We start from the raw sequence: 46,039 nt of genomic DNA on the forward strand, positions 1-46,039 counted from the left end.
AAAACCTAAATCTTTAATTTCAGGCAATGTTTTTATAGCGTAATCTAAAATACTTTTTTGTTCTTCATTAAAATCGTGAATTTGTTTTTTGATATTTTGAAGATAATCGTCTTCTTGAATTTGTTTAAGATCAAGAATTGGTCTTTTATATTTTATTGGTTCACCAGAAAAATAAAATCTAAATCCTAAATCATATATTTTTAAAAGATTTTTATACTGATCTCTAATAACAGCAGCTTGTTGATTATTTCAAGCTTCAATTTCATTGAATAATTTTAATAATTGTTTGCCGTCTTTATACTCTTTTAAATATCCTAATCTTTTATGAACATCTGGTTTATAAATTTTCTGAGATGTTATTGGATCATAAGCAGATATTCCATAATCAATCAAAGCAGGCATATTTGCTATGTAATAATCTCAAATCCGTTGTTGTTCTTTGTTAAAATTGATAATTTTATCAAGGGTTTTTGAATAAGTATCTTTGTCTTTGATTTCAATTTCAGATAAATTCGGAGGAGGAGTTAAATTAAACCCATATTCATTTTTTCTAAATTTAAGATCAATTATAGGTGTAAGCTCTTTTAATTTTTGTAATAGAATTTGTTCTTGGTCGGTATTAAATCTTCTTATCCCTTCGATAATTTCAGAAATCTGGTCAAATGTTATTGTTTCTCCCTTATCGTCTTTGAATGTAGTAGGAAACGGAACAGAAGCGCCATCTCCTTCATCAAATCCTAAATACTTAACTTTAGGAACTTGAAGCATAAACTCATTCATTAAATCAACTTGTTCTTTATTAAAGTTAATGATTTTTGTTTTTAAGGTTTCAAAAGATAAATTACCTTTATAAAAATGATGAAGGTTATACTTCAACGGAGACCCATCTAATTTTGAAACAAAACCTAAATAATGTAATTCAGGTAAATCTTTATTTATTTTTGAAACATTTAAAATCGCTTCTTTTTGAAATTGAATTAAAACTTTTAAATATTTTGCAAGAGCATATATATCATTGATGATATTTTCCTGTGATAGTCTTGTAAGTGAGGTTTGCGTTTCAACATAAAATATCTCTGTTCCAACTTTATGTCTAACTAATTTATCAAAAATTTCTTTTAAGTTTGATTTAAATTTAAAGTTTTCTGGATTTGTTAAGAAATCAGATTTTGAGTTAAATAAATCAAAAACATGATGAATAAATTCTTCTAATACTTTATCAAAAATAACTTGATTTTTCTTTAATAAACCTATTTCTTTAATATCATCAAAATAAAATAATTTGTTGACAAGATCCATTCCAACAATTGTAAAATCGATTAAAAAAATTGATTTTATTAATTTGATTTCATTTTCATCAAATAATTGTTTTAAAAAATTAATGAAATAAACGTGAAGTTGAATGTATAAAAATTTCTTGGTATTAAAAAACTGTAAAAAACTTTTTGCTTTAAAGTGATCTAATAGATTTTTTGCAATAATTTTATGTTTTCTAATTTTCGTTACTAAAAATTTATTAATAATATTTTTAGCAAATTCATTTAATTGAAAGAAATCATAAAAAATAATGTTTTTTTCAAATTCTGCAGAATTATCAATGACTGTTAAAAATAATGTTCAATCTTCTATTTTAAACTCTTTGCCTTGATAATCAATAATTTCTTTAATGGTTTGATAAACAGATTTAGCGATGTTTATCATTATTCCGATTTTTAAGAAATAACAATTGCTAGAAGTAAGTTGATATAAAGCATCAGGTTTTTCTGGACAAAAATTAGAAATATTTGAATAAATTAAATAAAAATAGTTAACCATCGGATCAATGGCGTATACTTGATTTAATTTATTTTTAGGTTGAAGATATTGATGTGGGAAAACAAAATGATCAACTACATGATTAATAGTTGGAGATTTAATATATAAAAATGATTCAGCATTTTGAAATGTATAACTAACATCATTTAATCATTTATTAACGTTCGCTCCAAAGAATGCTTTTTGAAAATCCTCGATAATTAATGGTAATTTTTCAAATATTATTTTTGAAGATTGAGCTTTAAAATCAAGGTTATGTTTTGTAAAACTATTTAACAAAATCTCACTAATTTTTTCATACACTTCTAAATAATAGTAATCAGAAAATAAACTTGAATTAATTAAAGATTGATAAATTTTACGTTTTTTTAAATATGTATTATTTTGTAAAAAATCAAAATATTCAGGTTTTAAAAAAATACCATTTTTTAAAGTTGCATACTTGGATATAAATATCGAAGATAAAATTTTTAAAAAGTTTTTTTCTTTTAAAGTCCTAAAACCATAGGTTTTTTTCAAGACAACGTTAGTTATCTTGCTATAAATATCAAATGGAACAAGAATAGATTGTTCTTCGATTGGTTTATGTTGAAATTCATTAAGCTTATCTAAAAATGATTTATTAGAAATTGCAGCTTTATTTTTAAACTGCATCGCTAACTCATCGTTTTGTCTGATGATTGATTTACTTAAATCAATTATCATTTCCTTCGTTTTGTGAGAAAAATCTAATGGAATAAAAAAGTTATCATTTTGATATTTTAATTCATAGTTGATTCTTCCGACTATTGTTTTTGTCGCAAAACAGTTAACAGCTTGAAATGTTAATAAACTAATAAGATAAATAAAATTAAATATTTTTTTTTCGCTTCGATGAGTTTTTTGTAAAGTCAATCATTCACGATAATTGGCAAAATTATTTATTAAAGGGTTTTGAATAAAATAAATTATTTTTTTAAGATTTGTTTTATTAATAAAGCTAACTGTATGATTATCTGTAAGATTTGATGAAATAATCTGAAAAATAAATTTTTTAAAAATTTTATCTACTTCTGAGATAACTAATAAATTTTTAATTTGATAATCCGTTTTTATGAAATGATTTATTTCTTCTTCAAGAGTTGTTAAATTGATTGAAAATTTTTTATTTTCTAATAAGAAATTTTCAGGATCTTTAACTTTTTTAATCGCTGTAAAAAATATTGCTTTTAAACTTAAATAAAAGTATTTGATATTTTCTTTTATATGTTGATTAATATCGTTGTTTATATTAATTTTTTGGTAATTTATTTTATTCTTCATTTCCCTATATTTAACGCCTTTAAATAAAAAAAATTGATGATTTATTTTTAGTAATTTTTATGTAACAACTTTTTTAATATTTTATGTTAAAAAAAAATAAAAAAAAATAGGTATATTTAATATATTTTCTAAAAATATGCGTAATTTTAGGGAAAATAAAAAAATAAAACCTTATTTTCCGTCTATAAAACAACAAACATTTATTAAAAATAAATTATCAAAAAGATAAATATTTTAAAAATGTATTATTTTTTAATTATAGTCACTTGACAGTGCTTTTAAAAAATCTTTTCTTGATTCTGCTCCGTTAGCGATAGACTGTTCAAAAAAATACACGAAATGATTATTAACTGCTCTGTTTCAAAAGAACGAATCTGCATGAGAAGAACCTGGAAGAACTGTAAAGTTAAAATATGGTATTGGTCTTTTGATTTTGCCTATGGTTTTAACTTTTGTTCAAAATAGTAAACTAATTCCGTTGTAGTAGGAAAAAAGCAATGGTTTGAAATTATCACTATATGGGACAAATGTATCTGCTGTCCCTTGAACAAAATACATCGGAACAATACTTCGTGCAATGTTATGCGCTGGATTTATTGAATAAGGGTTTCATATGTTCGCTATTATTGTCGAACTTATAGCTCCAAAATATACTAATCATAATGGGATATCGTAGGTATCTCATAAAACATGTTCAACTTCAGCCATAAGAGAAGCATATCCGCTGTCTTGAATAATATAATCTAGTTTAGAACCTTCTGCAACATAATCTCTATTGCCGTATAGATCTGAAAACATCATAACCGTAGCAGCACCCATGCTTGCTCCATAAATACCAATTGTAGAAGCATCTGCTCTTTGACTTATTTTTTCATATACTGCCTGTAATCCATACGCTTCAAAAAGTCCAAACGCAACCCCTCCGGAACCAGTTGTTCCATGAAAACCAAAGTTATCAATTTCATGCGACATAACTGAATAGTTATCATAAACAACAATATTTATCCCTAATTCTAATAATTTTAAACCGATAATTAAAGAATAAGTTCAATCAGAAAGAATGCCGTGAACTAAAATAACTCAATGATTAGCATATTCAGGATGTTCTGGCGAAGGTTGAAATGGCGATTTTATTGTATAGCCTGAAATAACATAAGAAGGATAGGTACCTGGTCCTTTAACATTTAAATAAAAATGATTAATTAATGGCGAAGGTATACTTTTATATTTTTTATTAAGTAGCAACCCATCAATATTTAAAGCCTTTAAAGTCTCAATATCTAAATGGCCATTTTCTGGTTGAGGTGGTGATGAAGAAATGTTTTTTTTAATAGGAGGTGGTGGTGGTATATTGGGTGAAAATAAATAATTAACATTTTCTAAATTACCTTTACAGGCATCGATTTGACATGAAGCAAATTGTTGCGGTAGATAAACGCCGATAATCGGTCCAACCGCAATGTTAGCGAATATATATATTCCTGCTATAAAAGCTAAAATTAAACAGATTACTTTACTTTTTTTTGACTTTAACTTCATGAAAATAATAAAAATGATTGTTCTAAAAATTAGAAATTAAAAAAGAAAGATAAATATTAAGTTATTTTAACATAAGTTAAAATTTTATCTTTACTTAATTCTAAAACCATATATGATTTACCAACTAAAGATCGCGGATATGCTAAAGATCCAGGGGAAATAATTCTAACCCCATCAACCTCTTGATCAAACAATTGATGAATATGACCGTGTAATAAAACATTACAGTTATATTGTTTTGCAAACTTAGCATACGCTTCTTGGTGATTAGATCTTTTATAAGTTATGATATCACCATGTACAACAATAATATTTCAATTATAAATTTTAAAAATTTCAAATTCAGGGAATTTAAGATCTATGTCATTATTACCACGAACACAATAAGTAAAATCTTTTTTAATCGCTTCATAACTCATCATAGAATCGCCACAATGAACTTTAACACTACAATGAGGTTCCTCTTGGAGAACTTTTTTAATCATCGATCTATCACCGTGATTATCTGAAACTAATAATATTCTTATCATAAAATTAAAATATTTAAGGAAAACTTATATTTTTCTAATTATATAAAATATTTGAAATTTAAAATTAAAAAAATCTATTTAAAATCCTTTTTTAAATAATTGAAGATAATTTTCTGAAATACGTAATGGCGTAATTATGAGCTCGATCTTGTAATAAAGTAATGAAATTTTTTAATTTTGGTTCAGATGATAATAAAATCGCCTCATCATCTGAATCGATTAATAATTTATAAGATCGATGCTTAGCATCTTTGGAAACAGAAATAATTTTTGAAGATAAATATCCTTGTAAAATTTTTTTAGCAGCGTTTAATTGTTGCTTGCCCCCATCAATAATGATAAGATCAGGAATAACTAAACTGCTTCCAGATGATATATATTTCTTTTTTAAAGTTTCTTGAATAGCAAGCGGATCATTAGATGAAGTGATTATTTCGCTAAGATTATATTTCCTGAAATTACTTCAAAAGAAATGATTATTTTTAAAACTAATAACTGCTCCAACATAATTAAGACCACAAAAATGCGATGTATCGATAAAGTCAATATGATTTAAATGGGTCAGTTGGAGAATATTTTTTAAATAGTTTAAGGGATGTTGATACTTTTCTGCATCTTTTACAACTTTTTCAAAACTAGTTTTAAAGTAAATTTTGTTATTTTTGTTAACTAAATCCAATAGTTTTCTAAATTTACCTTTTAAAGGGGCTAAAATTTTAATTTTTTTAGCATGATTTGATTCATCGTTATGAAAAAACCAAGCGTCTTTAAATTCTTTTTCACAGATAAAAATATCAGGTAAAATATTAATACTATATAAATTGGATAGTTGTAATTGTAGCTCGCTGAATCAATCAACTTTTATTTGAAAAATTTCTTCTGTTTTTGAAAAGAAAGAACCTTGATAAAAGAAATAAATGGTTCAAGCTAAATAATTATCTTTAATTTCTCAACTTAAAACGTGATAGTTTTTTTGGCTTTTAATTTCAATTAATTGTTGACTTAAAAGTGATTTTATTTTTGTTTTTAAATCTAAATATTCTTGTGCTTTTTCAAAATCTAAATTATCGCTATGTTCTTGAATTAATTGATCTATTTTTTTAATTAAAGATGTATCTTTTTTTCTAAAAAAATTGGTTAGTTGGTCTTTTAAAGGAATGTAATCTTTTGCTTGAATATTTTTGTTAATACATGGCGCTCAACATTGTTTTAAATCAAAAAAAATACATGATTTTTTAGGCAATTTAACACATTTACGAAACGGAAGTTCAGCGTTTAAAAAATTAATAATTTTTCTTGCTCAAAATCCATCTGGAAACGGACCAAAAAAAATACCATTTTTTTGTTTTATAGTTGGATTACGAAGATAAATTAAACGCGGATATTCTTCATTCGTTAAATGAATATATGGATATGTTTTATCATCTTTTCATAAAACATTGTATAACGGTTGGTGTTTTTTAATTAATCTTTGTTCAAGAATTAAAGCTTCTATTTCTGAATTTGTTACATAAAAAATAACTTTAACTATCTCAGAATAAAAATTATGTAATAAGCGGTGGGGGGTTGTAAAATGTTGCTTAACCCTTTTTTGAATGTTTTTTGCTTTACCAATGTAGATAATCTGGTTGTTGTCGTTTAAAAAACAATAACAACCAGATAATGCTGGTAAAGGTTTGATTAATTGCGCTTGAAGAGTTGTTATCTTAGAACCTTTCTTGGTCTTGACCCATCTTGGGGACCAATAACTTTATCTTTTTCTAATTGATCGATAATACTTGCAGCGCGGTTAAAGCCGATTCGATATTTTCTTTGTAAAAAAGAAGAAGAAATTTGTGTTAATTCAGTTTCAACTCATGCTTTTATTTCTGGATATAAACTATCATTAAAGTTTTGACTTGATGTATGACTATGATCTGAAAGTGAATGAGTTTCATCGTTTAAAAATTGAGGTGATCGTTGATTAATAATAAAATGAGTAATTTCATTAATTTCACCATCAGTTATGAAAGGACCTTGAATTCTAACTGGATGAGGAATAGATGGAGATTGATACAACATATCACCATTCCCTAATAAGTTTTCAGCACCACCTTGATCTAAAATTATTTTAGAATCGATTGCTGAACCGACTTGAAAACTAATTCTTGCTACAATATTTGCTTTAATAACTCCAGTGATAATATTAACAGATGGTCTTTGGGTTGATAAAATTAAATGAATTCCAGCAGCACGACCAAGTTGCGCAATTCTTAAAATATATGTTTCAAAAACTTTTCCAGAAGTTAACATTAAATCAGCTAACTCATCAATAATAACAACTATATAAGAAAGTTTATGTTTTGAATTAGAACAACTACGGTTATAATCAGCAATATTTTTAAAACCAACTTGGGCTAGGAAATGATATCTATCATCCATGATCTTAATAAGTCTGATGAATGCTGATTTAGCTTTATCGGTTGTTTTAATAACAGGAACAAGAAGATGAGGAATATTTTGATAAGCGGTCATTTCGACTTTTTTAGGATCAATCAAAATTAATCTCAAATCATTTGGCGAATTTGTAAGCAATAAAGCGATTAAAATGGTATTAATACAAACTGATTTACCAGTCCCCGTCGCTCCTGCTATTAAAAGATGTGGTAGTTTTTTGATATTTAAAACTTGACATTTACCGTTAACATTTCTTCCAATTGGCAATGTTAAGGTTGTTTCGTTGTTGATTAATATTTGTTCTTGAATTAAAGTTTTTAAAGATATTAATTCATTTCATGGTGATTCAGTCTCAATTCCAACCATCGACATTCCAGGAATCGGAGCTTGAACCCTTAAACTTTTGACAGCAAGTCCTAATTTTAAATTATTTTGAATTTGTAAAACACGACTAAGATTAACATTTTCAGGTAAACGTAAACGGTATTGAATAAGTGAAGAAGAAATATGGGCTTCGATACTTAAAACTTCCATGTTAAAAGCTTTAAAAGTATTAACAATAACATCTTTTTTTTGTTTTACAAAAGTTTCTTTTTCAAGTTTTGGAGATGGACTTTTAAAAACTTTTAAAAAATCAAGTCTTGGGAATTTATAATTTGATAAATCATAAGCAAAATAAACTATATCTGGATTATCTTCAATCGCTTTTTCAATTGAAAGTTTTTTTGAAGATTTAGAATTAGAGACAACAGGCGCATGACTTTCATCTTCTTCTTGATCAACATTTAATTCTTTAATACTAAAACTTTCATTATTTAATCGTTCATTCTTTTCTTGATTTTCCATTACTTCCTCGGTTGACATTCTTTTAAATGGCGTAAGAATAATGTCATCACCAAAAATCGCAGATCTAATTTTTGCTTTTTTAGCTTTTATTTTATTAGGTAATGAAAAGATTTTTTTCCGATCAACTTCATCGGTTTCTAATGATTGGAAGAAATTGATTTTTTCAGGTTTAGGCATTTGAGTATCAATCGTATTTGTTACTATTGTTTTAGTTTCATCGATTAATTTTTTATTATGTTCTTTTACTTCTTCAGGAAGTTCAAAAAGACCTATTTCTTTTTCATCAATTAAATCAGCGCCAGCAAATTTATTTTCTAATTTACTTCCTGGTTGAGAATTAACTTCATTTTCAATAACTTTATCGCCATCTTCTTCAATAAATACATTTTTATTGATCGTTGGAGCAGATAAACCTTGATCGGTTATAATATCCTCTTTCGCTGGTTTACGATCATAATGTGCTTTTCTTCAAATTTCCTCTGTTATCTTGCTTTCACTTTGTAAAGAATTAGGAGTAGCTTCAGGAAAAGGATGAGTAGAAATTACCATCTCATCAGAATTATTATTTTTATTTCTTAAAAATTGTTTTGAATCATTAAAATTTGGTTCAGGCGATGGTTGAGAAGCAAATGTTGGCTGATTTTCTTCAATTTTAGATTCTAACTTTGAATATTTTTTTTGAAGAAGAATTTGTTGTTTTTGTTTCTTTAGAAATGCTTCTTTTTCTTTATGGACTAATTCAAATTGATATTTTTTAATTGCTTGTTTATAAATAGACCTTTTCCGATATCAATAAATTAAAAATGTAAAGCATCAATAATATAAATAATAAGAATGATTAGTTAATAAAACACTAAAAACTATTAAAAAGAAAAGAATATTTACGACAGATGCAAGAACGACTGACAAACCATGAATCGGAATTAGTAAGAAAAAAGCAACATAAACGGTTTGCAAAACACCACTGGTTATAGTTTTGTTATTCTCTCAATCCTTGATAAATTGATTTAAAGCTTGTGAAGAAGTGTGTGAACCCATTAATTTAGCCATTGCAATAAAAATGGTAATAGAAATTGTCAGCATCGCTAAAGAGACAATTTTACGATTAATGATTGGATGGGCGCTACGCCGGAATATTTCTAGGATTAAAAATCAAAATGAAAAGAAATAAAATATATATCTTCCGATAGAACCAAATAAAAGATTATAAGTATAGTGGTCTACTTTTAAAGATTTTAAAAAAATTGAGACAAAACTAAACGTAACAAAGACCAATAAAAAAAGGGCTAAAACTTGTCATTTTATCGACTTAAAAAATGATTTATGGCGTTTTTTAAATTGATTGGATCTATTATTGATTTTATTTAATCGTCTAACTGCTTTCAAGATAACATTTTTTGTACTCTCGCTTTATTAGGAATATCTACAAAATATTCCAATATTTATTATCTTAATTATAAGTTTTAAATAATAAAAATAAAACCTAAATAATAAAAAAATTAACTTCTATTATTGGCGATTTTTTAAAGTTCGTGAAAATAAATTTTTGGATTAATTTGGTTAGTTGATTCCGACTTTCTAATAAAATTTTTAATTTATCAGTTTCTGGTATGTTATCTTTGATTTGAATTAAAGCGCCGTTAACATTTGTCTTAATAAGTTCTTTAATTTTTTCTTTAGATTGAGGTAAAATATCTAAATCTATTCCCTTAGTTTGAAAATCAATATTCGTAACGATTTGATTTTTTTCAAAATTAATCCCCAAACTTGTTGCTAATAGACCATCATTTAATAATGTAATTCTGTCAGTTAAAATATTATCTGTAATCTCTTTTTGTTGAAATGATTGTAAAAATAATGAATCAACATCAATTTGTTTTTCTAAAACAACTGCTGAATTTTTATCAAAAACAATACAGTCGCCGTTTTCTACTAACAGGCCTTTAAAAGGATAATTTTGACTGTTAATCCTTTTTACTGTTTCAACTGCTAAATTATAATGAAGCGAAACAGGAACAAAGTAGTCTGGATTTATATATTTTAAAACTGTTAAAATATCATAGCGTGATGGATAAACTGTTGAACATGTTTTTGGAAGAAAATAAAATGTTATGTCCTGTTTAATAAATTCATTGTAAATTTCTACCCCTAATAATTCAAAACCAACTAGTGGTCTTGTTAATGAAACAAAAACATCGCTTTTTGTTATTTGTAATATTTTTGGTGAATATAACAATAATAAAATGTCTTTTAAAATTTGGGGATTTTTTCCGCTTAATAAAATGATGCTATTTTCATCTAGTTCATTGTGGTTTGATATTATTTTTAAATGTTCAAAAGAAAAAAAGTTGTTTTTTTCTAAAAATTTTAAAAATTGGAATAATTTGTTATTAGCGAAAAATAAACTTCTTTTTTTAGTTATCGCCAAATGAATAATTTCTTTGATTACTAAAAAATCATAGTTATAAACTGAAATAAAAATTTTTTGATTTATATGATTGTTAAAGATGTTTGCTATAAATTCTCTAATCGAAGAATTAAAACAAGCGAATTGTTTATTTACATAACCACTAGATGATGAAATTACCAGTGATTGTTTTTCAGTAATCGGTTTTGAATTCTGGTAAAGAAATTCTAAATTGGTCAACATTTTTAAAGGTTTTAAAGATGTTGCTTCAAAATTTAAAAAATAATCATTTAAATAAAATATTTTTCAATTATCAAAATCAATTAAATAATTATAAGAATCAAACATATTTGTATCTAAATTGAATGGTGTTATCTTAAAATAATTAAAATTGATGGTTTTATTGCTTTCTATTTGATGAAAATTAATATTTTTAAAAATTTGATTATTTACATCATGTCCTTTTAGTCAATCGATTGTTAATTTTGATGCATATATTGGTGTTTTAAATTTAGAAAAAAAATAACGGTACCCACCAATATTATTTTCAGACATATTAGTAAAAAAGATCGCTTTGATATGATTGGCTTTTTTTAATAAATATTTAATATTGGAAATTTTAATATTTATGCCTAAATTATTGTTTGGGCTTGGATAATTACCATAGTTAAAAATTACTATTTCGTTGTTATATTCAATGAAAAAGCAGTTTTTTGCTATTTCTGTAAAACCACCCAATGCATAAATTTTTAGTTTGTTTGAATTTGTTATCATTTTAAGTTGGTGATGTTTTAAATTAAAATTTTATCATTTTCGTTTATTTAAATTTAATTCAACTTTTAAAAATTAAAGATTAAATAATGAATCTGCAGCTTCAGTTAAAATCGCTGAATTAAAGTGAAAAAGAAAAATGATTGTTTTTTGGTTTTGTTTAAAGTGAAAAAATTTTAAGTATTTAAATTTACTATTTGTTGTTAGATTTTTAAAAGATAAAGAAAATTTGTTGATAAAGTTATTGCTATCGTTAAAAACAAGTTTTTTATATTTAATTAAAGTATCAGGTAATGGATTCGGTTTCTTAATTGTTAATTTAATTTTATCAATTAATTTTAAATTTGTCTTATATCCGCAAACTAAAATTTTTTTAATTAAATTGAGATCAATTCCTTCTTTTGTCTTAACATCAACCTGAACTCCCCTTATCCCCTGTTCACTTGCAGCAATTTTAAAATCCATCAATCCAATTTCATCTTCAAAAGAATTAATATCTAACAGTAAAACTTCTTTTTTTTGTTTAGAGATTAAACCAATCGATATTCCTGTTACAATTTCTTTTAAAGGAACGCCAGCATCTAATAATGCAATAGAAGTAGCAGAAATAGAAGCCTGTGATGTACTTCCATCGCTTGCTAGAACATCATTTACAGATCTAATAACATATGGAAATTCCAAAGTTGAAGGTAAAACAGATCTAATAACATTTTCAACAAACTGACCATGCCCAATTTCACGTCTTGAAGAAAACCCAGAAAAATCTTTAATTTGATTAGTTGAGAAACTATTAAAATGATAGGAATTAAAATAATATTTTTTTGTAACTTGATCTATTGAATTTAATTGTTTAAAACTATCAAGCGATGATAAAGTAACACAACTTAAGACTTGTGTTAATCCCCTTTCAAATAATCCAGAACCATGGATTGAAGGAAAAATACGTTTTTCTACATCTATCTTTCTTAATTCTAAAAATTTTCTTCGATCTATTCTTGAAGATGTTTCAATGATTTGATTAATAATTTTTTCTTTTTGCTGTTGAAAAAATAATTTTTTAAATCTATATATGTCTAAATCATCTAAATCTTTTTTTAATGTTTCTTTAAAATTTAAAAGTCCGTTTTCTAGTTCTTGATTTAAAGATTTTTTTAGATTATATGAAGTAAGGGTTTTTGAAAAATCAAAACTCTTAAATGGATAGTTTGAAATAAATTTATTTACTTCATCATCAGCAGTTAATAGTTGTGGAGAAAATAATTCTTTTTTTAACGATTTAAAAATTTTTATTTGAAATTTTATTAACTGGTTAATGTAAGTTTTAGCGACTTCAACGGCCTTATTTAGCTCATCTGCTGTCAAAGGTGAACCATGATAGTCAATCATTGTGATATTAACTTTATTTTTTGTTTTAACACCACTGATTAAAACTCATTGTTTTTTGTTGTTGATGTAATTTTCTGATAATTCTAATTTTCATTCTTTTTTAGAATAAACAAGAACAATCGCTCCAGTGGGTTTAAAATATTTATCCCCTAAAGTTAAATAAAGGTTTAGAGATGTCGCAAAAATTGCTGTTCAATAAAAGTTTAGTTTATTATTAAATGAAAATAAATCAATTGTTGATTGGATCTGATTTAAAATGTTTGATTCAATTAATGGTCTAATGGAACGATCAATTAAACGCGAAGTTATGACAGAAAAAAGTGAATTTTTATCTTCATCGCGATTATAATTGGTTGGAATTTTATTAATAGAAAAAAAATTTTCTGATATAGAAACTTTGTAATTTAAAAAGCCAGAAACCTTGTGCTGATTGGTTTGAAAAACTGATGAAACCAAAAAGATGGTGTTTTTAAAAGATAAAGAAAAACTGTTGTTTACTAATTTAGCGTATTTGTCAAAAACTAATTTTAAAGATGAATCAGAAAAATTTAATGAAATATTTTTCATTAGAAACTTAAACTGATAATCCTAAATGTTATCTTTCAGATTTAGTTTTTTAATTAACTCATAATATGTTGGTCGGTCATTTTTTTTAAGATAAATTAAAAAACGACGTCTTTGACCAATTTTCTTCATTAATTGGTATTTAATTAAATTATCTTTGGGATATAACTTTAAATGCTCGGTTATATTTTTGATATTATTTGTTAAAAGTGCGATTTGAACAGAAACAGAACCTGGATTTTTTAAAGATCCAAATTCACTTATAACATCAGTTTTGGTTTTTTGAGTGTAATAATAATATTTTTGCAAGATAGTGATTTTTGATTAGTTATAATATTTGTTTTTTGAATTTAAGGTTGTTTTTAAAAAGAAAACGTTCTTATAAATTATATATATTTTTAAAAATTTACATATAAATTACCAAGTAATTTCTTCTCTATTTCCTCATTTGTTATATTTTGAAGCATTTTCAATCTTTTTTCTGTCTTGGAGATGAAAAGTTTTGCTTTTTTTATGTCATCTTTAATTACATCTAATAATTCAAGTTGAGATGAACAAATTTGATCGTGCCGTAAAAATTTTAAAAAATAAACGGTAAGTTGTTTGATATTTAACAAAGTATTTTCAAAATTATTTTCTGAAATACTATAATTTGTTCTTGCTGGTCATTTAAAAAGATGAACTTCAATTCTTGAGTTTTTAAGGTTTAGCATAGTTGGCGATTTACCAATGTAAATTAAAGATCAAAAAAATTTATCAAGATCTTTTAGATAAACAATTCCAGTATATATACCATCGATAGGGATTAATTTATTTTTTGGGATTAACAGATTAAGGGTTGAAATAAACATTTTTGTTCCAATTTGAGTACCAGGAACAACCTTACCTAATAAAAAATATGGATGTCCTAAAAAAAGGTTAATATCTTCAATTGGATAATTATTTTGAAAGTGATTTTTAACTAATGAGGTTGAAATATTTCTTTTTTGATCAAAAGTTAAAAGTTCAACTTCTTTAACTTTAAAATGTTCTTTTAATTCTGTAATTGAACCGGTTTTATCTTTCCCATAAGTTGTATCTTTGGTGCAAATAAAAGTATCAACTAAAAAATATTTTTTAATAAAATTAATAAATTGTTGCGATGTTGTTTTATAAAGTCATTTATCAACTTTAATAATAATTAAGTAATTCAATCCAGAATGTTCAAAATAAAGAATTTTTTCATTAATCGTTGTAAAATTTAAATCGTTTTTGTCTGGGTTGGGAGATTTTGGAAACGTAAAAACTAAACTAAATAATTTATGGCGAATTGCGTATTGTCATAAATTGTTTAAAAAATAACAATGTCCTTTATGTAAACCATCAAAAGTTCCGATTGTACAAACAACTTTTAAAGGGAGCGGATTAGTTTCTAGTTCTTTTATTTCTTCATTTAGATAAATACTTTTACAAGATATTTCAATAATTTTCATAACTTAAATCTTATTATTTTTCAGCATCTTCAATGATTTTATCAATGTCAAAAGCTTTTTTTGTTTGATCATCAAACGAGAATTTAATTCTTGTATATGGACTAAGACCAAGCATAACAGCTAATCGTTTCGCAATAAAAGATGAAGCGTTATTCAATCCTGTTTCAGCTTTATTGCGGTTATAAAAAGTTGTAAAAAAAACTGTTATATTCCGTTTATCTTTTGATACTTTAAGCGATGAAATCGTAATAAATTTAACATTAGCGTTCGTAACATCATTATTAATAATTTCTGCTAAAGTTCTAGTAATTTGAGAAATTAATTTTTCCTGTCTATAAGGAGATGTGTTATTGGCCATAATAACTATATTTTAAAGATTAATAACCCTTGAATAAAAATAAAGATAAACTTAAATTATTTTTTTGGTTTAGTAATTTTATAAAAATGAAGTTCATCGCCTTGTTCAACGCTGTCAAAATCTTTTAAAGCTAGTCCAAATTCAACCCCGTTTTTAACCGATAAAACATTTTCTTTTAAATGTTTTAGTGATTTAATAAAACCTTGAAAAATAGTTTTTTTATTCCTTACGACATGAACTTTATGACTTCTTTCGGCCAGTCCTTCAGTCACAACACAACCAGCGATTTGGCCAACCCCTTTAAAATCAAAGATATTTAAAACTTTCGCTTTAGCTGCTAATTCTCCAAGATTATCTTTTGAAGCAGAACTTAAATCTTTGATTCAACTTGTTAATTCATCAAATAATTTATAAATGATATTATATTCTTTAATAATAATTCCGTTTTGTTGTGCAAAAGCTTTGACATCATTTGATGTTGATGTGTTAAAAACAATAACTAACGCTTTTGTTACAATTGCTAAAGTTAAATCACTTTTTGTTAACTGCCCTGAACCTTCATGAACGATTTTAATTTTGAGATTTGTTTGGTTAATTTTATTTATTCCTAACTTAATCGCATTTAAAGATCCTAAAACGTCAGTTTTTAAAACTATATTTAAGTTATCAACTTTTTTTGAATTGATTTGGTTTGAAAGTTCACGGAAAAATAAGTAAGTTTTTGATTTTTTACCTTGTTCTGATAATCTTTTATATTCTTCTGTGTAATTAATAGCATCATCTTTGTTTTGAAAAGCAATAAATTTTCCGATCGTAGTTGGAGGGGTTTTAAAGCCAAAACATTGAACCGCTTGTGATGGATAACATTCATTAATTGATTTTGCAAACTGATCTTTTAATAACTTAACTCTTCCGTATATGTCATTAATTACGATATAATCATTAATTTTTAAAATACCATTTTGAACTAAAAGATCAACATTAGGACCAAAATTTTTATCAAGGTTTGATTCAAAAATAATCCCGGTTGGAACAGCGTTATAATCAGATTTTAAATCTAAAAGTTCGCTTTGAAGTAAAATATTATCTAATAATAGATCAATATTAATCCCTTTTTTGGCTGATAAACTAACCGCTAAAGTATCTCCACCTAAACTTTCTGGAACAATTTCATATTCAGTTAATTGATTCATAACATGTTCTGGTCTTGCTCCTGGAAGATCAATTTTATTGATAACAAGAATTAATGGTTTATTAGCGGCTTTAATATGATGAATCGCTTCGATTGTTTGCGGTTTAATCCCGTCATCAGCGGCAACAACTAATAAAATAATATCAGTTAAGTCAGCCCCCAAACTTCGCATTTCAGTAAAAAGTTCATGTCCTGGAGTGTCAATAAAAGTTATTTTTTGATCTTTATAAATAATTGATGAAGCTCCAATATGTTGTGTAATACCACCGTGTTCACTTGAAATAATATTCGTTTTTCTGATTTTATCTAAAAGGGTTGTTTTTCCGTGGTCAACGTGACCCATAACTGTAACGATGGGAGGGCGTTGATGGATATCTGGTTTATGATCGGATTCGATTGATCTTAAATATAAAAAATCTATGCTGTCGATATCTTCTAAAACATCATTGTTATCATTTTCAACCAAACTTATTGAAAAATTTTGACAAAGTTTTTCTATTTCTGTTTTAACAATTGAAGATCGATTAGTATAAATTTGTTTGTTTTGAAAAAAATAAGAAAGAATGTTGTTAACTGGAATCCCTGTTTGTTTTGAAAAATCAGAAATTATGACAGGTTTATTTTTGTAAACAAAATTGTGAAATTTCTTTTTATTGCTTGCAAAGGCAGAAGTTGATAAGTTTACATTACTTAAACTTTTTTTTAATTTATCAAATCTTTTTTTAACTACTATGTGATGTTGTTTGGTATTTTTTGGCATATTTTATATTTTATGAATCTTTAATATTGGAATCTAGCTCATTATCCTTATCTTTATCAGGAGTTTGTTTTTTAGCATCTAAATTAAAAATATCTTCTTCATCTTCATCAACTAAATATTGGTGAATAATGTTTTTATATTTATCATCGATAGCGTTATCATCTTTTTCTTCAAAAGTTTTTAGATTTGATTGTTCTGTTTCGATGGCTTCAAACTGAATAGACTCAACTATATTATCATTCTCTTTTTCTTTTTTAGCAAAAAAGTCAGATGAAATGAATTTTTTATCAATCGCATCTTCTAAAGTTAACATTAAATTTCTTGTTCCTAATAATTTATCAAGCAAACGGTTATTAATATAACGTTTCCCCAATGCTTTACCAAAATCTTCTTTGTCAACAATAATACAATATCCGAGTTTGTCGGTTTCAGAAAAATAATTAAAATATTCGCTTGTTTTTAAAGGAAGAATTTGGTAAATTGTAACATTATTAAAAAAGTTAGAAATTAATTTTTTTTCATCTTCGACAAATTCAACAAAATCAATTCTTTCAGAATTAATATATTGTGAAACATTTTTTAATCTTTGCGCCTGAGGTCCGATACATGCTCCAACAGGATCAATGTTTGAATAACTAGATGCAACTATAACTTTGCTTTTTTCATCAGGGCAACGAACAACATGTTTAATTTCAATGAAACTTGTTTCAATTTCTGGAATTTCTTTTTTTAAAATTTCAGCAACAAGTTCAGGAGCAGTTCTTGATAAAATAATTTTTAATTTATTATCTTGATGTTCAATTGCTTCAACATAAAAATAATAGAATTTTTTTGGTTGAAAAGTTTCAGACTTAAGTCAATTTTTTTTCGGTAAAATCATTCTTAAAAAATCATAAACAATAATAGCTTTATTAAAGTGCAACTCTTCAAGCTCAGCTCAGATTACGGTATGTAGTAATTTATTTGCTTTGTTAATATCATTTTTATGTTTAACATCATACAGCGAAGTAGTTAAAAATTGCCGAAAGTATTGAACAAAGTAATGACTAAAATCATCAAAATTAACAATTTTTTTAACCATATCACCTATTTTAGCAGATGGATTTGTTTCAATTGCTGTTTTTAGATTTATTTCATCTAATTTAACATCTTTTGTCTTATCACTTACAACTTTTGCAAGAATAAAGATGAATAAATCTTTTGTTTTGTCGTTTATGTCAATGGTGTAAGATGCATCAATATCTAAAACTTTTTTTGTTGTTTTAGTTAAAACTTGACAAAAATAATCTGCAAATTCAGATTCAACGATCCCATTATTTTTAATAATAGATCTCATTAATAAATATATTTTTTTTGTGTGTTGCATGTTTTGAATTATGTTTTAAAATTTTATGATTTCATATAACTATATATTAAGTATATAGTTGTGTTGAAAAAAAGAACCATATTCAAAAGAAAAGGAAGGATCATAAATTAGATTGTAACCTTTAATTTTGAACTTATCTGCTATTTTATAGAACATTAATAAAAAAGAGAGGAAAAATCCTCTCCTTTCTTTTCTCTATGTTTTTATTATAAACATATGAATAAAAAAACCAAAGTTTTTTAATAAATTAATTATTATCTGTATTATCTGGTTCTTTCTTTTTAAAAGAATCAATGTCAATACCTTTAGTTTTTTCGATAACTTTGTTTCGTTTTGGTGTGAAATTAAATAATTTTTTGATCTTACTTATTTTATTTTTTGGTTTTTGAGTATTAGCATCATCTGATTTATCTTGAGTAAATAATTCAGGATGTAAAATTTTATCAATTTCTTTTTTAATACTCAATACTTTTTCACGGTAAACAACTTGATAGAAATTATCATCGCGAGGCACTACTGTAATAACATTAGGATCAGTTTTTCAAACACTGTATTTTAAGTGATTGTAATCTTTAAATGTTACACGAATACTTGTCGCACAGTTAGTTACCGTCTCTACATTTTCCTTACCTCCCGCGGCCTCTATAAATTTATTCGCGGACTGTTCTTCTGTTGAATGAACATTAGTAATATTTCCGTGATCATGAGATGAACTAAATAATTCAACTTTAAATCCTTTTATTCAGAAGTAGAACAAGGCAAAGAAAATAGGAACATAACATATACCAACGATAGGAACTCAATATGAGTTGGCTTTTAGACCATTAATATCAGGTAAGGCAGCATAGAAGATAAAGTCAATTAATCCACCAGAGTACATAGTATTTAAATGTGCTCCAACATCTTTCATTACAAGACCAACACTAGCAACTAAAATTGAGTATGGGCCTCAGTAAAGTAATGGAGATGTAAATAGGAATGAAAATTCGATTGGTTGGGTTGTTCCGGTTATAAAACACGTAGCAATTCCTGAACCTAAAATACCGGTGGCAATTTTCCGATTCCCTTTTGGAGTTGTAAGTCACATAGCCACAGCAGCTGCAGGTAAACCAAACATCATAAATGGAAATCTTCCTGACATATAACGTCCAGGAGAAATTCCTACCAAACTAGGTAAATTTGAATTAAGCGCTTCAAAAGATGAATCATATGGAAGGTGGGCATTTTGAAAGAACAACCATATATGTTGGTCACCATTACCATAAGTGCTTAATCAACTTGATATTTGATCTGGAGAAAAATGCTGAACTTTTGTAAATCACTCCATTAAGTGCATATGTTCGCCGTTATACAAAATTGCAGTATTATTTATCATATTTTGATCAATATGACCACCAGCTTGTGTTCAAATTAACGTATAGAAAATAAGAACATGAAGACCAAACGGAACTAATAATCTTTCAAGTCAGTTACCAATGAATACATCAAATCCATATGGTAAATGGTTAGAAGAAGTTCCAATCCAGTTTAGACCAAGACCAATGGCTGGTCATATAACTAGCATTATAAATGCCAATGGGATCATTAATCCTGTTACTAAGAACGGAATTAGACGATTCCCTTGGAAAAATGAAATCATGTTGGGTAATTTTCATTTAACTCCACGTTTAAATATTCATGCAGTTATCATCCCAACAATAATTCCACCGAAAATAGATGAGTTTAGAAAGACATACCCGGGCTTATTACCACTTGGAAAACCTGTTGTTAAGGCGTCAAAAATATACTGAGGTAAGTTTTTTCAAAAGAAAATTGAAAAATCGCCCCCAGAAGGATTTTTAATAAAAGGGGTTTGAATAACAATGAATACAAAAAATCCTAATGCTGCAGAAAATCCAGCAAAAGCGTTATTTTTTGTTAAAGCCATCGCGGTTGCCATGGCGAAAAATACTGGTAATAATCAGAAAAGAATATTACCAATATAACTCATAAATTGGCCCAAAGCGTAACCAGCATATGCAGGATCCTGCACTTGATTGGTTAGCGTTGTTCCAATCCCTAATAAAATTCCAGCTAATGGTAAAATGGCTATAGGTAAAAGAAACGCAAATCCAATATTTTTAAAGAAAGCTTTTGCAGCCCCTTTTTTTGGATTTGGATTGATATCTTCTGCTCTATTTCGTCATTTTGTCAGTTTAGAGAGTTTTATCATAAATTAATTTTTATATTTTAAGATTTGTTTTTTAATCCTTGGATTGCAGTTCATGCAGCCCCATAAATTCCAGCTTGATTGCCTAATTGACAAACTTTAATTGGAATTTTTTTATACACGAAATCACGTGCGTATTGTTCAATTCAATAATGAATATGTTTTAAAAGATAATCACCAAGAGCAGATGGGCCCCCGCCGATTAAAACAACATCAGGGTCAATTGAATACATCATAATAGCAATATGAGATCCTAAAGGACGTAGACAATATCTTAAAATTTCTGTTGTTTCCTTATGATCTTGTTTAATCATTTTTTGAACATCAAATATTGTTAATGGATGGTCGATATTTTTTTGTAATTTTGCTAAATCAGAATTAGGATTTTTATCAATATATTGACGCATATATTTTTCAATTCTAACAGCACTACTTAAACCTTCCATACAATGTGGCAAACCGCATGATAAACAGTCATATTCATCTTGCATATGGCCGCCGTGACCAAATTCCCCAGCTCAATAATGTGAACCGTAATAAATCTTATTATTAAGAATTACGCCACCGCCAACGCCAGTTCCTAAAGTGTAACCAATGACATTTTTATATCCCTGGCCAGCGCCTTTTCAAAACTCACCAACAATTGCAGCACGTGAATCATTTGTTAAATAAATAGGTTTTTTAAAATATTTTTTACAAACTTCAAGTGCAGGATAATTCACTCAATTAATTTTTTTTGCCATTAAACTGATCCCTTTTTCTGGATCGATTGGACCAACGCAAGCAAAACCAATTGATGAAATATCTTTTTCAATCGTTAAATTAAGGGTTGATAATCATTTTTTAACAGAGTTGTGAATTTCTTCAATTACTTTTCCAACTACAGTGTCACAAACATGAGTGTGAAGCAATTTACCATCTTTTGTGAACAAACCAAGCTTTGTGGTTGTTCCACCTAAATCAATTGCAAGAACCATTTTTAGCTCCTTATAATATTGAAATTTTAAACAGGAATAAACACTCTCATAAATATTAAAAATATTAATATAAATAAATTAATAATTAATATATTTTCTTTTTAGAGAAAAGAAAATATGTTTATTTCTACCTGTTCTGTTTTAGATTATAAAATATATATCCCTTGTCTGCCTTAAATATGATTATGAATTAGGTTGTATAAAATTCTTTTATTAGTTTATTAACTAATATTTTTAATTCATTTTTTTCTAAAAAATAATTTAAGCGAACAAAAAAACGATAATCAGAACCAAAATCAATCCCAAATAAAGGAAATATACCAATTTTAGTAAATCTTTCTTTTAATTGATTAGAATCTTGAACAAGATTTGAAAAATCAAGCCATGCTAAAGTTGTCGCTTCACTTTTTGTTACGATAATTTTTGTTTTAGATTCAATGCTGTTCTTTAAATATTGAAATGAATCTTTTAAATAATTTACCTTATATTTCAATCATTTTTTATTTTTAGGATTTAAATATGCTGATTTTAAAAGAAGATAATTAAAAAAAGAAGAAGATGGATACCAATTAAGTTTGTTATCTGTTATTTTTAACTGATCAATGATTTTGTTACTCCAAGATAATAAATAACCAAATTGAATGGTAAAAAAATTAAAAGTGGTAGCAGGAGATGAAATAGAAATAGCATATTGTAATAAATCATCATTGTTTGTTGCTTTTATCAATGGTGTAAAGTTTTTGCTATAAAAAATATCTTGTCAAATTTCATCACTAACAAGATAAAAATTATACTTTTTTGCTAATTTAAGTAATTTAACTAAATCTTCTTTAGAAAAAACTTTTCCGGTCGGATTATGAGGATTACAAAAAATATAAACTTTAGGACGGTATTTGATAATTTGTTGTTTTAAAAGATAAAAATCAATATGATATTCTTGATTAATGTTTACTAATTTATTTTCAATTAAATTTAAACCTAAACTGATGATTGAGCTAATAAATGGTTTGTAAGCTGGTGTATTAAGAATAATGTTATCGTCTTTTTCTGCAAATGTTAATAAGCAAAGTTGAATAAGTTGAATAACTCCCGTTCCAGGAAGATAATTTTGAACCGAAAGTTTTTTCTGCTTAAATTTATATCAATTATTGATTGCATCTACATCTTGTTGATGGTAATAAATATAAGGGAAAACACTAATTTTTATTCCAGATAATAAATCTTTAATAAGATAAGGTGATGTTTCACAATCAGCATCAGCAACTGTTAAATGAAATTGATCTGAACTTGTTCGATTAAGATAACGTTTTGTAATTAATCTGTCTTGATTCTTAAAAAAAGGATTGAATTTTAATAATTTCTTATTTTCCATAGATAGGATTTTAAAAGTTATTTAAAACATTTTTAAAATTTCTTTTATTTCGTTAATTATTTTATCTTTTTTTAATGGATGCCATCAATCGATTGAAGAAACTCAATAGAATTGTCAATCATGTTCAAAGAAATAATTTAATCTGTATCAATCACGTTCTTTAGGTGAAAGATTACTATTAAGTTTATCACCATCACACTCTATTACTAAAACAAAATAACCTGTGTTCTTGTTATAAATAAGAATATCAAATCTGGTGTCCTCGCCAATCCAAACACCAACTTTTATTTCAAATTTTGAAGGAATCGCTTCTTTTAATTCTTCTGAAACAGCTTGTTCAAATTCAGTTACTCCCAGTTTTTCTTGAACTAAATTTTTATGATACTCTAAAAATAACTGTTTTTTTCTATGATTGGAATCTATTTTAGTTGCTGAAAGTGCTTCGATATATTCTAGGTATTGTCCAAAAACTATATTCCCGGAAGACATAGTCGCTTGATCGGTATTTGCAAAAATATCTTGAGATTTTAATGATTTTATAATAATCAATTGTTTTCTAGCTCTTGTAACAGCAACATTAACCCTTTTATCGCCGTTTGCCCTTGAAATAGGTCCAAAGTTTCGAATTAATTTACCGTCAGCGTTTTTAGCAAAGGCAACTAATAAAATGATAATGTCTCTTTCATCGCCTTGAATGTCTTCAATATTTTTAATAAAAAGCGATGATTGATCATCGAACATTTCATTTCCTCAAGTAGTTTCTCGTACTTTTTTGTTAAAAAAATTAGCTTGTTCTTTATTAAATACAATAACTCCAACTGAATCCTTTTCATCTTTGTTCTTATAAACTTCTTCTAAAGTCTTCATCCCGCTTTCAGAAACTTTTTGATTTAAGCGGTTTTCATAAACTCCCGTAACTTGTTTTAAATAAATTGGAGGCTTAATGTCTTCTTGGGCAGGAACAGGAAGCGCCGATGTATCTAAGTTAAGATAAGGAGCAAAAACTAATTCATTGTTATAAAAATGTTTATTTGAAAAATTAATTAATTCAGGATAAAATGAACGATAGTGATATCTTAAAAGGACTTTTTCTAATTTTGGGATAAAAAAATCTAATAATGAAGTGTTTTCAAGATAAACATCTTCTTCATCTTCATCAAAATTATTTAATGATGAAATAGTTCTTAAAAAGAAATTGGTTGGTTGTAGTTGTTGCTCATCGCCAACAATAATAAATTTAGTAGCTCGATAAATACTTGTAATCGCGTTTTCAAAATAAATCTGTGATGCCTCATCAAAAATAAGATAATTAATGATGTGTTTTTGAAGCGGAAAAAGATATGGAATAACAGAAAGATTAAGAATTAAAATTGGACATAAATCAATTATGATTTCAAAATATTTTAGAAAAAAAGAACGAATGTTTATATATTTTTTTCTTTCCTCAATTGTTTTTGTACATTTTTTAAATAACATTCGATATGCCGCACTTGTTTGAGATTTTTTAACAATTAATTTTTTTCTTTCCTCACATAAATAAAATGGAATAAGTTCGTTTGTTATTTCGATTTTTTTATCAATTAAAACTTTTATTTTACTAACTCAATTGCTGTCTTTTATTCTTAATTTATCAAAATTATGTTTTTCATAATGAAGAATAAAAACTCGGCTAATTAAATTTTTCAATTTAATTTCTGTATTTGTAGCTAAATTAATTTTTTCTAAAAGTTCTAAAGCGTTGAACTTTTTACTTTTTGAATATTGATTTAATAATTCTTTTTCAGTGATAGAAATTTTTGTTAAATAATCAACAAAAGCTTTTAGTTGCTGATCACTAAACTCTGTTTTATTTTTGACCCCCCACCCTTTTAGAGATGAAAGGTGCTGAACCAATTTGTTTGTTTTTAGATAATAAAGAAAAGATTTTCAAGCATCTGAACACTTTGATCAATCAAAGTTTAAAAATTCCTCATCTAAACCATAAGTTAAAAAAACTTCTTTAAACGGAAAGTCATTGACAAATTTAACAGCTGAACTTGCTAATTTAATTTGTGAGAAAATTCTATCAATATTTTCAAAATTGTAAAGATATTTTTCATTAATAACTGGGTGGTTTAATATTTCTGACTCTAAAGCTGTGTCAAAAACGACATTTAGGTTTTTTAAAGTATCAATATATTTTTTAAATTCATATGAATCAGATAATTCTCGATATGAATTGATCTGTTCAAAAGTTAAATCTATTTCCTTGTTAACATCAAATAACATTTTTTTAATCTCATCTGATTTAAGAGTTGTTTGTTGTGGTTTAACAAAAAAATCAAGATTATTTTTTAATTGTTCTAAAATCGCTGATTTGTTTGTAAAAATATCATCTACTTTTAAAACAAATTTTTTGTAATTTTGTTCTAGTTTTTCATAAACTACATCGCTGGCTACTTTTTTTTCAGTAGAAAAAACGGTAAATTCGTTATTTCACAAATTATTAATTAATAAATTTGCTATTGTTTGCGATTTTCCAGTTCCTGGGGGACCTTGAATAATAATTGAATTTTCAAATCCTTTTAAAATTGCCTTCTTCTGTGTAAAATCTAATGGACTGATTTGAATTAAATCGCTCTCTTTAAAATCAAATTGTTGATCTTCTTCAATAATTATTTTTTCATTGTTAATATTGTTTAAATCAGCAAGAAATTTATCAGCTTCTTTGTTACTAAGTGATTTTAAGTCGTGGATAACTCCTTCAATATCAACTTGATATAATCCTAGTACTAAGTTAGGATGAATTTCAAATTCATTTAATTCCCCTTTTCAATTTTGAGCAAATTCAAACTTATTTAAATCAGAATATAAAAATTTGTTAATATTGAAAAAATTTAAATTTTCAATATCTTTAAAATTGGTAATATTGATACTTAAAAGTTTTCTAAAAACTATATTATTTAACTCTTGTAACGTTTGATTAATTACTTCGATTTGTTTATCGCGACTTAAATTATTAATATTATTTAATGAAATTTCTAAGTCTTCGAAATTATTGTAATCTAAAGTTTTTTCGTTTGAAAAAGCTAAAAATTCTAAAAGAATAAAATTAAAATTAATTTGTAAATCTTCTAATAATTGTAGATTAATTGAATATTTTCCGATTGTTTGTTTATTTATCAAAACCTTTAAAAACAGCAAAGGAGATCTTATCGGAATAATTTTATTAAAAAGACTAACCGATCCAATTAAATGAATAAAACCAAAATTTAAAACATTGATCCCTGTTTCGCTGATATGAAAATGAGCGTAATGAATCATGGTTTTTAATCTTTTATGCAATTCAACTCATTTATAGTTTAGAAGCCAATAAGTAAAATTAGTTTTTGTATAAGTTGTCTCTTTTTTTCTTTTTTTTAACTCTGATCACAAAACATACTCTTTAAATAAAGATGGATGCTTTTCTTCAATATCTTCAATGGTATTTAACCCTTCAAGAACTTTTTTACAATGAACTGGCGAAAAATCAAAATTAATCTTTTTTGTTTTTAAAGCATCTTGAAAAAAGGTTTCATCAATAACCAAAGATTCTATTAATTCAAATAAATCAATTCTTTGAATAGACTTACTAGAAAACCTAGAAAAAATTATTGAATTATTCTGATAACGATTAATTACTCTTGAGATAATATCTTGTAATCTCATTTATTCATCTCCTAGGGTTATTTTTTGTTCAAACTATTATTACTAATATGCATATTATTTTTTATCTATTGATATTTTACTAAAATGTTGTCTTTTTTATGAATTAATGACTATTCAATTTTTCCATTATTATAAAATGTTAAAATAAGCCAAGATCGTGCAATAAAACGATAACAAATAATGATAGCAATAAGCTAATCCCGATTAGATTAATAATTGTTTTCATTTTTATTGACATTTCTTTGCCTCTAATTTTTTCATATGTAGCCTCAACCATTTTATAACCATCAAGTGGCGGTATAAAAAAGAGATTGAAAATAAATAAATTAAGATTGATTACAATTAATAAATTAATAAAAAAGAGTCAAGATGAGGCAGTGGATGCTTTTGAAAATAAAGAAAAAACACCAGAAATGCTTTTAAAATGACCTGAAAAAATATTACCTATCGCTAAAAAAATAGCACATAATCCTCGTCCTGTAACAATAAATGATTGAATAAAAAAATTACTATCACCTTTAACTAAAAGAACAATTAAGATGATTAAATAAGCAAGGATTAAATTAAACAATACCCCATTAACTAGATAAAAAAGCTTTTGTCAATATTTTATATCATCATATGCCTTTAAACTTGATTTAAAAATAGGGACTGGTGTTTTTTCTTCTTTGAGAATTTTTTTAAGTTCTTTGCTCATAACAAGAACATAACCACCGATTGGTACCGCTCTAAATGAATAAGTTGTGCTATTCTTAGTCCAAGATTTTAATCTATAACCAACCCCAATAGAAAATTCATAAACTTGAATTTTTTGAAGTTTTGCCATTGAAAAATGACCCAATTCATGAATGGTAATTGAGATTAATAAAACAACAAGGACTAATACAATTTTTAAAATGATGTTTAAAACGTGGAGCACTTTTAATAAATTTTTTGTTGTTAATTTTTAAAAAATCATTATCCAAGAAAAGAGAAAAAAAGAAAATAAAGAAAAATAAAAAAGATAAGCGAATCAAAGCGATCGAATAAACCGCCATGTTCTCCTAATAAAGTAGAAAAATTCTTTTTAAAGCAACAACGTTTAAAAAATGAAAAAAAGAAATCACCAAACTGAATTGATAAAACAAAAAAAAGTAATAAAAGAATTAAAATAAAATAAAATCCTTCTTTTAAAGAGGTTTTAAAGTTCAGTAAATAAAAAATTGACTGCGGATAACTGTGTAAATTATTTTGGATAAAATCTTCACTGACAAAATTTTTTAACAATGCGATATATAAAAATGCAACACTAAAACTAATCAAAAAACCACTTATAGCACCGATTCATGTTTTATTTGGACTTACTTTTGGAAAGATTTTTTTCTTTCCGAAGCATTTACCAATTAAATATGCTGATGTATCTGAGATAAAGGGCAAAAAGAAAATAAAAATGATTGCTAGTAATCCAAGATATAAACTAATAAATAATAAAATTTTAAATAAAAGAACAATTAATAATGCGAAAACAACTTCTAAAAATAATTTGTTTGATAATTGATGATTAAAATAAGCATAAATTATTGCTCCAATTAATACTGCAGCTAAAGAAACGCAAAAACCAATAGCGCTAAATGTCGTTAAATCCTGACCTAATAACCAAACTAATAACCTTTGATGACCGATAGTTGATGCTGAACCAGAATTATCTTGTCATAAAAACTGCAAAATGAAATATTTAGATGTTAAGAAATAATTAACAACAAAAAAGATTGAAAAAATAATGGTAAAAAAAATAATATTTTGTTTACCAAAAAAAAGAAACTGCGTTATTTCATACATCATTATTAACGCAACTATTAATAATGAAAAAATAAGTAAACAGGCAAACGTTTTTTCTAAAGTTGATGGCGCTTTTAGTTCAGAATTATATTGATAAAAATGAGCAAAGTTTGAAAAATATGAAAAAACAGCAATTAAAGTGATAAAAATAATAATAACAACTGAATATAAAAAACGATTAAGAAAACTAGATAAAAAAGGTTTTTTTACTTTAACCTCTTCGCCTGTTAATAAATCGTGTTCAATAATTACATCTTCTTTTTCTTTTGCTAAATTTTTATTTAAAAGCGTAATTGGAGACATTTATTAAATTTTCATTAATGATTTAAGTTTTTTAGATTCAAGATCAATTAATTTTTCTTGAAAGTTTTTAATAATTTTATTAATTTCTTCGTTAATAATATTTCTTTCGTTTTCTGATTCACCATGATCTTTTCAATGTTTTAAATAATCATGACGAATATTTCTAATTTTAACTTTTTCAGATTCAGTTAATTCTTTAACTTTTTTAACGTTTTTTAAACGTTTTTCTTCGGTTAAAGAAGCAAAATGTAACGTAATTTTATCTTCTAAAACAGTAATTGTTGCTTCGATTGGTAGTTTTCCGATTATTGAAGCAATTTCTTTTGAAATAGATGGATCAAACGGTTTAACTACTATTTGATTTGCTCCATCAAGTTTAATATTTGAAATTTGATTTAATGGCATCATAGCCCCATAATATGGGATCTGAACAATATTTAAAATTGATGTATTAATTGCTCCTGACATAATTTGCGATATTTTTACTTTATATTCGCTGATGATGTTATTCAATTTTTTAGTTAAAGTTTTTGTATCTAATTGTTCCATAAGTGTTTTTTGAAATTTAAATATTATTAGTTAAAATTGTGCCTTTAAAAAAAGAAGGTTTTTTTAAAGGTTCAAGTAAATTATTAAAATTGGTAATTACTGCTGTAATGGTGCTCTTTTTTAATAGATCTATTGCGGATGCATCAACTACTTGAAGATTAAGCTTTAAAGTTTGTTCAAAGGTAATTTGTTCAAGAATTTTAGCATCTTTAAAAATGTTAGGGTCTTTATCATAGGCGTAACTGATACCATGTTTTGCAAAAATAATTAAATCAGCTTTTAATTCAAGCGCCCTTAAAGCTGTAACTGTATCAGTTGAAAAGAAAGGTGACCCAATACCACAGGCAAAAATCAAAATATTAGCATCGTTATACTCTTTTAATGAACTATCAGGATGATGAGTTTCGCCGATATGTTCTATTTCAAAGGCGGTTTTAATTCTAGCTGTTAAATTGCTTTTTTCAAGGCATTCTTTTAAAACCATTGCATTTAAAACGGTTGCCAACATTCCCATGTAGTCAGCTGTTACAGAACTAATGCTATTTGAATTATTTTTTTCAAGAAATTCACGTCCTCTAATAATATTACCACCGCCAACAATAATTGCAACTTTATAATTATTTTTGATAAGTCATTTAATATCTTTAACAATATTATTGATTAAATTAAAATCAAATAAAGAGGAATTATCTTTGCTTTTTAAAGATTCACCGCTTAATTTAATTACTAATCTCTTAAAATTATTTAATTTCATATTCAAAAACCTTATCTTGCTAAACTAAGAAGTTATTTAACAATTTCTTGAAAAAGAAAGTCAACCACTTTTAAATTATGATTGGCTAAGTATTGTTTAACTGTTTGTTTTGAAAGTTTAATAAAAGGTTGTTCTAACAAACAATTTTCAGTATAGAAACGATTCATTTTTCCAGCAATAATTTTTTCAACGATACTAGCTGGTCTATTTGTTTTGTTTTTAGCAATTTCTTGACTAACAATTTCTTTTTCTGCATCAATAATTTCTTGCGGAACCGATTCAATAGATAAATATTTTGGTTTTGAAGCAACAATTTGCATACATATATCATCAGCTGTTTCTGGATTTTTATCTCCTTCGAAAATAACTAACGAAGATGATAATTTATTAATATGGTTATAACTTCAAAATCATTGATTTTCTTTTAAAGAAAGTTTTTTAAAACTTGAAATTGAAATATTTTCTTTAAACTTGGCCGCTGTTTCTAAAATATAATCTTTTACAGATCCATTATCAGCAACTTTTATATTCTCAAAAGTTTTAAGATCATCTGGTTTTTGTTCTAAAGCTGTTTCGATTAATTTTTTATGTAAATTTTGAAACATTTCAGTGTTTGAAACAAAATCGGTTTCTGAATTTAAAACTAATATATAACCAACGTTATCTTTAAAGGCTGATAAAACATTACCTTCTTTATTTAAATTACCTGATTTTTTGATAATTTTATGACTACTATACAATCTGATTCATTTAATCGCTTCATCAATATCATTTTTAGTCGCTTTAAGTGCTTTAACACATTCAGCATAACCAACATTGGTAATTTCTCTTAATTTTTTGATTAAATCTAAATTCATAAAAATTATTTTGTTAGAGTGTCTGCGTTTTCTTTTGGTTTTGAAATGTTTTCGCTTTTAGAAGACTGGTTTGAAGTATCTTTAGCGGTTTGAGGGGTAGTTGTTTTTTCTGGCTTATTTTGTTGATATGATTGTCTTCTATATCTTGAGTATGAATGAGAAGTTGTTTTAGAACTGCTTTTTTTCTTCGTTTTTTGCATTGTAATAACTTTATTAAACTCATCAATAGGCACATCTTTATCTTTAAGATCGAAAATAGCAGTTGCGTTTTGATTGTTTCTCCAGTTTCTTCCCCGTTGTTTTGGATTTAAATCATATTTATTATATTGTGGCCGTGGAGTTCGTGGTCTTGGTGAAGAAGGCGTTTTTTCTTGAGTTGAAAAGAAATAGTTAGGAGAATTTTGACTTTCAAGGGAACTATCTACTTCTTGGAATTCAAACATTTTATTTTCTTGATTAAATAAAATATCAATATTAGGACGATTTATTACAGCGGTTGGTAATCCTTTTGCTTTACAAACAGCATCAGCGATAACACCCAAAATTAATTTGATACTTTTTACTCCATCGTCATTCGCTGGAATAAAAAAATCTAATTTACGGGGATTAAAATTTGTGTCAGCAATCCCAATAACAGTTGATCCGACAATTTTACATTCTTTAATAATAACTTTTTCAAGGATTGGAGAACAAAGAAACACCATAGATGGGATCGTTTTCATTTCTTTAATTCCTTCAAATTGACTATTAAATTTTGTAACTTTGTTTTTAAGTTTTCTTAATTCTTTTTTGGTTAAATCTTTTCCAACTAAATTATTTGCAATATTTTTTTCTAAAGCGATGCTTTCTTGAATTTGTTTTGAAATAATTTTAAAATTAGTAAAAGTTCCACCTTTTCAACATTTATTTAAATAAAATACATTAGCTCTTTCAGCTTCTTGCTTAACAATATCTTGGAATTGTTTTTTTAGTCCAACAAAAAGAATTGTTTTATTCGCTTTTACTTGCTCATAAACATAATTGTAAACAAGGCTCAAGTATTTAATTGTTTTTTCTAAATTTATAATGTTGATTTTATTTCTACTTAAAAAAACATATTTTTTAAATTGGGGGTGACAAAGATTTTTACGATGTCCAAACTGTACTCCAGATTTAAGTAGTAGTTTTGCAGCAACAAAAAAATTTTTTTCGTTAATTTTGTTGTAATATGTTTTTGATTTTGCTCTATTTTCTTCCATCTTCTAGCAATAAATGAACTAAAATTTTTAGTTTGGTTTATGAATAATTTCCTTCCGGTAATAAATAATTAAAATATATGTCGTATTAAACAAAATATTATAAAACATTTGTGATACAAAGTATATAAAATTTCATTTTTTCTTTTACATTATATATTTATATACCTTATAACGTGTTTTATAAAATTTATTTCAATATTTTCTTAAAAAAGACAAGAATAAATCTTTAAATCTATTTAATAATATTTTATGGGTTAAATTTTTTATAAGATTTTTTTGAAAAAAAGTGATTATAACTTTTAATCGCTAAAACGAAAGCTAAACTTGTACATATTATAGATAAAATAACAATATTTAAATTAAACGTTTTCTGCCAATTATAACCAATTGTTAAAAAAATTAAGACCATTAAAATTAAACAAATAAAGTTAAACAACGTATTTATAAATTTATAACTTTTTCATTGAAAAAGATTAAATAATAATTTTAACGTTAATAAAAGTAAATATATTGTTGTTGCTACAATCAAAACAATATAAACAACCATGATTCTATTATCTTGTCCTAAATAGCTATCACTATCCCTTTTGGATAAGAACAATTAAGCAATGATCAATAAGTGCTTTGGGTTCCAATACCAGATGACTTACTTCCTGTAAATGGATATCTATCTGGTCCTCTCTCAGTAGCAAAATTAATAGTTACTCTCCCTGTATCAATTTGTTGTGCTATATTAATCGCACCTTTTAAATTAGATGAGAAAACACAAGCTTGAAGTCCATACAAAGTGTTATTAGCAATTTCGATCGCTTCATCAATTGTGTCATAGTAAATAATAGGCAAAACAGGCCCAAATTGTTCAATTGATGCAATTTTTGCTTTTGGTGAAACATTATCTAACAAAGTTGGATAAACTAAATTATCTTCAAATTTATTGCCTATTACAACTTTAGCTCCATGTCTGATTGCATCTTTGGTTAAATCTTCAACAAATTGAGCGCTAGCAATATTAATAAGTGGGGTTATATTTGCGACCGTATTAGGTTGATTTGTTACAACTAATTTCTCAATTTCAGCCTTTAAATGTGGAATTAATTTAACAGAAGTATCTTTTGTTACTAATATTCTTTTAACTGCAGTGCATCTTTGTCCATTAAAACTAAAGGCCCCTTTTATGATCTGTTTAGCTGTTAATTTTAAATCACAATCATCAAGAACAATAGCAGGATCTTTTCCGCCCATTTCAAAAATAAGACCACAATTTTTACTATGTTTTGAAATATATTCACCAGTTGCAGTTGAACCTGTGTAATTAATTAATTTAATCCGATCTGATTTAATTAAATATTCACCAATCAATGATCCTTTCCCTGTTATTACTTGAAGTTGATCTTCATTGAAACCAGCATTGTATAAAGATTTTGTAATTAAAATACCTGTCACTGATCCATTTGTACTTGGTTTAAAAACTACTGTATTCCCCATTATCAAGCTAGGGGCTAGTTTTGTAATTGATAAATTGAATGGATAATTAAACGGAGAAATCGCTAAAATAACTCCGAGCGGTTCACGTTCAAAAAGAGCTAATTCATTCCGCGCTGTTTTAACTGCTGTCGGATGATAACCTTCTATTTGCAATCTTTTGAACTCAGTGATTGTATCTTCAATAACAGATATCCCCTTCTTAAATTCAGATTGACAGTCAGGAATTGATTTCCCTACTTCTCAATGGATAGCGTTAATAATTTCTGCCTCCATCGCTTTTAAAGAATTAACTCATGCTGTTAACATCTCAACCCTTTTAACTGAAGAAGTTTTTCTTCATTTTAAAAATGCTTGATAACTTTTTTCATAAATAACATCAATATCTTCTTTTGATAACGATGGAACTTCAAAAATCGCCTTATTCGTAAATGGTGAAATAATTGAATAAAAATCTTTATATCTAAAGTTTTTTATTCAATCATAAGTGTATCTTTTTATAGTTCCCATAAATGTAAATATTAAACCTTCTGTTTCGATTTAAAAAATAGTTTTAATCTTAAGTAATTATATTTTATTATCTAAAGTTATTCTAGATAAGACTTTTAAAAAAATTAAATAATACTTCTAGATAATAGATAATAAATATTATGAAACCGATAAAAATAGCACCGAGTACGATTCGTAATTTATTATTTATAGAAAATATTAATGATGAATTTTTAATCGCTATAAAACAAAAAGCTCGCCATTTTTCATCTGAGCAAATCGCTAAAATGAAAGAAGGAACAAAAGAAGAAAAAAATATTATTTTAGAATTTATTAATAAATTTAAAACAATAAATGATGATGCTGTTGGTCCAATAAACCTAAACCGAATTAATACAAGCTATAAAAAAATAATTCAAAATCATTTAATCACCTGAACTCAAGGCAAAATTGATGGTTTATTGGTTCATAAATGAATGAAATATATAGTTGAAATAAAACTAACTCATTCTTTATCTTTAGATGAAGCCGTTGTTTGATATTATCCTCAAATTCAAACTTACATGGAATTAACTTTAGCGCAACGATGTATTTTTGTCTTAAAAAACGCTATTTCTGGAGCCCTTGAATATAAAATAATTAAAAGGGATGATAAATTTATCAGTGAAGTTCAAAAACGTTGCTTATGATTTATCAAACAAGTATCTAACTTTAATCTTGACTTAAATACGATTCAAGGGAATTTTGATCAAGATTTTAAAATAAAAGAATATTGAAATAAATTGATAAATATCAAAAGAAAATATCACTAATATTATTCATTCTTAACGTTTATACCAACAATATTCGTTACCCCTTTACCATGAGTTGTTGCTCCATACAAGACTGGACAATGAACCATTAATTGATTCCGATGAGTAATTAAAATGAATTGAATTTCTTTTGAAAATTCTTTTAATAATGATCCTAATTTTGATGCATTAACTGGGTCAAGATTGGCATCGACTTCATCAAAAATAATTAATGGCAGTTTTTTAATTTTTAAAATTGCTAATAAGATACAAACTATAACTAATGTTTTTTCACCCCCTGATAAATTATCAAGAAAATAACTTTCTTTTTTTGAAGGAAAAGTAGCAGAAATTTCAATTCCAGAATAATCTGTTTCTAGATCTTCAACATGTTTTAAAAATATTTTGCCATCAGTATAAAATTTGTGAAAAATTTCTGGTAAAATTTTATTCACTTCATCAATAAAATTAGTGAATAAAGTTTTTAAAATGTTGTCAAGCGTATTTATTGTTTCTTCAATTTGATAAACTGTTTTACTTACATTTACATACTCTGTTTTCAATTTATGAAAGGTTTCTTGTTCTTTTTCATAGATTGCAATAGAATCTAAATTGACAGATCCTATTTTTGATAGTTCATTTTTAATCAATTCGATTTCTTGACTTGTAACATCAGATAAATGAAACGTTTTTGCTAAATCTGTTGCTGTTTCAATTGTTAGTTTATACCTTTGGACTAAGGTTGTTGAAAAGTTCTTGATTGTTATTTTTTGTTCTAAAGCGCTAATGTTTAATTTTTCAAGTTTACGATGAAACTCGTTATACTCATCTTCAAATTTTTTTAAATTTGAAAAATTATTTTGTTGAGCAGCTAAAAGTTTGACTTTTTGTTGATTTTTGATTTTAAAGTCCAAATTTAATTTGATTAATTTAGATTTATATGCATTTATGTCTTTTAAAGCGGTTATATCATTATTTTGTTTTTGGGCGCTTTCATGTTTTTGAAAAAGATTGTATTGATATTCAAACTTAAGGATCTCTTTGTATATTTCTTCTTGCTCTGTTTTTAAACTGTTAATTTTTAAACGTAAATTATTTAATTTTTCTTGATTGATATCTAAAAGATGTTGTATCTTTTTATTTTTATCGTGTAATAAATTGATTTCGTTAATAACGGCTTGTTGTTTATTAATTTTGATATAACCACCTATTATTTCTTCTCTTTTTATAAAAACATCTCCTGCCAACGTTACAATAATAAATTCGGGTAATAATTTTTTTAAATGTTTTGCAGTGTCAAAATCTGTTGTTAAAATTGTATTTCTAAAAAGGTATTGAAATACTTTTAAATATTTTTTTTCAAAATTAATTAATTCAACAAAAGGTGGTAAAATTAAATCTTTAATTTTTAAACGTTGAAAAAGTTGTTGCTTAATTTCTTCTTGATTAACGTTAGTCTGAACAATGTTTTCATAAATTAAAAAAGTTGTTTTAAAAAGTTTGTTTGTATTTAAATAATCAATAATTTTTTTCGCTGTTTCTTCGTTTTGAACTAAAATATTTTTTAATTTACCCCCCAATACAGCAGTAATCGCTGTTTGATATTTTTCATCTGCTGTAAATAAATCGTAAATATAACCATAACACTCAGGAAATGTATCTTTTAGCAGAAAATTTGGATCATTAGTTCTGGTTTTTAAAAAAGAAATATGATATTCATTTTCTTTAAATTTTAATTTAAGTGAATCTGATTCTGTTTTCAAATCTTGTTCTTCTTGAGAAAAAGTTTTGATATTTTCTAATATTTTGGAATGTTTAATTTTTAAACTGTCAAGAAATTTTTTAATTGTTTTAATATCTAGATTAATATCTATTGTTTCAATTTGTTGAAGATTAAAAATTAAAGAATTTAAATTTTGAATGTCATTTGAAATATTTAATGAATCATCTTCTAATTGTGAAATTTCAGTTTGATAAGTTTTAAATTTTCAATTCGCATCTTCTTTGTTTTTTAAAATTAAATCTTTGTTTAAGTTGAGTTTATCTATCTCTTCTTGACAACGATTAAAATCCTCGTATTGTTTGTTAATAACATTAACCAAATATCATATTTCTTTTTGATACAACTCTTCTTTTAATGCTTTGAATTTTTTAGCTTTTTGAACTTCAAGTTGAAGCTGTTCAAATCTTGCTTCTGCTTTATTAAAAATAAGGGATAACGTTTTTAATTTTTCATCAGTTTGAACTAAATTTTTAAAAATTTTGGTTCGGTTTTTTTTATATTGTAATAGCCCAGAAACACTAATAAATAATTGCTTCATTTCATCTGGTTTATAGTTAATCATTTGATTAATCGTATTTTGTGAAATAAACGATAACCCAAAGTTAACAATCCCGATACCAGACATCATTTGAACAATTTCTTTTTGTGTTATTGGATTCCGATTGATAAAAGTGTCAGCATTAAAATCATCGCGATAAACTGTTTTTTCTAAAACTATTTCATTTAAATCATAATCAAACAAATGGGTTGAATTATCAAAGTAAAGTTTAACCGTAGCAAATGGGGCTGGTTGATATTCTTTTGTGGTTCCGTTAAAAATTAAATCATTGTAATTTTTAATTCGCATCTGTTTACTTATTTTATCACCCAAAATTCAACGAATAGCATCAATTAGATTAGATTTACCAGCTCCATTTGGTCCTATAATAGCTGTTAACGGATAATTAAAATACAGATTGCTCTTACAAGCAAAAGATTTAAAGCCTTCGATATATATTCTTTTTAAAAAAATCATATCTAAAATAATCTTGATTTAGGGTTTTTATTAAAAATAAAAAAGTAATATTGAAAAGAAAAAATAGTTTCCATAATTAACTTTATTTTAACAGAATTTTATAAATAACCTTTTATGACTAATAGTTTGGATAAAATGTTTTTATTGTTTTAATTAAACCATCATTCACCATTACTTGATTGATAAAATTTTTAAATAAAGTTAAAATAATTTTTTGTTAAAAAAAATATTTCTAAAGTTAGAAATATTTTTGTATAAAAAGTTGAAAAGTTTTTACTTGTTCTTTTTATGCTAAAAGTTGTTGATTTTTAAATTGTTTTGGTTTTTGACGAAATGTTTTTAAAGTTTTGATCAAACCATCATTGAAGATTGCTCTTTCATAAAACATTCTTGAAGGATAAATTAATAATCCAGAAATTGCTAATACAACAAAAGGAGCAAGGTACATATAAATAGAAACGCTCCCATCTGAAGAAGTAAATATTAATAACATATTAAGATAAAAACTACTAAAAATCGGAATAAACGATAAAATTTTAGACAATAATCGAACATCCATTTGTAGAATCGTAGATAAAATAGTGTTTAGAATTGAAGGGAAAATAAATAAAAAAACAAAAACACCAATTCCACCACGAATACTTGTTAAAGCGCTTGAAACAGCAACACATAACAAAATCATCAAAATGATATTCCCCATTGTGTTAACACCTAATAAAATACAATACCATCAAACACTATTAATTCCATGGTCAACATTAGGAATACCAGCAGCAGCGAAATCTTTTGAAGCTGCGCCATAATAAAGAAAATTTGATGGTAAATGGTTAATATGTAGTCCAACAATTCAATAAAAAACAAACATTGGGTTAAATTGCTGAATACAAATAAATGATAAAAATGTTAATAAAATAAAAAGTAAAACTCAAAATCCGACAAATCAAAGTAAATTTACTAAAACTTTTGTATAAAAAGATGTTTTAGTTCCTACAGAAGATATTGTAATTTCTGTTGCTCGACTTGTTTTTTCTTCTAAAACAAAAAAACAAGAAGAAAATATTGTCCTAACAAACGGTATATACAAAAGTGTTGGTAAAATTCCAACAAATAACATTACAAGTTTTGTGTGTTGTTCTGGACTTAGATGATTAGGGTCATCTGGTTTGTAACTGTGTCAAAAAATAGTTGCAAAAACAGCACCTACGATTGTCACTATTAAAACAATAGCTAAAAATAAAAATAATTTTATATTAAAAAAATTTAATCTTATATTCCAAAGAAAATAATTTCACTTAGCATACATTACCCTTGTACGGGTAACTCTATGATCATCTTGTTCTTTTTTTACTATTTCTGTCATGACAATTGTTTCATCTTTATGTTTAATTAAAATTCATCTTTTTTGTTGAGAATTAATACCGTTTTTTTATATATAAAATTTTTCAAGTATTTATTGAAAATTAAAAAGATTATAAATAAATTGTTCTGGTTTAAATATTTCTAGATCGTTAATTTTTTCTCCTATACCTAAAAATTTAATAGGAATACTAAATTCTTCTGGAAATGATAAAATTATTCCTGGTTTACTTGAACCATCTACTTTGTTTAAAACAAAACCAGAAACTTGACCGATTGTTTGAAAACCTTTTATTTGTTCAATCAAGTGATAACCTGTTGTAATATCTAGTACGATTAAAAACTCTGATGGCTCATATCCTAATAATTTATTGGATATATTATACATTTTCTTGAGCTGATTCATTAAATTAATTTTATTTTCAAGTCGTCCTGAGGTATCACAAATAATAACATCATGCTTATTAGTTAAAGCATAATTTATTCCTTTATAAAGTAAACTGCTTGGGTCTTGTTTATCTTTTTCTGGCAATATAATATCAACTCCTGCTTCATTAGCTCAATATTGCAATTGATGAGAAGCAGCTGGTCTAAATGTGTCTGCTGCAACTAATAAAACTTTTTTGTGATTTTGTGTTTTTAAATAATTTGCTAATTTACCAATAAATGTCGTTTTGCCTGATCCGTTTACACCTGCAACTAAAATAATAGATGGTTTTTTATCAGATAAATTTAACTGATATTTTTTATCATCAATGAAAGATTTATAACCATTAATGATTTTTTCAATTAAAAATTGATTAATTTCATCTTCTTTTAAATTATGAATTTTAGTTTCTTTTTTTAACTCATCGATTAAAAATTTAGCAAAGTTATATTCAACGTTAAAATCAATTAAAAATTCTTCTAGATCTTGAAAAAAAACTTCATCTATTTTTTTATGTCTGCTAAATATTTTTTGAAAAAATATTTTTAAATGCCCTTTACTCTTGGATAAACTGCTTTGATAGTTTTTATTTAATTTAAGCGAACTGCCTAAAATTTTTCTTTTTAGATTAAATATCCCCATTTAATTTTAAATTTTTGATTTTTTTTTAATTTATATATAAATATTAATCATTTATTAACTAAAAATTTATAATTTAAATAAAATAAATATTGTATATTATTCAATTTATTAATTTATACCGTAATTTTTTTTAAATTAAAAAAAGGTTATATATATATTATCTACTTTCTAAAAGTATATTGATAAATTAACTTTTAAAAATTAATCGTAGATGAAAAAAACCAAAAGATAATCGTAAACAAATACAAAATAGATACAATTGGTTTAGAAATTGTTTAAGAATATAAAAAATGCTACCATACAAAACTTAAATAATGCCCAATATTGGAAATATGATGATTTGATGATTGTTGATGATAAAAAGTTTTAAAAAAATATGACTAACTCTAAGATAGAATTTTGAAAGATAATATGTCGGTTTTTAATTCCTAATTCAAGGAGTTTTATTGATAAAATCGAGGCTTTTGAAGCTATACATCACCACCGAGATTTTAAGAACACAATAACTCTACAAAGAAAAGAAAAAAAATATTTTCATTTAACTAATCAAAAAATAAATGACATTGTAAACATTGATTATTTTGAAGATGAACTAAAACAAAATATTAAGATTGAAAATAAAAAATTAAAAATAGATAAGTCTAATTTTAATATGGATAGTTTTCCAAGAGAATTTATCCCAATTATAGAATCTGTGATTAAGGCCTATCAACTTTTATTTGATAAAGAAATTTTAGCAGTTGATGAAACAAAAAACATCCACTTCACAAATAAAGTAAAAAAAGATAATGAATCTCCATTAGAAATTATCTATGAGGAAAAAGATCCCCCTAAAGAACAAAAATTTTCTGTCCATTGATTAGGGTGTGAAATTAATATTTCAAACGAAGACATTGAAACTTTATTTTCAATGAACTTTAGTTATGCTCAAAAAAAAGATATTTTAAATAATATTTGTGATCTGCCATCAATATTTTTACCAATAATTGAACAATATAAAAGCAAAATTATTGAAAAATCAATAAAAATTAAAGAAAATAAAAAAGAAAATAATAATATAAAATTATTTGTCGATTGACTTGGTGAAATTTATATATACTAAAAACTGTAACTTCATTTTAATAATAAAAGAAAAAATTATATTATTAAAATGAATTGTTAATAACAAATAATAGACAAATTAATTTAAACAGGATGACAAATCAACTGCTTGTCATCCTGTTTTTTTAACGTTATTTAACAATTTTATTTATTATTTATTTAAAAATGGCAGAAGTAGTAGGAATCTAACCCACATCAATAGTTTTGGAGACTACTGTTTTAACATTAAACTATACTTCTAATAATTTTTAAATAATGGTAAATTGATTCAAAGACCAAAAAAGTGGCAGGGGTAGAAGGAATTGCACCCACGTGTGTGGATCTGAAGTCCACTGTTCTGCTAACTAAACTATACCCCTGTGGCGACCTGTATGGGATTTGCACCCATGAATGTAAGAATGAAAATCTTATGTGTTAGACTACTTCACCAACAAGTCTGGCGCCTAGTGAAAGATTCCAACTCTCCACCTATCGGTTAACAGCCGATTGCTCTAAGCAACTGAGCTAACTAGGCAAAATACAAATTCAAATATAAAGTACAACTCTATATTTTCTTTTAAATTATATACAAAAGATCGTACTTTATAAATTTATAAAATTGATTTTATTTTTTAGTTTTATAAATAAGTTCTATAAAAGAATTAAAAGTTTTAATTTTATATAAATCATTGGTATTAAATCGGATATTCATTGCATTTTCTATCTCAATTATAATTTCAAAAAGTTTCAATGAATCTAATTCTGATTCTTTAATAGGAATATCATCAGTTAACAATTTTGGATCAACATCTAATTTTTTTAAAATTTCTAAAACTTGTTTTTCAATTTCGTTTTTTTTCATTGATTTTGATTTTGATTAACTTCAGGTTTTTTTAACAAAGTTTCCTTTCACTTTTCAAACATAATTTGTAACAACAAACGCATCTGGATCATATTTTTTAATAATATTAACTAAAATACGATATTCATGTAAAGACAGGATAACGAAAAAGATTGTGTTTTCATCATTACCATATCCTCCTCGAGCTGGTATCTTAGTATAACCTCGTTGCATATTTGCCTGTTTAAAAGCCCTTGCTATTAAATACTCATTTTTCGAAATAATATGCATCGATACAACCCTTTGTTTTGGTAAGAAATAATCAATAATAAAACTATAAACTCCAAAAAACATAATACTTCCAAAAAATCCAACATCAACTAAAGCTGAGAATTTATGTTTAAGGGCCATAGTCCCAATGAAAGCGATTAATAAATTTAAGGCAAAATTAACTATCCCTATTGTTTGATTTTTAGTTTTTGTTAAGTAAACACTAATAAAATCAGTTCCACCTGTTGAACCAGCTCCGTTATAGACCAAAACACAACCACTACCATAAATAACACCGCCGATTAAACAACTCATCATAACTCAACTTTTAGGAATATCGTTGGGATGTTTAAAAAGTTGATGAACCACATTAACAATAACAGATGATCCATCTAAAGATAGACCAAGAATTATCTGAGTTCCAAAATAAATTAAAGTTAAGGATGTAAATTTCCACCCTAATTTAATAAACCCAAAAATAATTAGTGGAACATTTAGAGCTAATTGAATAAAGAATAATTGATAAAACGCGGGAGATACAGTTCCTCCGGTGTGATCAATCAAATAATAAATAATCAATGCAGCTCCTAACATACCACCACCATATGTTTTAGTTGGTGTAATAAGTCAAGCAATAGCAAAAAAATTAAGAACAGCACCACAAATTATTGAAAATATTTTTAAAGATTCAACAACATAAACTTTTTTAAAAAAATTTGAGAATTCATTTTTGTTGGGGTGGAGAATTTGTGGTTCAATAAAATCAATAAATTCTTTTGATTTTTTCGTTTCATTTTTTGAAAGAAAGCGCTTATCTTTTAAAGTATTTTCTCTTTTTGATTGAGGGTTGTTTTTATGAAATTTAAACATGAAAGTTTAAAAATTTTTATTAATAATAGATTTTGTTATTATATAAGACTTTTTATTTATTTATCATCAGTTGATGAACTGACTTCCTTTGTTTGAATAATTTCATCAAGACTTGATAATACTTTAACAAAAAAATAATTTATATTATCTATTTTTTTCATTTTAAATTGTAAATATTTTCCATCAAATTTAGTAACACTAAGTTTTGAGTTTTTGACAGATTTTGTTAGAATAAGTTTTTTGTCATTTATCCATTGATAAAAAAATGCTTCTTTTGCAAATGCTAGTTCTTTAATATCATAATGGTCTTTTCAAGTTTTAACAAGTAAACGAAGTGGAGTCAATGGATGAATTTGTCAATTATTATTTTCGAGATATTGAACAAAATCATCAATAACATGTTTTTCTTGAACATTACCCACAACTATACTAAATAAATTCTCTGCTGTTATTAAACCAACAACATTATTTGTTACTGAATTTTGAACAATTGCATATCATTGCTTATTAGTTTGTAGTTTTGCTAAAACATTTGCTTTGATTTCGTTATCATAAACAAAAATAACTTTTTGATCAAGAATAATGTTATCCACTTCGAAATCTTTTGTTTCGATGTATTTTAGAAGAAAGTCTTTAACATTTAGTCAACCTACTGGTTGATTAGTCTTTCTACTTAATATAGGCAAAGGATAATCAAAATTTAAATGATTGATATATTCAAAAATAACTGATGGTTTTTCATCATCATAAATTGAAAATATGTTATCTCAAGGAATATAACAGTCTTTTATGGTTGTATCATCAAATTCAATCGCAGATTGAACCATTTGTCTTTCAGCTTCTTCTAGAATACCCTCGTTTTTAATCAAAGAAAATAATGTTTTTAATTCTTTTTCTGAAAATAATTGTTGTTTATTTTCTCTTTTAACTTTAAAAATTTTAAAAACTAAATAATTAGCTGGGAAAAAAATTAAGTAAATAATATAGATAATTGAAGAATATTTGATTGAAAATTTTTCTGGTTTTTTTCTTCCCCAAATTTTAGGAAGAATTTCTCCAAGAAATAACATCAAAAGTGTAATTATTATTAATACTATTGCTAGAAATCCACCATGAAAACCTCAATGAATCATACAATATGTAACAATTGATGGTAATACTATTTCAGCGATATTATGAACAGATATGAGCGCTGTTACAACGTAGTTGTAATTTTTACAAATAAAAATAATTTTATTTAATTTCTTTTTTGTTTTTTCTGGATGTTTACTTTCAACAAAAATATGATGAATTTTGGTTATTGATGCTGTTGAAGTTGCAGACTCCGCAGCGGCAGTAAATGATGCAATAAACAAAAACAAGGATATTATAATAATAAGCGCAATGACCTGATAAAGCGTGGACAATTTTGTAATTTAGAAAATTTAAATATTATTTTAAAGTAAATATACCTTATAATATGATAGTTTAATTATGGTATTTATTTAGATTCAATTATAAAGAAAAAATAAATCTAAAAAATTGGATAAATAAACTATTTTAATTGTTTTATATTTTGAATCTATTATACTTTATTAAATAGTAAATATATAGTTTTTTCCATTTATTTTAACATTTCAATAGTTTTATATAAATTTTAAAAAATGAAAAAAAGTAAACTTATTTTAAAATTCATTTCAATCATATCATTACCTATATTAATTCTTGCAAGTTGTGGATATAGTAAAAGTCAACCATATTACATTGATTTGACAACTAATTCAGAGGAAGTTTTTAATACTTTGTGGGGAATAAATAATAGCGGTAATAAAAGTAATAAAAAAGCAAAAAATGATAACAGTCAAAATATTGTCTTTTACATTGGAATTAGTTCATGTCCGTTTTGTCATGCTTTAAAAGATTTAGATACTGATGCTACTTCTGCTATGGAAACCTACATGACTAAATATGGCGATAAAGCTTTGGATGGTTGATTTAAAAAAAACACTGAAAAAGGTTATGGACCTTTAAATACATTTGCTAAATCATTGAATGATCATAGTTCTGATAAAGGAAATTTAAACACCAAAGTTTATGGAACATGAATTACTGGATATAAAGTTGGTGATTTCCCTATTGGTGATAACTGAACTTATGGATTAAGTCCAAAATGACAATGGGTTGGTAACTTTATCGATCAATTAAAACGAAGTAATACCCCTTATTACAGTTGGAACGATTCTTCTCAAACATTTACAGTAGGAGAACAGTTTAACTATGCTATCCCTATTCTTATATTTGCGAAGCCAACTAATAAAGATAACTCACCAACATCATCTTATTGAACAAAATATAATATCACTGGATATCTATCTGGTTATTTAACAGAAAGTCAACTTTGACAAGCATACATGCAGTTTATTTTAGCGCAAAAAACTTAACAAGATAAATTAAAATATGTCATTAACTTCTGAAATTAAAGTAATTGACAAACAATTTATAAAAA

At 25.7% G+C, this 46,039-nt stretch carries 32 protein-coding genes and 4 tRNA genes (1 of these 36 running past the window's edge); 3 read left to right on the forward strand and 33 right to left on the reverse strand.

Annotated elements, in window-relative coordinates; all coding sequences use genetic code 4:
- The 23 genes from JRW51_RS02590 to JRW51_RS02700 all read right to left on the reverse strand — a co-directional run.
- Positions 1-3,117: the start of a hypothetical protein gene (locus tag JRW51_RS02590; protein ID WP_250328624.1), read on the reverse strand. 3,255 nt of this gene lie to the left of the window's left edge; the window shows 3,117 of its 6,372 coding nt (coding positions 1-3,117); it begins with the start codon at positions 3,115-3,117; the stop codon falls past the left edge of the window.
- 252 nt (positions 3,118-3,369) lie between these two features.
- Positions 3,370-4,656, reverse strand: a complete 1,287-nt coding sequence (locus tag JRW51_RS02595; protein WP_250328625.1) for an alpha/beta hydrolase — start codon at positions 4,654-4,656, stop codon at positions 3,370-3,372.
- Positions 4,657-4,712: 56 nt separating this feature from the next.
- A complete protein-coding gene (locus JRW51_RS02600; protein ID WP_250328626.1) occupies positions 4,713-5,186 on the reverse strand; it encodes a metallophosphoesterase family protein in 474 nt (157 codons plus the stop codon).
- A 91-nt stretch (positions 5,187-5,277) separates the two neighbouring features.
- A complete protein-coding gene (uvrC, locus tag JRW51_RS02605) occupies positions 5,278-6,891 on the reverse strand; it encodes an excinuclease ABC subunit UvrC (RefSeq protein ID WP_322948501.1) in 1,614 nt (537 codons plus the stop codon).
- Positions 6,888-9,854: a DNA translocase FtsK gene (locus tag JRW51_RS02610; RefSeq protein ID WP_250328627.1), complete on the reverse strand. Its 2,967-nt coding sequence runs from the start codon at positions 9,852-9,854 to the stop codon at positions 6,888-6,890. Before JRW51_RS02610 ends, uvrC begins: the two co-directional genes overlap by 4 nt.
- A 97-nt stretch (positions 9,855-9,951) precedes the next feature.
- Positions 9,952-11,649 carry a ribonuclease J gene (locus JRW51_RS02615; protein WP_250328628.1) on the reverse strand — a complete coding sequence of 566 codons (1,698 nt, stop codon included), beginning with the start codon at positions 11,647-11,649 and terminating at the stop codon, positions 9,952-9,954.
- A gap of 72 nt (positions 11,650-11,721) precedes the next feature.
- Positions 11,722-13,599, reverse strand: coding sequence for a hypothetical protein (locus JRW51_RS02620; protein WP_250328629.1), 1,878 nt, complete (start codon positions 13,597-13,599; stop codon positions 11,722-11,724).
- 21 nt (positions 13,600-13,620) lie between these two features.
- Positions 13,621-13,905, reverse strand: coding sequence for a 30S ribosomal protein S15 (gene rpsO, locus JRW51_RS02625; protein ID WP_250328630.1), 285 nt, complete (start codon positions 13,903-13,905; stop codon positions 13,621-13,623).
- 89 nt (positions 13,906-13,994) lie between these two features.
- A complete protein-coding gene (locus tag JRW51_RS02630) occupies positions 13,995-15,068 on the reverse strand; it encodes a riboflavin kinase (RefSeq protein ID WP_250328631.1) in 1,074 nt (357 codons plus the stop codon).
- A 13-nt stretch (positions 15,069-15,081) separates the two neighbouring features.
- Complete coding sequence (gene rbfA / locus JRW51_RS02635; protein ID WP_250328632.1) at positions 15,082-15,426, reverse strand: 30S ribosome-binding factor RbfA; 345 nt, start codon at positions 15,424-15,426, stop codon at positions 15,082-15,084.
- 56 nt (positions 15,427-15,482) lie between these two features.
- Positions 15,483-17,378 carry a translation initiation factor IF-2 gene (gene infB, locus JRW51_RS02640; RefSeq protein WP_250328633.1) on the reverse strand — a complete coding sequence of 632 codons (1,896 nt, stop codon included), beginning with the start codon at positions 17,376-17,378 and terminating at the stop codon, positions 15,483-15,485.
- A 10-nt stretch (positions 17,379-17,388) separates the two neighbouring features.
- Positions 17,389-18,744: a NusA N-terminal domain-containing protein gene (locus JRW51_RS02645; RefSeq protein ID WP_250328634.1), complete on the reverse strand. Its 1,356-nt coding sequence runs from the start codon at positions 18,742-18,744 to the stop codon at positions 17,389-17,391.
- Between the two features lie 247 nt (positions 18,745-18,991).
- Positions 18,992-20,956: a PTS transporter subunit EIIC gene (locus JRW51_RS02650; protein ID WP_250328635.1), complete on the reverse strand. Its 1,965-nt coding sequence runs from the start codon at positions 20,954-20,956 to the stop codon at positions 18,992-18,994.
- 17 nt (positions 20,957-20,973) lie between these two features.
- Positions 20,974-21,930, reverse strand: a complete 957-nt coding sequence (locus tag JRW51_RS02655; protein ID WP_250328636.1) for an ROK family protein — start codon at positions 21,928-21,930, stop codon at positions 20,974-20,976.
- 190 nt (positions 21,931-22,120) lie between these two features.
- Positions 22,121-23,302 (reverse strand): aminotransferase class I/II-fold pyridoxal phosphate-dependent enzyme, encoded by a 1,182-nt coding sequence (locus tag JRW51_RS02660; RefSeq protein ID WP_250328637.1) that lies wholly within the window; start codon positions 23,300-23,302, stop codon positions 22,121-22,123.
- A gap of 21 nt (positions 23,303-23,323) precedes the next feature.
- On the reverse strand, positions 23,324-26,989 hold the full coding sequence (locus JRW51_RS02665; protein WP_250328638.1) for an AAA domain-containing protein: 3,666 nt from the start codon (positions 26,987-26,989) through the stop codon (positions 23,324-23,326).
- A gap of 139 nt (positions 26,990-27,128) precedes the next feature.
- Positions 27,129-27,908 carry a site-2 protease family protein gene (locus JRW51_RS02670; protein WP_250328639.1) on the reverse strand — a complete coding sequence of 260 codons (780 nt, stop codon included), beginning with the start codon at positions 27,906-27,908 and terminating at the stop codon, positions 27,129-27,131.
- Positions 27,909-27,946: 38 nt separating this feature from the next.
- Positions 27,947-29,110, reverse strand: a complete 1,164-nt coding sequence (locus JRW51_RS02675; protein WP_250328640.1) for a phosphatidate cytidylyltransferase — start codon at positions 29,108-29,110, stop codon at positions 27,947-27,949.
- A gap of 3 nt (positions 29,111-29,113) precedes the next feature.
- Positions 29,114-29,659: a ribosome-recycling factor gene (locus JRW51_RS02680; RefSeq protein WP_250328641.1), complete on the reverse strand. Its 546-nt coding sequence runs from the start codon at positions 29,657-29,659 to the stop codon at positions 29,114-29,116.
- A 16-nt stretch (positions 29,660-29,675) separates the two neighbouring features.
- Positions 29,676-30,413 carry a hypothetical protein gene (locus JRW51_RS02685; RefSeq protein ID WP_250328642.1) on the reverse strand — a complete coding sequence of 246 codons (738 nt, stop codon included), beginning with the start codon at positions 30,411-30,413 and terminating at the stop codon, positions 29,676-29,678.
- A 32-nt stretch (positions 30,414-30,445) separates the two neighbouring features.
- Positions 30,446-31,270: a translation elongation factor Ts gene (tsf, locus tag JRW51_RS02690; RefSeq protein WP_250328643.1), complete on the reverse strand. Its 825-nt coding sequence runs from the start codon at positions 31,268-31,270 to the stop codon at positions 30,446-30,448.
- 5 nt (positions 31,271-31,275) lie between these two features.
- Positions 31,276-32,508, reverse strand: coding sequence for a 30S ribosomal protein S2 (gene rpsB / locus JRW51_RS02695; RefSeq protein ID WP_250328644.1), 1,233 nt, complete (start codon positions 32,506-32,508; stop codon positions 31,276-31,278).
- Positions 32,509-33,072: 564 nt separating this feature from the next.
- The gene (locus JRW51_RS02700) at positions 33,073-34,500 is read right to left on the reverse strand and encodes an aldehyde dehydrogenase family protein (protein WP_250328645.1); all 1,428 of its coding nucleotides are present in this window, start codon (positions 34,498-34,500) and stop codon (positions 33,073-33,075) included.
- Positions 34,501-34,640: 140 nt separating this feature from the next.
- On the opposite strand from JRW51_RS02700, the gene JRW51_RS02705 reads away from it, so the two are divergent.
- Positions 34,641-35,291, forward strand: a complete 651-nt coding sequence (locus JRW51_RS02705) for a hypothetical protein (RefSeq protein WP_250328646.1) — start codon at positions 34,641-34,643, stop codon at positions 35,289-35,291.
- 2 nt (positions 35,292-35,293) lie between these two features.
- Here the strand turns inward: JRW51_RS02705 and JRW51_RS02710 are convergent, their stop codons facing one another.
- From JRW51_RS02710 to ftsY, 3 genes are all read right to left on the reverse strand, one after another.
- On the reverse strand, positions 35,294-38,068 hold the full coding sequence (locus tag JRW51_RS02710) for an AAA family ATPase (protein WP_250328647.1): 2,775 nt from the start codon (positions 38,066-38,068) through the stop codon (positions 35,294-35,296).
- Positions 38,069-38,354: 286 nt separating this feature from the next.
- Positions 38,355-39,428 carry a hypothetical protein gene (locus JRW51_RS02715; protein WP_250328648.1) on the reverse strand — a complete coding sequence of 358 codons (1,074 nt, stop codon included), beginning with the start codon at positions 39,426-39,428 and terminating at the stop codon, positions 38,355-38,357.
- Positions 39,429-39,518: 90 nt separating this feature from the next.
- Positions 39,519-40,493 (reverse strand): signal recognition particle-docking protein FtsY, encoded by a 975-nt coding sequence (gene ftsY, locus JRW51_RS02720; RefSeq protein WP_250328649.1) that lies wholly within the window; start codon positions 40,491-40,493, stop codon positions 39,519-39,521.
- A 376-nt stretch (positions 40,494-40,869) separates the two neighbouring features.
- Here ftsY and JRW51_RS02725 point away from each other — a divergent pair, with 376 nt between their 5' ends.
- Positions 40,870-41,595, forward strand: coding sequence for a hypothetical protein (locus JRW51_RS02725; protein WP_250328650.1), 726 nt, complete (start codon positions 40,870-40,872; stop codon positions 41,593-41,595).
- 165 nt (positions 41,596-41,760) lie between these two features.
- Here the strand turns inward: JRW51_RS02725 and JRW51_RS02730 are convergent.
- From JRW51_RS02730 to JRW51_RS02760, 7 genes are all read right to left on the reverse strand, one after another.
- A tRNA-Trp gene (locus JRW51_RS02730) sits at positions 41,761-41,834 on the reverse strand.
- 44 nt (positions 41,835-41,878) lie between these two features.
- Positions 41,879-41,953, reverse strand: a tRNA-Trp gene (locus tag JRW51_RS02735).
- A 1-nt stretch (position 41,954) separates the two neighbouring features.
- Positions 41,955-42,031 (reverse strand) — tRNA-Glu (locus JRW51_RS02740).
- A tRNA-Asn gene (locus JRW51_RS02745) sits at positions 42,032-42,108 on the reverse strand.
- 90 nt (positions 42,109-42,198) lie between these two features.
- Complete coding sequence (locus tag JRW51_RS02750) at positions 42,199-42,435, reverse strand: acyl carrier protein (protein ID WP_250328651.1); 237 nt, start codon at positions 42,433-42,435, stop codon at positions 42,199-42,201.
- A gap of 15 nt (positions 42,436-42,450) precedes the next feature.
- The gene (locus JRW51_RS02755) at positions 42,451-43,554 is read right to left on the reverse strand and encodes a YitT family protein (RefSeq protein ID WP_250328652.1); all 1,104 of its coding nucleotides are present in this window, start codon (positions 43,552-43,554) and stop codon (positions 42,451-42,453) included.
- A gap of 56 nt (positions 43,555-43,610) precedes the next feature.
- Positions 43,611-44,960 (reverse strand): CNNM domain-containing protein, encoded by a 1,350-nt coding sequence (locus JRW51_RS02760; protein WP_322948390.1) that lies wholly within the window; start codon positions 44,958-44,960, stop codon positions 43,611-43,613.
- A 237-nt stretch (positions 44,961-45,197) separates the two neighbouring features.
- Here JRW51_RS02760 and JRW51_RS02765 point away from each other — a divergent pair, with 237 nt between their 5' ends.
- Complete coding sequence (locus JRW51_RS02765) at positions 45,198-45,974, forward strand: hypothetical protein (RefSeq protein WP_250328654.1); 777 nt, start codon at positions 45,198-45,200, stop codon at positions 45,972-45,974.
- The last annotated feature ends 65 nt before the right edge of the window (positions 45,975-46,039 follow it).

This window comes from Mycoplasma sp. SG1, assembly GCF_023612375.1.
Classification (GTDB): Bacteria; Bacillota_I; Bacilli_A; order Mycoplasmatales; family SG1; genus SG1.